General features: G+C 67.8%; 65 protein-coding genes (2 of these 65 only partly in view). 35 read left to right on the top strand and 30 right to left on the bottom strand.

Going from position 1 to position 53,818, the window contains the following annotated elements; all coding sequences use genetic code 11:
• Window positions 1–149: the beginning of an ice-binding family protein gene (locus tag EV652_RS46250; RefSeq protein WP_369410054.1), read on the bottom strand. The gene continues 1,090 nt to the left of window position 1, outside the view; 149 of the gene's 1,239 nt are visible here — the first part of the coding sequence; it begins with the start codon at window positions 147–149; the stop codon falls past the left edge of the window.
• A gap of 419 nt (window positions 150–568) precedes the next feature.
• Here EV652_RS46250 and EV652_RS31385 point away from each other — a divergent pair, with 419 nt between their 5' ends.
• The 6 genes from EV652_RS31385 to EV652_RS31360 all read left to right on the top strand — a co-directional run bounded on the left by EV652_RS31385 (window position 569) and on the right by EV652_RS31360 (window position 6,204).
• Window positions 569–964 carry a nuclear transport factor 2 family protein gene (locus EV652_RS31385; RefSeq protein ID WP_132212899.1) on the top strand — a complete coding sequence of 132 codons (396 nt, stop codon included), beginning with the start codon at window positions 569–571 and terminating at the stop codon, window positions 962–964.
• A 30-nt stretch (window positions 965–994) separates the two neighbouring features.
• Window positions 995–1,837 carry an alpha-galactosidase gene (locus EV652_RS31380; protein WP_255512649.1) on the top strand — a complete coding sequence of 281 codons (843 nt, stop codon included), beginning with the start codon at window positions 995–997 and terminating at the stop codon, window positions 1,835–1,837.
• A 164-nt stretch (window positions 1,838–2,001) separates the two neighbouring features.
• A complete protein-coding gene (locus EV652_RS31375) occupies window positions 2,002–3,018 on the top strand; it encodes an ABC transporter ATP-binding protein (RefSeq protein ID WP_242002125.1) in 1,017 nt (338 codons plus the stop codon).
• Window positions 3,018–3,833 carry an ABC transporter permease gene (locus tag EV652_RS31370; protein ID WP_132212896.1) on the top strand — a complete coding sequence of 272 codons (816 nt, stop codon included), beginning with the start codon at window positions 3,018–3,020 and terminating at the stop codon, window positions 3,831–3,833. The genes EV652_RS31375 and EV652_RS31370 overlap by 1 nt, the downstream gene beginning before the upstream one ends.
• 1 nt (window position 3,834) lies before the next feature.
• Window positions 3,835–4,659: an ABC transporter permease gene (locus tag EV652_RS31365; RefSeq protein ID WP_242002140.1), complete on the top strand. Its 825-nt coding sequence runs from the start codon at window positions 3,835–3,837 to the stop codon at window positions 4,657–4,659.
• Between the two features lie 63 nt (window positions 4,660–4,722).
• Window positions 4,723–6,204, top strand: a complete 1,482-nt coding sequence (locus EV652_RS31360; RefSeq protein ID WP_132212894.1) for a glycoside hydrolase family 3 protein — start codon at window positions 4,723–4,725, stop codon at window positions 6,202–6,204.
• A gap of 29 nt (window positions 6,205–6,233) precedes the next feature.
• On the opposite strand, the gene EV652_RS31355 is transcribed toward EV652_RS31360, so the two are convergent.
• The 4 genes from EV652_RS31355 to EV652_RS31345 form a co-directional block, all read right to left on the bottom strand.
• Entirely contained in the window at window positions 6,234–6,911 is a 678-nt protein-coding gene (locus EV652_RS31355; protein ID WP_242002124.1) for an alkylmercury lyase family protein, read from the bottom strand.
• Between the two features lie 76 nt (window positions 6,912–6,987).
• Window positions 6,988–7,146, bottom strand: coding sequence for a hypothetical protein (locus tag EV652_RS45470; RefSeq protein ID WP_242002123.1), 159 nt, complete (start codon window positions 7,144–7,146; stop codon window positions 6,988–6,990).
• Window positions 7,143–7,529 carry a MerR family transcriptional regulator gene (locus tag EV652_RS31350; RefSeq protein ID WP_132212893.1) on the bottom strand — a complete coding sequence of 129 codons (387 nt, stop codon included), beginning with the start codon at window positions 7,527–7,529 and terminating at the stop codon, window positions 7,143–7,145. Before EV652_RS31350 ends, EV652_RS45470 begins: the two co-directional genes overlap by 4 nt.
• Before the next feature lie 48 nt (window positions 7,530–7,577).
• Window positions 7,578–8,456: a ClpX C4-type zinc finger protein gene (locus EV652_RS31345; protein WP_132212892.1), complete on the bottom strand. Its 879-nt coding sequence runs from the start codon at window positions 8,454–8,456 to the stop codon at window positions 7,578–7,580.
• Between the two features lie 105 nt (window positions 8,457–8,561).
• On the opposite strand from EV652_RS31345, the gene EV652_RS31340 reads away from it, so the two are divergent.
• Window positions 8,562–9,077, top strand: coding sequence for a DinB family protein (locus EV652_RS31340; protein ID WP_132212891.1), 516 nt, complete (start codon window positions 8,562–8,564; stop codon window positions 9,075–9,077).
• Between the two features lie 137 nt (window positions 9,078–9,214).
• Here EV652_RS31340 and EV652_RS31330 read toward each other — a convergent pair whose 3' ends face one another.
• The 7 genes from EV652_RS31330 to EV652_RS31295 all read right to left on the bottom strand — a co-directional run bounded on the left by EV652_RS31330 (window position 9,215) and on the right by EV652_RS31295 (window position 15,247).
• A complete protein-coding gene (locus EV652_RS31330; protein ID WP_132212890.1) occupies window positions 9,215–9,616 on the bottom strand; it encodes an arsenate reductase ArsC in 402 nt (133 codons plus the stop codon).
• Window positions 9,613–10,350 (bottom strand): aquaporin, encoded by a 738-nt coding sequence (locus EV652_RS31325; RefSeq protein ID WP_132212889.1) that lies wholly within the window; start codon window positions 10,348–10,350, stop codon window positions 9,613–9,615. Before EV652_RS31325 ends, EV652_RS31330 begins: the two co-directional genes overlap by 4 nt.
• Window positions 10,347–11,015, bottom strand: a complete 669-nt coding sequence (locus EV652_RS31320; RefSeq protein ID WP_132212888.1) for an arsenate reductase ArsC — start codon at window positions 11,013–11,015, stop codon at window positions 10,347–10,349. Before EV652_RS31320 ends, EV652_RS31325 begins: the two co-directional genes overlap by 4 nt.
• Entirely contained in the window at window positions 11,015–11,716 is a 702-nt protein-coding gene (locus EV652_RS31315; protein WP_132212887.1) for an arsenate reductase/protein-tyrosine-phosphatase family protein, read from the bottom strand. The genes EV652_RS31320 and EV652_RS31315 overlap by 1 nt, the downstream gene beginning before the upstream one ends.
• Window positions 11,717–11,790: 74 nt before the next feature.
• Window positions 11,791–13,266, bottom strand: a complete 1,476-nt coding sequence (locus EV652_RS31310; RefSeq protein ID WP_132212886.1) for an MptA/MptB family glycosyltransferase — start codon at window positions 13,264–13,266, stop codon at window positions 11,791–11,793.
• A complete protein-coding gene (locus EV652_RS44775) occupies window positions 13,266–14,594 on the bottom strand; it encodes a DUF2064 domain-containing protein (RefSeq protein ID WP_199238490.1) in 1,329 nt (442 codons plus the stop codon). Before EV652_RS44775 ends, EV652_RS31310 begins: the two co-directional genes overlap by 1 nt.
• Entirely contained in the window at window positions 14,591–15,247 is a 657-nt protein-coding gene (locus EV652_RS31295) for a glycosyltransferase family 2 protein (RefSeq protein WP_199238489.1), read from the bottom strand. Before EV652_RS31295 ends, EV652_RS44775 begins: the two co-directional genes overlap by 4 nt.
• A 123-nt stretch (window positions 15,248–15,370) precedes the next feature.
• Between EV652_RS31295 and EV652_RS31290 the strand changes: the two genes are divergently transcribed.
• Window positions 15,371–15,694 (top strand): response regulator, encoded by a 324-nt coding sequence (locus tag EV652_RS31290; RefSeq protein WP_132212885.1) that lies wholly within the window; start codon window positions 15,371–15,373, stop codon window positions 15,692–15,694.
• A gap of 20 nt (window positions 15,695–15,714) precedes the next feature.
• Entirely contained in the window at window positions 15,715–16,845 is a 1,131-nt protein-coding gene (locus EV652_RS31285; protein ID WP_132212884.1) for a sensor histidine kinase, read from the top strand.
• On the opposite strand, the gene EV652_RS31280 is transcribed toward EV652_RS31285, so the two are convergent.
• The 4 genes from EV652_RS31280 to EV652_RS31265 are packed head-to-tail and all read right to left on the bottom strand — an operon-like array spanning window position 16,831 to window position 20,252.
• Window positions 16,831–17,856, bottom strand: coding sequence for an NAD-dependent epimerase/dehydratase family protein (locus tag EV652_RS31280; protein WP_132212883.1), 1,026 nt, complete (start codon window positions 17,854–17,856; stop codon window positions 16,831–16,833). The two genes, EV652_RS31285 and EV652_RS31280, sit on opposite strands and share 15 nt — an antisense overlap.
• Entirely contained in the window at window positions 17,853–18,653 is an 801-nt protein-coding gene (locus tag EV652_RS31275) for an S-methyl-5'-thioadenosine phosphorylase (RefSeq protein ID WP_132212882.1), read from the bottom strand. The genes EV652_RS31280 and EV652_RS31275 overlap by 4 nt, the downstream gene beginning before the upstream one ends.
• A gap of 10 nt (window positions 18,654–18,663) precedes the next feature.
• A complete protein-coding gene (locus EV652_RS31270) occupies window positions 18,664–19,116 on the bottom strand; it encodes a hypothetical protein (RefSeq protein ID WP_132212881.1) in 453 nt (150 codons plus the stop codon).
• The gene (locus EV652_RS31265) at window positions 19,113–20,252 is read right to left on the bottom strand and encodes a molybdopterin-dependent oxidoreductase (RefSeq protein WP_132212880.1); all 1,140 of its coding nucleotides are present in this window, start codon (window positions 20,250–20,252) and stop codon (window positions 19,113–19,115) included. Before EV652_RS31265 ends, EV652_RS31270 begins: the two co-directional genes overlap by 4 nt.
• 337 nt (window positions 20,253–20,589) lie before the next feature.
• Here EV652_RS31265 and EV652_RS31260 point away from each other — a divergent pair, with 337 nt between their 5' ends.
• The 3 genes from EV652_RS31260 to EV652_RS31250 all read left to right on the top strand — a co-directional run bounded on the left by EV652_RS31260 (window position 20,590) and on the right by EV652_RS31250 (window position 24,113).
• Window positions 20,590–22,053 carry a SulP family inorganic anion transporter gene (locus tag EV652_RS31260; protein WP_242002121.1) on the top strand — a complete coding sequence of 488 codons (1,464 nt, stop codon included), beginning with the start codon at window positions 20,590–20,592 and terminating at the stop codon, window positions 22,051–22,053.
• A gap of 304 nt (window positions 22,054–22,357) precedes the next feature.
• Window positions 22,358–22,804 carry a CBS domain-containing protein gene (locus EV652_RS31255; protein WP_132212878.1) on the top strand — a complete coding sequence of 149 codons (447 nt, stop codon included), beginning with the start codon at window positions 22,358–22,360 and terminating at the stop codon, window positions 22,802–22,804.
• 19 nt (window positions 22,805–22,823) lie between these two features.
• Window positions 22,824–24,113, top strand: coding sequence for an ArsB/NhaD family transporter (locus tag EV652_RS31250; RefSeq protein ID WP_132212877.1), 1,290 nt, complete (start codon window positions 22,824–22,826; stop codon window positions 24,111–24,113).
• Here EV652_RS31250 and EV652_RS31245 read toward each other — a convergent pair.
• Both EV652_RS31245 and EV652_RS31240 read right to left on the bottom strand, forming a co-directional pair.
• Window positions 24,095–25,318, bottom strand: a complete 1,224-nt coding sequence (locus EV652_RS31245) for an RNA polymerase sigma factor (RefSeq protein ID WP_132212876.1) — start codon at window positions 25,316–25,318, stop codon at window positions 24,095–24,097. The genes EV652_RS31250 and EV652_RS31245 overlap by 19 nt on opposite strands.
• Before the next feature lie 12 nt (window positions 25,319–25,330).
• Window positions 25,331–25,705: a YciI family protein gene (locus EV652_RS31240; RefSeq protein ID WP_132212875.1), complete on the bottom strand. Its 375-nt coding sequence runs from the start codon at window positions 25,703–25,705 to the stop codon at window positions 25,331–25,333.
• A gap of 125 nt (window positions 25,706–25,830) precedes the next feature.
• Between EV652_RS31240 and EV652_RS31235 the strand changes: the two genes are divergently transcribed.
• Genes EV652_RS31235 through EV652_RS31225 form a run of 3 tightly spaced genes read left to right on the top strand, consistent with a single transcriptional unit; the run spans window position 25,831 to window position 27,421 of the window.
• Window positions 25,831–26,619, top strand: coding sequence for a helix-turn-helix transcriptional regulator (locus EV652_RS31235; protein ID WP_132212874.1), 789 nt, complete (start codon window positions 25,831–25,833; stop codon window positions 26,617–26,619).
• Between the two features lie 23 nt (window positions 26,620–26,642).
• Window positions 26,643–27,032, top strand: a complete 390-nt coding sequence (locus EV652_RS31230; RefSeq protein WP_132212873.1) for a VOC family protein — start codon at window positions 26,643–26,645, stop codon at window positions 27,030–27,032.
• Window positions 27,032–27,421 (top strand): hypothetical protein, encoded by a 390-nt coding sequence (locus EV652_RS31225; RefSeq protein ID WP_132212872.1) that lies wholly within the window; start codon window positions 27,032–27,034, stop codon window positions 27,419–27,421. Before EV652_RS31230 ends, EV652_RS31225 begins: the two co-directional genes overlap by 1 nt.
• Here EV652_RS31225 and EV652_RS31220 read toward each other — a convergent pair.
• Window positions 27,387–27,827, bottom strand: a complete 441-nt coding sequence (locus EV652_RS31220; RefSeq protein WP_132212871.1) for an SRPBCC family protein — start codon at window positions 27,825–27,827, stop codon at window positions 27,387–27,389. The two genes, EV652_RS31225 and EV652_RS31220, sit on opposite strands and share 35 nt — an antisense overlap.
• Before the next feature lie 53 nt (window positions 27,828–27,880).
• On the bottom strand, window positions 27,881–28,054 hold the full coding sequence (locus EV652_RS44205; protein WP_158441300.1) for a hypothetical protein: 174 nt from the start codon (window positions 28,052–28,054) through the stop codon (window positions 27,881–27,883).
• A 163-nt stretch (window positions 28,055–28,217) separates the two neighbouring features.
• Here EV652_RS44205 and EV652_RS44200 point away from each other — a divergent pair, with 163 nt between their 5' ends.
• The 4 genes from EV652_RS44200 to EV652_RS31205 all read left to right on the top strand — a co-directional run bounded on the left by EV652_RS44200 (window position 28,218) and on the right by EV652_RS31205 (window position 32,083).
• Complete coding sequence (locus EV652_RS44200) at window positions 28,218–28,409, top strand: hypothetical protein (RefSeq protein WP_158441298.1); 192 nt, start codon at window positions 28,218–28,220, stop codon at window positions 28,407–28,409.
• Window positions 28,337–28,912: an N-acyl homoserine lactonase family protein gene (locus EV652_RS31215; protein WP_132212870.1), complete on the top strand. Its 576-nt coding sequence runs from the start codon at window positions 28,337–28,339 to the stop codon at window positions 28,910–28,912. The genes EV652_RS44200 and EV652_RS31215 overlap by 73 nt, the downstream gene beginning before the upstream one ends.
• A gap of 116 nt (window positions 28,913–29,028) precedes the next feature.
• Complete coding sequence (gene ligA, locus EV652_RS31210; protein ID WP_132212869.1) at window positions 29,029–31,026, top strand: NAD-dependent DNA ligase LigA; 1,998 nt, start codon at window positions 29,029–29,031, stop codon at window positions 31,024–31,026.
• A gap of 70 nt (window positions 31,027–31,096) precedes the next feature.
• Complete coding sequence (locus EV652_RS31205) at window positions 31,097–32,083, top strand: SDR family oxidoreductase (RefSeq protein ID WP_132212868.1); 987 nt, start codon at window positions 31,097–31,099, stop codon at window positions 32,081–32,083.
• A 38-nt stretch (window positions 32,084–32,121) separates the two neighbouring features.
• Here EV652_RS31205 and EV652_RS31200 read toward each other — a convergent pair whose 3' ends face one another.
• Both EV652_RS31200 and EV652_RS31195 read right to left on the bottom strand, forming a co-directional pair.
• Window positions 32,122–32,598 (bottom strand): DUF488 domain-containing protein, encoded by a 477-nt coding sequence (locus tag EV652_RS31200; RefSeq protein ID WP_242002120.1) that lies wholly within the window; start codon window positions 32,596–32,598, stop codon window positions 32,122–32,124.
• Between the two features lie 80 nt (window positions 32,599–32,678).
• Window positions 32,679–33,032, bottom strand: coding sequence for a RidA family protein (locus EV652_RS31195; protein WP_132213071.1), 354 nt, complete (start codon window positions 33,030–33,032; stop codon window positions 32,679–32,681).
• A 178-nt stretch (window positions 33,033–33,210) separates the two neighbouring features.
• Between EV652_RS31195 and EV652_RS31190 the strand changes: the two genes are divergently transcribed.
• The 4 genes from EV652_RS31190 (at window position 33,211) to EV652_RS31175 (ending at window position 38,379) form a co-directional block, all read left to right on the top strand.
• Window positions 33,211–34,191: a helix-turn-helix transcriptional regulator gene (locus EV652_RS31190; RefSeq protein WP_132212866.1), complete on the top strand. Its 981-nt coding sequence runs from the start codon at window positions 33,211–33,213 to the stop codon at window positions 34,189–34,191.
• A gap of 89 nt (window positions 34,192–34,280) precedes the next feature.
• Window positions 34,281–36,434: a hypothetical protein gene (locus tag EV652_RS31185; RefSeq protein WP_132212865.1), complete on the top strand. Its 2,154-nt coding sequence runs from the start codon at window positions 34,281–34,283 to the stop codon at window positions 36,432–36,434.
• Window positions 36,435–36,527: 93 nt separating this feature from the next.
• A complete protein-coding gene (locus EV652_RS31180; RefSeq protein ID WP_132212864.1) occupies window positions 36,528–37,295 on the top strand; it encodes an SDR family NAD(P)-dependent oxidoreductase in 768 nt (255 codons plus the stop codon).
• A 49-nt stretch (window positions 37,296–37,344) separates the two neighbouring features.
• Window positions 37,345–38,379 (top strand): Gfo/Idh/MocA family protein, encoded by a 1,035-nt coding sequence (locus EV652_RS31175; RefSeq protein ID WP_132212863.1) that lies wholly within the window; start codon window positions 37,345–37,347, stop codon window positions 38,377–38,379.
• A 241-nt stretch (window positions 38,380–38,620) separates the two neighbouring features.
• Here EV652_RS31175 and EV652_RS31170 read toward each other — a convergent pair whose 3' ends face one another.
• Window positions 38,621–38,827, bottom strand: a complete 207-nt coding sequence (locus tag EV652_RS31170) for a hypothetical protein (protein WP_132212862.1) — start codon at window positions 38,825–38,827, stop codon at window positions 38,621–38,623.
• Between the two features lie 136 nt (window positions 38,828–38,963).
• Between EV652_RS31170 and EV652_RS31165 the strand changes: the two genes are divergently transcribed.
• From EV652_RS31165 to EV652_RS31145, 5 genes are all read left to right on the top strand, one after another.
• Entirely contained in the window at window positions 38,964–41,270 is a 2,307-nt protein-coding gene (locus EV652_RS31165) for a CehA/McbA family metallohydrolase (protein WP_132212861.1), read from the top strand.
• Window positions 41,270–41,674, top strand: coding sequence for a hypothetical protein (locus EV652_RS31160; RefSeq protein ID WP_132212860.1), 405 nt, complete (start codon window positions 41,270–41,272; stop codon window positions 41,672–41,674). The genes EV652_RS31165 and EV652_RS31160 overlap by 1 nt, the downstream gene beginning before the upstream one ends.
• A 171-nt stretch (window positions 41,675–41,845) precedes the next feature.
• Window positions 41,846–42,328, top strand: a complete 483-nt coding sequence (locus EV652_RS31155; RefSeq protein WP_132212859.1) for a universal stress protein — start codon at window positions 41,846–41,848, stop codon at window positions 42,326–42,328.
• A 103-nt stretch (window positions 42,329–42,431) separates the two neighbouring features.
• A complete protein-coding gene (locus EV652_RS31150) occupies window positions 42,432–43,079 on the top strand; it encodes a helix-turn-helix domain-containing protein (protein ID WP_132212858.1) in 648 nt (215 codons plus the stop codon).
• 48 nt (window positions 43,080–43,127) lie between these two features.
• Entirely contained in the window at window positions 43,128–43,568 is a 441-nt protein-coding gene (locus EV652_RS31145) for a pyridoxamine 5'-phosphate oxidase family protein (protein WP_132212857.1), read from the top strand.
• Between the two features lie 28 nt (window positions 43,569–43,596).
• Here the strand turns inward: EV652_RS31145 and EV652_RS31140 are convergent, their stop codons facing one another.
• From EV652_RS31140 to EV652_RS31130, 3 genes are all read right to left on the bottom strand, one after another.
• Window positions 43,597–44,466 (bottom strand): universal stress protein, encoded by an 870-nt coding sequence (locus EV652_RS31140; RefSeq protein ID WP_242002139.1) that lies wholly within the window; start codon window positions 44,464–44,466, stop codon window positions 43,597–43,599.
• A gap of 118 nt (window positions 44,467–44,584) precedes the next feature.
• A complete protein-coding gene (locus EV652_RS31135; RefSeq protein WP_132212855.1) occupies window positions 44,585–45,505 on the bottom strand; it encodes a universal stress protein in 921 nt (306 codons plus the stop codon).
• A 191-nt stretch (window positions 45,506–45,696) separates the two neighbouring features.
• On the bottom strand, window positions 45,697–46,257 hold the full coding sequence (locus EV652_RS31130) for a hypothetical protein (RefSeq protein WP_132212854.1): 561 nt from the start codon (window positions 46,255–46,257) through the stop codon (window positions 45,697–45,699).
• Window positions 46,258–46,454: 197 nt separating this feature from the next.
• On the opposite strand from EV652_RS31130, the gene EV652_RS31125 reads away from it, so the two are divergent.
• The 5 genes from EV652_RS31125 to EV652_RS31105 all read left to right on the top strand — a co-directional run bounded on the left by EV652_RS31125 (window position 46,455) and on the right by EV652_RS31105 (window position 50,541).
• Window positions 46,455–47,435, top strand: a complete 981-nt coding sequence (locus tag EV652_RS31125; RefSeq protein ID WP_132212853.1) for an Acg family FMN-binding oxidoreductase — start codon at window positions 46,455–46,457, stop codon at window positions 47,433–47,435.
• Between the two features lie 88 nt (window positions 47,436–47,523).
• Window positions 47,524–48,399, top strand: a complete 876-nt coding sequence (locus EV652_RS31120) for a universal stress protein (RefSeq protein WP_132212852.1) — start codon at window positions 47,524–47,526, stop codon at window positions 48,397–48,399.
• Between the two features lie 69 nt (window positions 48,400–48,468).
• On the top strand, window positions 48,469–49,281 hold the full coding sequence (gene ppk2, locus EV652_RS31115) for a polyphosphate kinase 2 (protein ID WP_132212851.1): 813 nt from the start codon (window positions 48,469–48,471) through the stop codon (window positions 49,279–49,281).
• Between the two features lie 107 nt (window positions 49,282–49,388).
• Complete coding sequence (locus tag EV652_RS31110; RefSeq protein WP_132212850.1) at window positions 49,389–49,973, top strand: CBS domain-containing protein; 585 nt, start codon at window positions 49,389–49,391, stop codon at window positions 49,971–49,973.
• A 58-nt stretch (window positions 49,974–50,031) separates the two neighbouring features.
• On the top strand, window positions 50,032–50,541 hold the full coding sequence (locus tag EV652_RS31105) for a flavodoxin domain-containing protein (protein WP_132212849.1): 510 nt from the start codon (window positions 50,032–50,034) through the stop codon (window positions 50,539–50,541).
• Here EV652_RS31105 and EV652_RS31100 read toward each other — a convergent pair.
• The 4 genes from EV652_RS31100 to EV652_RS31085 all read right to left on the bottom strand — a co-directional run bounded on the left by EV652_RS31100 (window position 50,516) and on the right by EV652_RS31085 (window position 52,850).
• The gene (locus EV652_RS31100; RefSeq protein WP_132212848.1) at window positions 50,516–51,151 is read right to left on the bottom strand and encodes an ATP-binding cassette domain-containing protein; all 636 of its coding nucleotides are present in this window, start codon (window positions 51,149–51,151) and stop codon (window positions 50,516–50,518) included. The two genes, EV652_RS31105 and EV652_RS31100, sit on opposite strands and share 26 nt — an antisense overlap.
• Before the next feature lie 109 nt (window positions 51,152–51,260).
• Window positions 51,261–51,581 (bottom strand): hypothetical protein, encoded by a 321-nt coding sequence (locus EV652_RS31095; protein ID WP_132212847.1) that lies wholly within the window; start codon window positions 51,579–51,581, stop codon window positions 51,261–51,263.
• 126 nt (window positions 51,582–51,707) lie between these two features.
• Window positions 51,708–51,947, bottom strand: a complete 240-nt coding sequence (locus EV652_RS31090) for an SHOCT domain-containing protein (protein ID WP_206752101.1) — start codon at window positions 51,945–51,947, stop codon at window positions 51,708–51,710.
• 27 nt (window positions 51,948–51,974) lie between these two features.
• Window positions 51,975–52,850, bottom strand: coding sequence for a universal stress protein (locus EV652_RS31085; protein ID WP_132212845.1), 876 nt, complete (start codon window positions 52,848–52,850; stop codon window positions 51,975–51,977).
• 196 nt (window positions 52,851–53,046) lie between these two features.
• Between EV652_RS31085 and EV652_RS31080 the strand changes: the two genes are divergently transcribed.
• Complete coding sequence (locus EV652_RS31080; protein WP_132212844.1) at window positions 53,047–53,424, top strand: hypothetical protein; 378 nt, start codon at window positions 53,047–53,049, stop codon at window positions 53,422–53,424.
• Between the two features lie 26 nt (window positions 53,425–53,450).
• Window positions 53,451–53,818, top strand: partial view of an Acg family FMN-binding oxidoreductase gene (locus tag EV652_RS31075; RefSeq protein WP_132212843.1) — the beginning only. The gene runs 607 nt beyond the window's last position; the window shows 368 of its 975 coding nt (coding positions 1–368); it begins with the start codon at window positions 53,451–53,453; its stop codon lies beyond the right edge, outside the window.

The following is a 53,818-nucleotide window of genomic DNA, read 5'->3' as shown; positions in this document are numbered from 1 at the left end:
GCGGTCCCCAGGGGCACCGGCACGGCCGCCGCCGAGGCGCTGCCGTCGGTTCCCAGCAGACCGGCCGCGGAGACGGCGAACGCTGCCGTCACCGCCAGCACGCTGAGGCGTATTCGAGGACCTACCGGTAAAGACCTGGACGGCTTCATGACTGACTCATCTCATCCTTCGATCAAGCCGCCTGACCCACAGATCACCACGACTGGTTGCGCCCGTTTCACAGCGCTTTCGCCAAAGGAGGCTCCGCGGTCACACGCTCGACGGACCCGTCAGCCGGTACTCGACAAGAGCACGGCAAGAATCGACGTCAGCAGATCATCATCGGCAGCAGGACAGGTCCGGGCCTACCGCCGGCAGACAACGTGTTCGCACCCCGTTCGACCGGCGATTGCATGCCCCCGCCGATCACGTTTCGTAACTGATCCTGACGCTAGGTTAACTGTCACGTTATGTCAATGGCCGGATGGGTGCCGTAGTCAACTATCCAAAACCAGTTGCCGCCGTCAACTACCAGAGTCGACGAGGTGGTGCGTTATCCAGACAGTGATGAGCGGATTAAGGTGGGCCAATGGACCACGAGACCGCTCAGGACTGGCTCGACCGGTACGTCGAGGCGTGGAGGTCCTACGATCCGGACGACATCTCACGGCTGTTCAGCGAGAACGTCGCGTACCGCTACCACCCGTACGACGAGCCGATCGCCGGCCGGGACGCCGTCGTCGCATCCTGGCTAGGAGAGAGCGCCTCGGCCAGTGCCTCCACCCGCGACGCACCCGGCACCTACGACGCCGAATACTCCCCGGTCGCGGTCGACGGTGACACCGTGGTGGCCACCGGCACATCGCAGTACCGCGAAACGCGCGACGGGCCGGTCGTCCGCACCTACGAGAACTGCTTCGTCATGCGCTTCGACGACGCAGGACGCTGCCGCGAGTTCACCGAGTACTACCTCCGCCGCCCCTGACCCGCTGCCGCATCCAGAAACGTCAGATTGGTGCAGTTCGACAGGAGGTGTCGGGCGATCGAGCCGCATACCGGGTGGGGTAAGGCGGGGAATGGCTGGCAGCAGGCGCATACGTCCTGTCGAACTGCACGAGGCGGACCCGTCAGAGGCGACGGAGTCACCACTGACAACATCCCGGACATCGAGGCCTGGTCGAAGGCGATCGACCAGAGCGGCCGGAAGATGTGGCTCACTGCGAGCGCCTGGCCGGTGCCACGCGAGGCGGGCGAGGGCCTGAAGCCCTGGGCCAACAGCGTCCGCGTCGACACCGACATCGAGTGCTACTGCAACACCGTGTCGACCTGGACGTCGTCGGTCGACAACCGGTGGGAGGACCTGCCGAAATGGCTCGACGTGGTCGCGCCGAACTACTGGCCGGACCTCGACTCGATGCCGATCTCCAACAACACCGGCGCCGGCATCCAGGACGGCATCAACGACATCGAACGGCAGAGCGTGATGACATTCTGGTCGATGGCCTCGTCACCGCTGTACGTCGGCGGAGACATCGCCAACCTGGACGACAAGGCCGTGTCGATCCTCACCAACCGCGAAGTGATCGCGGTCGATCAGGCCGGCGTGATCCCTGCCCAGGTCACCAGCGGAACCCTGCAGGTATGGAAGAAGCGACTGCCCGACGGCCGCCTCGCAGTCGCGGTCTACAACCTCGGCGACCAGACCACCGACATCACGGTGCCGTGGGACCAGCTTGGTGTGAAGGGGAATCGGAAGGTCCGCGACCTGGCGAACCGCCACGACCTCGGCAGCTTCAACAAGTCCTGGACCGCCAAGGGCGTTCCCGCCCACGGCTCCCGCCTGATCACCCTGTCCTGACCGCCGATCAGCTGACCGAACCGGCCCGGCGGGGCAAGACCACCGCGTGATATTCCATCGTCGAAGTGAGGAGGCTGCTGCTATCGTCGCCGGGTGGCCGTGGGGAGCTGGGATCGCTGATGCAGCACACGCCATCGGACGCGCGCTCCGGCCATGAAGGGTCGTTGGCGACTCCAATCATCGAGGTCGCCGATCTCACGAAGGAATTCTGGCGGCCCGATGTGCGGCCCGGGCGCTTTGCCGGCACCAGGTCGCTGTTCACCCGGGCGCGCAAGATCACCAAGGCTGTCGACGGCATCAGTTTCCACATCGATCCCGGTGAGTTGGTCGGCTTCCTCGGCCCGAACGGCGCCGGGAAATCCACGACGATCAAGATGCTCACCGGCATCCTGGTCCCCACCTCGGGCACCGTCACGGTCGCCGGTCAGGTCCCCTGGCGTGATCGGCGCCGTAACGCTCGCACCATCGGCGCCGTCTTCGGGCAGCGAACCCAACTCTGGTACGACCTCCCGTTACGCGACTCGTTCGAGATCATCAGGGATCTCTACACCATGGATCCGGCGACCTACCGGACGCGGCTCGGGGAATTCACCGAGTTGCTCGATCTGGACGAGTTCATCGACACCCCGGTGCGATCGCTGTCGCTCGGCCAGCGGATGCGCGGCGACCTGGTCGCCGCCATGCTGTACGCCCCGCCGATCCTGTATCTCGACGAACCGACGGTCGGACTCGATGTCGTTGCCAAGGGCAAGATCCGGGAGTTCGTCGCGGAGGTCAACGCCGGCCGCGGTACGACGGTCATCCTGACCACCCACGACATGGACGACGTCGAGCGACTCTGCCGGCGCGTGGTGATCATCGATCACGGCAAGATCCTGTACGAGGGCGATGTCGAGATGCTCAAGGCGCAGTACGTCACCAGCCGCGACATCGTGGTCCACTGCACCGACTTCGACGCCACCACCATCTCGTCCCCGTTCGCGCAGGTGGTCTCGGCCGACCCGTTCAAGGCGACGCTGCGGTTCTCCCCGGAGACGACGGCCGCACCGAAGGTCGTGCACGACCTCACCTCGCGCTACCCGATCACCGACCTGTCCGTCCTCGAGCCCGACCTCGAGGACGTGATCCGGCAGCTGTACACGGAACGGACACCGGCGGCGGCACGCAGTACGGGCAGCTGATGTACGTCGATACCCTGAACACGCGCCTGACCGGGCTGCGCGGCCTCTACCGGGCCGGGTACCGGTCGGTCCTCGCCTACCGCGCGGACCTCCTGTTCGGCGTCGTCGGGCTGGTCATCCAGGCCACCCTGACCGTGGTCGTCTGGCGCGTTCTGTACGCCGGTCATGACGAGGTGGCCGGGATCGGGAGCTCCACCGCGGTGGCGTACGCCGTACTGGCCGCATGTATTCAGTCCGTCGTCATGCCCTGGCAGTTCTCGTCACTCCCACAGCGAGTCATGCGCGGCCAGATCGGCGTGGACATGATGCGGCCACGATCGCTGATCAGCCAGAACCTGGCCCAAGCCGGCGGCACGATGGTCGGCAGGCTTCCCATCGGGGCCGCGGGTCTGATCACCGGCCTCGCGCTCGGAGGAGTCAAGGCGCCGCACTCCCTGCTCGACCTGCTGGCCTGGGTCGTGTCGATGGTGCTCGGCATCGCGAACATCATGACCATCAATCTGCTGGTGTCCATGACTGCCTTCTGGACCCTTGAGATCGGCGGCGTCCTGATCCTGTACAGGTTCGGGTCGGCGTTCCTGTCCGGCGCCCTGATTCCTCTGTGGTTCATGCCGGGATGGCTGCAACCGATCATCAGCTGGCTTCCGTTCCAGGCGCAGATCTACGCGCCGCTGTCCATCTGGTTCGGGACCAGGCACGGGGCCGAACTGCTCGGCACACTGGCGGTTCAGCTCGGCTGGGTGCTGGTGCTCTTCCTGCTCTTGCAGCTGGTCTGGCGTCGAGCGGTCCACAAGGTGGTGGTGCTCGGTGGCTGAGATGGTCCGGTCATGGTCCGCCGTCCGGGAGGATCTGCGCGCGAGCCGGATCCTGCTGCGAGCCGGCTGGCGTGCGGCGATGACGTATCGCGTCAGCTTCCTGTCGACAATCGTCGGGGGCGTGGCGCTACAGGGTACGCAGCTGTTGTTCATCGGGGTGCTGCTGTCGAAGTTCAACGTCATCCACGGCTGGCGGTTGAACGACATCGCGTTGCTGTTCGCCATGCGGCTGGCCGCACATGCGTTCTACGTGGTGCCGTTCGGCGCGCTGTTCTCGATCGACCAGGCGATCCAGCAGGGCGATGTCGACCGGTATCTGCTGCGCCCGGCCGGAATCTATCTGCAGGTCGTGACCCGCTATGCACCCATCATGGCCCTCGGCGACACGCTTCTCGGGTTCGGATCGCTGGCACTCTTCGCACCGCAGTCCTCGGTGTCCTGGACACCCGGAAAAGTGGCCTTCCTGATCGCCGCGTTGATCGGCGGCGGACTGGTCGAAGCCGGTCTGCAAACCTTCCTGGCCGGGCTGTCCTTCCGGATGACGTCCACCACGTCGCTCCGGATCCTCGCCGACGACACCATCACGCGGTTCAGCAGCTATCCGCTGACCATGTTCAGCCGCTGGGGATTCCTCTCCCTCACCTTCATCTTCCCGATGGCGTTCATCGCCTACCTGCCGGCCACCGTGCTCCTCGGACGCACCGACCAGTTGCCCATCCCTGCCTGGCTGGCGTACATCTCACCGTGCGGCGGACTGGTCGTCTTCACCATCGGTCTCACCTTCTTCAACCGGATGATCCGGCAGTACAACAGCCCCGGCAGCTGAACCTGCTGGTCGGCGGGATGACCAGAGGCGCCGTCAAAGGTTGAATCCCCTCAGGAGGATGTTGTGAACCCCTCGCACGACGCAGAGCTCAACCGGCTCGCCCACGGTGTGCTGTTCCCCGCCCTCGGCCGGCCCACGGTTCCGAACTGGGTCGGACCGCGGATCGAGGCCGGCCTCGGCGGCTTCGTGATCTTCGGCAAGGACATCGTCGACGGCGACCAGTTCCAGCGGTTGGCCGCCGAACTGCACGGTCTGCGTGACCACGTCCTGCTGTCGATCGACGAAGAGGGCGGCGACGTCAACCGGCTGGAGAACCTCGGCGGCTTCTCGATGCCCGGCAACCGGGCGCTCGGCGAGCTGAACGACGTCGAGCTGACTCGGCAGGCCGCCTTCCAGATCGGCCTGTCGCTGGTCGAGGCCGGCGTCGACTGGGACCTGGCCCCGGCGGTCGACACGGCCGTCAACCCGATGAGCCCGAACGGGATCCGCTGCTTCGGCGCCGACCGCGATCTGGTCAGCCGGCACACCGCCGCCTGGGTGGAAGGCCTGCAGGCGGCCGGGGTCAGCGCCTGCGCCAAGCACTACCCGGGCCACGGTCTCAGCGGCACGGATGCTCACCTCGCAACACCACTCGTCGACGTCTCCCGGGCTGAGCTGTTGGACAGCTATCTCGATCCGTTCCGTGCCGCGATCGACGCCGGAGTTGACAGCATCATGGTGTCGCACGACCTGGTGCCGCAGCTGGACGACGTACCGGCGACGATCAGCAGGGTGCTGCTCACCGACATCCTGCGCGGAGAGCTCGGGTACGACGGTGTGGTGATCACCGACGCGCTGGAGATGTACGGGATCGCCGACGTGGCGCCGTTGCCGGAGGCCGCCGCACGGGCGATCGAGGCCGGGGCCGACGCGCTCTGCCTCGGGTCGTGGGCGTTCCTCGACGACGTGGACGTGGCCGCCGCTGCGCTGGTCGAGGCGGTCGAGAGCGGGCGGCTGCCACTGGAGCGGCTGCGGAGTGCCAACGAGCGACTGGCTCGGCTGGGGACCCGGCCCAAGGCGGACGTCGCGCTGCGGGACAACTCACTGGGTGAGCGGCTTGCCGAACAGGTTGCGGTCACCCACGGGGACCCGGTGCTGCGGAGTGACGCCGTACTGATCATCCGGCTGGAGCCGACCCACTCCCCCGCGGCGGGCTCGGCGGGCTGGGGTGCGGAGAAGATGCTGCGCGATGCCGGGAAGGTTGTCGAGAGCATCGGGTTGTCGGGGCAGACCTACAACGGGCCCGGGATGGCTCGGGCCGGCGTCGGTGAGTTCCGGTCGGAGTACGGCGCGGACAGCCAGGTCGTCCTGCTGGTTCGGGGAGCTCACCGCTTCGACTGGCAGGAGAAACTCATCGGGCAGCTGCAGAGCCAGCACCCGGACATGATCGTCGTCGACATGGGCGTCCCGGGCACGGACTACTCGGACTTCGCCGGCTGGATCCAGACCTTCGGCAGCGCCCGAGTCTGCGCCGAAGCCGCCACCCGGAGACTCCTCGGTTCATGATCACGGCGGCGGCGGAGCCGGCCACCTCGTCAGGCAAGCAGGTGGCCGAAGAGGCGGGTAGCCAGAGCCTCTGCCTCGGACTGGTTGATGATCTGTCCCGGTACGTCGGTATGTTCAGCGACCCATGTCTCAGCCGACGAGCGGTCGGTGAAGAAGTTGAGGTAGTCGCAGCAACAGTCCGCCGACGGTCCCCCACCGGCGTCAGCACCGATGAACACCACCACCTCGACTGGCTCCCAGATACTGCGACCATCCGCCATCACTACCCTGATCGGCCGGCCGGTAGTTACGTCGACGGACTCGATCACCGTGTCCCGCCCGAGCATTGGCGCCATGCCGAGAGCATCAACCGCGCACATCGCGTACACGTCGACCTGGTCGCCGATCCTCACCCGGTGCCGCGTCGGGACCGCGGAAAATGGGTAGGCGACAGCGATGTCGCCGTACGACGTCAACCGGATCGCATCCGCGTCATGCAAAGCCTGCAGCACCTCAGCCGCACGACCTGCCGCCACCTGGTCGAGGGCATGGAGTGCGGGTGAGCGCCCGGTAGCAGCGAAGGCACACAGAATCGCCTGATGCGGTGCCCGCTCGACCGCATCCAGCGGCAAGGCCCGCGTGCGCCAGGCACTCAGAACCTCGGTGGGCGGCGCCACGTCGCCGCCGATCGCGACTCGCAACTGCTCGACTGACGGCGCAGACACCATCCGGCCGTCGTCATCTCGATACAGGCGACACGACACACCGCACGCACACTCCCCCGCAGCGAACGGATCAACCCCGTCAACCAACAACGTCGGAGAACCCGCCATCCCGAACCGCAGCGTCCGCGTCGGTCTCGATCACCCGTGTCATCATCGGCAGGTCCGTCACCTGCGCGAGGCGTTCCAGCAGTGGCGGCAGGTTCGGACAGTCCGGCACATGCAACACCTCGAGCCTCATCGGACCGCCTCGAGCAACGCGCAGCATCGATCCGCCCTGGGGAGATCGCACGTCCTCACCAACTCGGACAACGAAGCATGCATCCGCTGCAGATCCGCGATCCGCGCCGCCAGATCATCGCGCCGATGCTCGGCCAATGCTCGCGCCGCATCACAGCTGTCCGGACCGCCGTCGTCGAGGTGAAGCAACTCCTCCACCTCGTCGAGCGTGAACCCGAGTTCCCGCGCACGCTTCACGAACCGCAGCAACTCCACGGCCGCTACCGGATAGTCCCGGTAACCTCCCGGCGTCCGCGGCGGCTCATCCAGTAGCCCACGCCTCTCGTAGTACCGCAGCGTCTCGGTGTTCACCCCAGCCCGATCGGCCAGCTCACTCGTTCGCATGCCCCCATCGTGAACCCTGGACCTGGCTACAGAGTCAACCCCGCAACGCTAATCCCCGTCGACCGGTCCAGCGGCGGTCGCGACGATGTCCGTCGCCAGTACGACGCACTCACTGCAGATCCGCACGCCGGGACCGTTGACCATCACTCGGTCAGGGTCACTGCACCCGCAGAACGAGCAAGCCAGCCCATCCCGATCAGGCTTCCCGGTACGACGACCACGCCGTCCGGACCGCGGTGGCGGCGGATTCAGGTCAGCGAACTCCTTCTTCACCCGCGCCGGCTCAACCCCCAGATCGTCGAGCACTCGCCGGGCCGACGAGCCGGTGTCGACCGCCAGCGCGAACAAGAGATGCTCGGTCCGCGTCAGGTTCTGCCCTCTGCTCGCGGCCAAGCGACGCGCTCCGACGACCGCGCCCTCCGCTTCACCATCGCCGACAACGCGCTCACCGCCGGCGTCACGAGACGTCAAGAGTCGGCCGGCCGCTTCACTCACAGCCTCGCGCGTCACACCGAGCCGGTCGAGCACATTCGCGGCCACGCCGACGTGCAACAGCCCGAGCAGTAGATGCTGCGTCCCGGTCACACTGTCCTCAGCCTCAGCGGCCGCACGTGCGACCTCCAAACAGGCCAGCAGCCGTGGCTCCAAGGCAGGCAGTTCAGCGCTCACCGCCGTACCGCTCTGGCCCTCCAATCGAGGCGAGAATCGCTGCCGCGCGGCCTGCTTGGAGACCCCCAACCGCTCGCCGATCACAGTCCACGACAACCCAGCCGCCCGGGCGGCGCCGACGTAGTGATCCACCATCCCGTCGGCCATGCCGCCGACCTGCTCGGCAACTCTCACCGCCGTCTCGAGCAGCACGAGCGGATCCTGCGTAGGCGACTGACTGACCACAGCCTCGATCAATGCCCGCGTACTCACATCCACTCGACAACCTTACGTTGTCGAGTGCGACGACGACAAGATCACATTGTCGACCGACGTGCGGCTCCAGGTAGTTGGCGCGCGCACCATCGCGACCGACCATGAGACATGGAGCGGAGTCTGGCGCACGAGGAATGGGAGCGCGTTCGACGCGAATTCCATCAACTGGTTGAGCAAGCCGACGAGTCCGCTTTGCGCAGACCGTCAAACGGGACGCGGTGGAGCAACAGGCAACTGCTCTTCCACATACTGCTCGGGTATCTGATCATCCGGGCCCTACTGCGACTGGTGCGGGTGTTCGGGCACCTACCCGACGGAGCCAGCCGGTCATACGCGCGGCTGCTGAACGCAGGGACCAAACCGTTCGATGTCGTGAACTTCCTGGGTTCGTACGCCGGCGGCAACACGATGAGCCCCGAGCGCATGGTGGTGATGTTCGATCATGTCATCGACAAGCTGCATCGGCGGCTGGACGCGGAGAGCGAGTCGGATTTGGCGCGGGGCATGTACTACCCGGCGCGATGGGATCCGTTCTTCAAGGACTACATGACACTGGCGGACGTCTACCGCTTCCCGACCCAGCACTTCGACTTCCACCGGCGGCAACTCACGCTGGACAACTGACCGTTCGGGTGACGGCCAGCGCCGTGGCACGTGGGTCTGCTACTGGCCGCTGCCCGAGCGCCTGACCTGGCTGTCGACGTTCGTGTCCGTCCCGACACCCGCGTCCGCCTGACCGTGTCGCTCGACTGAGCAGGTGTTCAGGAGGCGCTGAGCTCGCCGACGAGCTTCTCCACCCGGCTTCGGATCTCGTCGCGCACCTGGCGGACCACCTCGATCGGCTGACCGGCCGGGTCGGTCAGCTCCCAGTCCTCGTACCGCTTACCAGGAAAGACCGGGCACGCGTCGCCGCAGCCCATGGTGATGATCACGTCGCTCTCGCGGACGGTCTCGGTCTCCAAGAGCTGCGGCACCGCGCCGGTGATGTCGATGCCGACCTCGCGCATAGCCTCCACGGCGACCGGGTTGATCTGGTCACGCGGTTCCGAACCAGCAGACCGGACCTCGACCGTGTCGCCCGCCAGATGCCGCAACCAACCCGCGGCCATCTGCGACCGACCTGCGTTGTGAACGCAGACGAACAGGACAGTGGGCTTGCTCACGATGACACTCCAGTGGTTTGAGAGGTGGTGACGACCTCGCTCGCGGCTCGCCCCGCCGTTGGATACAGCACAGCCAACAGCCCGACGCCGACCACTGCGCCGATGAACTGTGCGATCACGAAGCCGGGTAGTGACGCCGGTGCGATGCCCGCGAAGGTGTCGCTGAACGCCCGCCCGATCGTGACCGCTGGATTCGCGAACGAGGTCGACGAGGTGAACCAGTACGCCGACCCGATGTACGCGCCGACCGCGGCCGGCGCGTACGAGGCTCGCCCGGACGAGACCAGCGCGAAGATCAGCACGATCAGCCCGGCCGTCGCAACGACCTCGCCGAGCCAGAGGTGCCCGGCGCTGCGTTCCGTCGTCGACCAGGACACCGCGGCTTCGCCGTACATGAGATTGGCCAGTACGGCGCCCAGCACCGCACCGACGATCTGCGCCGGAACGTAGGCGCCGAGGTCACGCGATGTCAGACCGCCCCCGGTACGTCGACCGAGCCACCAGTCGACGCCCGACACCACCGGGTTGAAGTGCGCACCGGATAGCGGCCCGACCATCAGAATGAGTACGGCGAGACCAAGCGCGGTCGCGAACGCGTTCTCCAGCAACTGGAGTCCGACATCGTTCGGCGACAGCTTCGCGGCGGCGATCCCCGAGCCGACGACGACCGTGACCAGCAGACCGGTTCCGATGCCTTCGGCAACTGCCCGTCGCCAGAGTGGAGCGGTGTTCACCGGCCGCTCGCAGCAGGTACGGCGAGCTGGTCGAGCAACTGGCGGACCCGTCGCTCGATCTCGTCCCGGATCGGACGAACCTCGGCGACGTCAAGCCCGGCCGGGTCGTCCAAGACCCAATCCTCGTACCGCTTGCCGGGGAAGATCGGGCACGCATCACCGCAGCCCATGCTGACGACGACGTCAGCCGCCCGGACGACCTCGTCGGTCCAAGGCTTCGGATACTCGGTCGAGATGTCGATCCCGCGCTCGGCCATCGACACGACCGCGGCCTGATTCACCTCGACACCTGGCTCCGAGCCGCCCGACCAGCCGATCGCCCGATCACCGACCAGGTGCTCGAAGAACCCCAGCGCCATCTGGCTGCGGCCGGCGTTGTGCACGCAGAGGAACAGGACAACCGGACGATCATCGTCGTGATGACCCTCGACCCGCGCCAGTGCGGTCAGCCGCTGACGAGCGAACCGCTCAGCCAGCAGGGGTAGAAAGTTCGGCACCGTACTGCCGGTCGCGAACTGGTCATAGCTCGAGTGCAGGAACCGCTCGATCGTCTCCACGCCGTAGATGCCGGCGAACTGCTCCCCCAGCCTGGACACCGCCGTCCGCAACGCCAACTGCTGATCTATGGAGAGGTCTTCGCGGTGGTACCCAGAGATTCCGGTCATCATCCACTCCTCGATCGGTTCGCCTCAGAGGGCGAAACCAATGGCGCCAGCCGATCGATCCGGCCGGCGATCTCGTCGTACGCCGCCTCGAACGCCGTATCCGTGTTCACCGGCGCCGGATCGGGCACCGACCAATGCACCCGCGGCCGCGCTTCGGCCGGCAGATGCTCATACGCGATATCGCACACGGCGATCACCAGGTCGTCCGGCTTCACCACATCACTCACCTGAGCCGTACGCCACTTGGCCGGATCGAGTCCGTGCCGCCGCCCGACCTTCACCGCCCGCGGATGCACTCGCTCCGCAGGCCGAGTCCCCGCGGACGCCGCCGGCACCTGACTACGCCGCGACCAGATCGCGGCCGCCAACTGCGACCGGGCCGAGTTATGTGTACACACAAACACCACCCGCGGCACATCAGCCAACAAAGGACTACTCACCATCGCCAACGTCTCCGGCACCAACCGCACGTACGTACGCCGGTGATCCCCTTCCGACCGCCCGCGCACCACCACCCCAGCCTCCTGCAACACCTTCAAGTGATGTGCCACCAAGTTCGTCGGCATCCCCAGCACAGCCCCCAACTCCCCCGGCGCCGCATCCCCCAGCGCCAACGCATCGACAATCGCCAGCCGCGCCGGATCCCCCAGCGCCGCATGCACGCGAGCCCGGTCAACCAGAGAGTTCTGCTCAAGGTCCATTGACTCAATACTCACTGAGGTACTTCTGGAAGTCAATACGGACGCAACGCCAGAACGTCCTTCCGGCACTGATCTCACGAGGGAGGGATCATGCCGGCGGCAGATCCTCCGGCTCGCGGCACAGGCCCACGCCGCAGTCCCGATCTGTGGCGTAGTGAGATTGCGGTGATGACTGTCAGGGCCGCGGTGAGGTGGATCAGCCCTTGTCGCAGCTCGTGGCCGAAGCTCGCGTAGGCCAGATAGGAAGCCACGGGTACGGCGAGCCACTCGGCCCGGCCGGCGAGTACGGCGAGGGCGATGAGCGGAACGCCGTACCAGGGATAGGTCGGCGTAGTCAGCAAGAGTGCTGCGCCGTACAGCCAGCAGCAGGTGACCGCGATCGGTTGCCGACCGTGCAGGCGGATCGCCAGCAGTGCAAGGGCAATCGCGAGGACTGCGGTGACGAGCTGACGGGCCATCGGAGGCAACACGAGACCCAGAATCGCCGAGCGGGAGCTGCCGTCGGAGAACCCTTCCTGCCCGAGATAGCCGGGCAGGAACCCGACCACCAAGGTGCCGACGGCAAGGACGTACGGGACGTAGCTCGCCACGAAGGTCCCAACAGCCACGAGCGGGGTCGTGAGGCCGTGTCGCCGCACCGCTGTGAAGGCCGGCAGAAGCAGGAGCGGCAGAAGCTTGACACTGGCCGCCGCGCCAAGAAGAAGCCCGGTGATCACTGGTGCACGCCGGGCGGCCGTGATGACTGCGGCAACGAGGAGCGCGGCAGCGAGTACGTCGATGTGGGCGGCGCTGCCGGCCTCGAGGGCGACAATCGGCGACCACCCCCACAGGACCGCCCAGCGGGGATCCCGGTTGCGGCGGCGTAGTTCGGTGGCAAGCAGCGCCGTCACGCCGACGGCGAGTGCGGCGGCTGCCAGTTGGAGCCCGAAGGTGCCGGCCGACCACGGGGTGAGGAATGCGACGGCGGTGAAGTAGGCCTGGGCCACCGGCGGGTAGATGGTCGGGACCCGTGGGCGATTGATCCGCGTGCGTGGATCGTCGGCCGAGAGCGCGGTGAGCGCGGCTGGATCATGGGGGATGCGCGGTGGGCCGGTGACACCGGACCGGTCTGCCGGCGAGAGACCGGGAAAGAGGATCGGGTCGCGGAGCCTCGCCAGTGCGTCGTCGAGCGGCACATGCGAGTACGGCGACGTACCGGAGAGCTGCACGCGTCCGTCCCAGACGTAGCGGTAGGCATCTGTGCTGGTGATCGGTGCAAGAGTGAGACCCGGCACCTGGCACACCGCGGCGAACGCGAGGATGCCGAGCACCGCGCGAGGGCCTGCGGGGCGACGCGTGATCATCCAGGCGATCCCGCCAAGCAGGAGCATCGCCGCCACCAGGACGAGGTTCGGCCACCAGGCTGCCGAGGCCGTGGCGATGACTGCCGTGCTGCCCACAACACTGACTAGTCCGCCGATCGCGAGCGGCAGCCCGCGCAGGGAGGCCCGGGCCGGCCCACCGACGGCTGGACGGCGCAAGCTGCTGGATGGCCGCTGCACAGCGACCATCACCAGACCCGGCGGAGGCCGTGTGCCTGGGCCTGATGGGGCGGGTGAACCCAGGAGTCTCCTGCTGTGGTGCCGGCCGGCGAGCGGCGGAAGGTGAGGAAGGCCCGGCCGTCGGCGCGCCAGTCCTCGGTGGCGAGCAGCCCAGCGGCGCGGCCGTGCCGGATGATCGCGCGGCTCCCAACTCTTGCCCAGGGCAATGGTCTCGACCGGCGTCCGTTCGCGCTCCGCAGGACGATCGCACCGGAGTCGTCGAGGCCGTCGTCTGGATCGACCTCGACCAGGACCACCCCGTTCGGCCGGACGAGTTCGGCACAGCGTCGCAGCAGGACATCCGGGGCGCCCCCGATGCCGATGTTGCCGTCCATCAGCAGGACACTCCCCCAGCGTCCCTCGCCAGGCAGCGGTTCCTGCACCGCCCGACGCAGCGCGGCGGCGCCACGGTCGGTCGTGAGCCGTACGGCGTGGGCGGAGATATCGACGCCCAGCGCCGCAATCCCCTGCTCGGCGAGCGCCGTCACAATCCGCCCGGGACCGCAGCCGATGTCCAGCACCGGTCCCTCGCAACGGCTCAAGGCGATCCGATCCACCGCATCCGCGGGCGCCCGCCAGCGGTCCATCTCGGACAACGCCGGAACCGCCAGCCCGTCGGTGCCGGTGACGACCACTCGTCCACCGTCGAGGGCCTTCTCGAAGAGCAGTGCCGGATGTGCCGCGTGCTGCAGCCGTCGATGCAGCCGCGACATCCGCAGGTCGGGAAAGCCGGCCGCGATCGCCGCCGCGTCCGGTGGGGTATCCATGTCCCGAAGCGTCGGCAGCAGCTTCACCCGGTAGCCGAGCAGCTCGAGTCTGGCCAGCTGGTCGACCCCGGTGTGATCCGTCGACATGGGTACTCCGACCAGCGCACGCCGATCGGGTTCGCGCAGGCCAAGGCACCAATAGCCGCCGTCATCGGTCAGCCCCAGCACAGCGTCGTACCCCGACCAGTCGGTTCCGAGCAGCACGGGAGTCACCTGCGGCGTGTCCATGCCGATCAGCATCATCGGCGATCCGGCGTACGCGTCCTCGAACGCTGCGGCCAGCCGCTCGTCGAGACCGGTGCCGCGCTGAGCGATCACCGAGAACCCGTCCGGCAACCACGGTCCGGCCATCCCGTCCAGCGCCAGGACATAGCGCAGTACGGGCGTCTTCCGGACGGCGGCCAGGGTATCGGCGAGGGAAGCACGGGCCAGCGCAGCGGCCTCGCCGGGGGTGAACTCTGTCTGCAGGCGGGTCTTCACATGGCCGGGAATCGGTTCTTTCGCGATCACGATCAGCGTGCCGGCGTTCATGCGATCAGCACCTTGGTCATGTCCTTGACCGCTCGTACGGCGCCGAGCGGCGTACCGGTCACCTTCGAACGACCTGACCGGGGCAAGTAGTCCACATCGACCTCGGCGATCCGCCAGCCGGCGTCAGCCGCCTTGACCACGGTCTCCAGCGGATAGCCGGATCGCCGGTCGGTCAGTGCGAGATCCAGCAGCGATTGCCGATGAGCGGCGCGCATCGGGCCAAGATCGTGCAGACGGATCCCGGTCCGGCGGTGGATGCGGCGAGCGAGCTCCGCGTTGGCGAGGCGGAGGTGCCACGGCCACGCGCCGCGAGTGATCGGGCGACGCCGGCCGAGCATCAGATCGGCCCGGCCGGCCAGGACCGGCGCGGTGACGCGAACGAGCTGACGGGGATCGAGCGACGCGTCCGCGTCGAGAAATGCCACCACCTCGGCCGTCGCCGCTTCCAGCCCGGCGTGGCAGGCGGCGCCGTAACCGCGAAGCTCACACGAGATCACGGTGGCTCCGAGAGCGGCGGCGATCTCGGCCGAGCCGTCAGTCGAACCGTTGTCCACGACAACCGCCCGGACGCCGTCCGGCAACCGGGCGAGCACCCACGGCAGAGCGGTCGCCTCGTTCAGGCACGGCAGGACAAGGTCCACATCAGCAGCCACCCTTCGACCGTAGGGAAATCCTGTCGTTGCCTGGGGCCGCACGCGGCTACGGCTTGCTTACGGCATGGCGTTCTCCGGCTCGAGTGGGATGGGAGACGGGGTGGACGGTCCTACGCTCATGGCGTGGCTACTCGAGTGCTCGTGGTGGACGACGACCCGACCGTTTCCAACGTCGTCTCGGCGTACCTGACCAAGGCCGGGTACGACGCCCGCGTGGTCGCCGACGGGGTCGCGGCGGTCGAGGTGTGGCAGCAGTGGAAGCCGTCGGTCGTCGTACTGGACGTGATGCTGCCCGGCCTGTCCGGGCTGGAGGTCCTGCGCCGGGTCTGGGGCTGGGACTTCGGTGACTCCTCGACCGTGACGGTCCACGTCCGGCGGCTGCGGGAGAAGATCGAGGCCGACCCGTCCGATCCCCGGCTGGTGCTCACGGTCCCGCGGACCGGCTAACGCTTCGTGGGTGAGGGCGAATGAACCGCGACACGATCACGATCCTCGCGCTGACCACCCTGTGGACGCTGGTCGTCGCCGCAGTGGGCGCAGTGGTGCTGTGGAAGTTCCGGCGCAGGTCCTTGCGGATCACCATGATCGTCGTCGCCATCGTGCCGATGGCCGCCGCGCTGGCCGCCGTACTGCAGAGTGTGCGGGCGATGTTCATCTCGGCCCACGACTCGCTCGTGGTGCTGTGGACGCTGGCCTTCTCAGCGCTCCTGGGGTTGGCGATGTCGGTCCTGCTCGCCCACTGGATCAGCACCGGTTCACGTGATGTGGGACGGCGGTTGCGTCACCTTGGTACGTCGTACGAGCCCGTCGCGGGCACTGGCACCAGTAACGTGCCGGCCGAGCTGACCGCGCTGACGGTCGAACTAGAGCAGACCCGGCAACGGCTGGCTGCGTCCCGGGACCGTGAGATCGCGCTCGAAGCCAGCCGCCGCGAGCTGGTCGCTTTCCTGTCCCATGACCTTCGTACGCCGCTCGCCGGGTTGCGAGCCGTGTCGGAAGGACTCGAGGACGGCGTGGTCGACGACGTACCGGGCGCTCTGCGCCAGATGCGAACCACCGTGGACCGGATGACCGGCCTGGTGGACGATCTCTTCGAGCTGTCCCGGCTGGCCGCCGCGCCGCCATCACGCCGCCGCACGGCGGTCAGCCTCCGTGAACTGGCCGAAGACGTCGCCGGTGAGACCTGCGAACACGCCCGCTCCGAGGGTGTCGCGCTGTCGGTCTCGACACCCGGCAACAACGATCGGCTGGCGGTGCACGGTGACGCCGACGAGCTGACCCGCGCGGTGACGAACCTGGTCGACAACGCGATCCGCCACACCGAACCTGGCGGAGCCGTCCGCCTCAGTGTCGATCGCGAAACCGACGGCCGGATCCGGCTCGCGGTGACGGACGGCTGCGGCGGGATCCCGGACCACGACCTGGACCGCGTCTTCGACGTCGGCTGGCGAGGCGACCTTCAACGAACCCCGGCGGATGGTGGCGGCGGCCTCGGCCTCGCGATCGCCCCGGGCGTGGTCGAGTCCCATCACGGCAACATCGCCGTCGCCAGCGTCCCCGGCGGCTGCGCCTTCGAGATCGACCTACCGGCCGGCTGAGCTGACCAGGTCGGCGACGCCGTCGGTCAGGTCATAGGCCGGTTTCCAGCCCAGCTCTGTCTTGATCCGGTCGGAGGTAGCGGTGATGTGCCGGACGTCGCCGAGGCGGTACCGACCGGTGATCACCGGTGCGGGTCCGTCGTACGCGCGGGACAGCTCGGTGGCCAGGTCGGCAATGGTGTGGACGGTGCCGCTGCCGACGTTGTACGCCGCGAACTGCGGGTGGTCGGCCTGGGCGGCCAGCGCCACGGCCGAGGCGATGTCCTGCACGTGGACGAAGTCGCGGCGCTGGCGGCCGTCCTCGAAGACCTGGGGAGCTTCACCGCGCTCGAGGCTGGAGCGGAACAACGCCGCCACCCCCGCGTACGGCGTATTGCGCGGCATCCCTGGTCCGTACACATTGTGGAACCGCAGCGCGGCGACCCGGCCGCCGGTTTCCCGGGCCCAGGCGGCGGCGAGGTGTTCCCCCGTCAGCTTGGACGCCGCATACGCGTTGCGTGGATCGAGCCTTGTGTCCTCGCCGACCAGGCCGGGCTGCAGGAACTCCCCGCAGTACGGGCACGGTGGTTCGAAGTTGCCGTCCTCGAGGTCCGGGATCCGCCGGGGTCCAGGGGCGACGACGCCGTGCTGTGCACAGTCGTAGCGGCCCTCGCCGTACACCACCATCGAGCTGGCGTAGACGAAGTGATCGATCTTGGCGCGCCCCAACTGCCGGAGCAGAACCGCAGTGCCGAGGCTGTTGCTGCTGACATAGTCGTCGATGTCGTCGAGGTCGACACCGAGCCCGACTTTCGCCGCGAGATGGATGACGACGTCGACGCCCCTCAGCGCGGCGGCGACCGCGTCGGCATCGCGCATGTCGGCGACGATCAGGTTCTCCATCACCGGCGGTTCATCATGCACGTCAGGCCGCAGGGAGTCGAACACGGTGACGTCGTGGCCGTCGGCAACGAGCTGGGCGTGCACGTGCCGGCCGATGAAGCCGGCACCACCGGTGAGCAGGACTTTCACCGGGCAGCAGTCCCTTCGGCGGCTGTGCCGTCCAGCGCATGGCGACAGGTGCAGTCGACGTCTGGTTTGGGCAGTTGCGCGATCACGTCGGCGAGGAGGATCTTGAGGCGTTCGATGCTGCGGCCGAACACCTCGAAGACCTCGGCCTGGGTGACGCCCTCCCCCGCCACAACGCCCGCGTCGTGGTCGGTGACCACGGCGACCGACGTGTAGCAGAGCCCAAGCTCGCGGGCGATCGACGCCTCGGGGGCGCCGGTCATGCCGACCACGGACCAGCCCTGTGCGGCGTGCCACCGGGATTCGGCCCGGGTCGAGAACCTCGGACCGTTGATCACCACCATCGTGCCGTCCGGGACCACCGCACCGTTGCCTGCAGCAATCACTGCTTCCCGGCCGGTCGGGCAGTACGGGTCGGCGGGCGACGTGTGAACCACCGGATGCGGCGGACCGTCGTACACGGTGTGCTCACGGCCCCAGGTCCGGTCGACGAACTGGTCGGGTACGACGAACGTGCCGGGAACGAGCTCAGGACGCAACGAGCCGACCGCGCACGGACCGAGGACCTGGCGGACGCCGAGAGCGTTCAGCGCCCAGAGATTGGCGCGATAGTTCACCCGATGCGGCGGGAAGCGGTGGTCGGCGCCGTGCCGCGGGATGAACGCGATCTCACGACCGTTCACCTCCCCCACGACGGGCGCCTCACTCGGCTGCCCGAACGGCGTCTCGACCGTCACCGGACGTGCGTCCCGGACGAAGGAATAGAAGCCCGAACCACCGATCACACCGATCTCAGCCATGCCTCCGACCCTAGGAGCGCCGAGCCCGCCGCAGACGCGATCCGGCCGATCCGTCAGCACGCCGTAACCGCCGGCCACCGACCACCAGGGCCAGTACGCCGGCCAGCACGATCGTGGCCTCGAGCAGCAGCCAGTCGCGGAGGTAGTCGCGCGACAGCACGGTCGGATTGGCACCTTTGCCTTCGCGCAGCAGCAGCGGAATCGCGATCAGTGTGGTGATCCCGACGTACAGAAGGGTCGTGCGGACGGTCGCCACCGTACGGCCGATCGACCAGCGGGTCAGGATCCATCCGACGCCGATCGTCAACGGGATCAGGACGAAGTCGTCCGCGAGTACGGCGCCGCCCAGCCACAGCGGTAACCGGATCAGGGCAGCTGTGCTCAAGGTCTGCAACAACAACCACAACCCCCACAGTCCGAGTACGACCCCGCAGATGGCCAACGTCGTACGAGCCTTGGTCATGGCAGCACCTCCAGGCGGTGGACCCACTTGGTCTGGAGGACGCCGGGCCGATTGGGAGCGATGATGCGGGCCGGGAATCCGTGGTCGAGGTCCAGGTCGCTGCCGTTCAGCCGGAGGGCGAGCAGCGTGAGCGGGTCGGCGGCGAAGTGCGGTGGGAGTTCGCTGGTCGCGTAGAAGCCGTCCTTCTCCATCGAGACCACGCGGACGCGGGATTCCGCCGGGGCGCCACAGAGTGCCAGCAGGTCGCGGATGCGGACCCCCTCCCACCGGGCGCCCTGGCTCCAGCCTTCGACGCATGCGATCGGCAGCTCGGATCGGCTCTGCGGCAGGGCGCGCAACTCATCCAGCGTGTAAGTAAGTTGCTCAGGGCCCTTGATCGTGAACAGCCAGTCAGCGCCGGCGGTCGTTACGCCCGCATCCCGGGCGGTTCGGTTCACCGGGAGACCCTGAGGGCCGATCCCCGGCTTGCGCGGAGCCAGTATGGCGACCGGCCCGAGCGCCGGCACCGACTGCCCGACCGAGGCGATCCCGACCAGCGCGCCGGCGCCGGCAACCGTCCGGAACAAGCCGCGTCGACTCAAGCGGGTGCCGTCGGCCGCTTCCCGCTCGATCGCAGGTTTGCGCCAGTGGCTGGTGATCAGCGGGAGCTTGACGGCCAGGTGCACGAGCAAGGCCCCGACGATGATCCACGCGAGTGCGTAATGGGTCTGCCGGAAGGGGAACGGCCACGGGTACCACTGCAGCGTGTTCACGAAGCCGATGAACAGTTCCAGCGCCAGCGCCGCCACCAGCACCAGGATCGAGAGCCGCTCGACCATCATGCCCAAGGCTTTCCGGCTGGGCGGCCACGGCGGCTTGGCGAACAGCTTCGGGTACACCGTCCACAACTTGGCCAGCAACAACGGGACAGCCACGATCCCGCTCAAAACATGCAGACCCTGCGTCACCCGATAGAACGACGCCGGCCGACTCGGGATGTACACCCAGTCAGGCGCGGACTGCTGGAAATGGCTGAACAACCCGGTCAGGAAACAGACCACCACCGCGACACCAAGCCAACGCCCGATCACGGTCGCAACCCGAGGATGATGCAAAGGAGACGAGAACGCCTCCTCCGTGGGAGCACGCAACTTCATGCCTCCATCACACCCCGCCAAACCCCCCGAGCGGCCGCTCCAAGCCCTTACCGCCCACGAACATCCCTCGGACCGGCTCGACCATCTCGTAGTGGCGGATGGTTGTCGGGGTAGGGTCTGAGTCGGTGAGGCGATCTGGTACTCCTCACCCGTCTGCCCCTGATCAAGCGACCCTCGTGCCGTCGCGCCCGCGCAAGGACGCGCGGACGCCGGCCTGCGCCGAGGTGCCGCCTGTGCCTTGCCTGGAGACCGAATGACCTCGCTGGCGCCTGAGTCAGCCACGCCCGAACCCGTTCCGTCCCAGCCATCGCCCCTCGATGAAGGCGATCTCACGTCCGTGCGGGCCGCCCTTCGCTCTCCGCGGCGGTTGCGGACCGAGGTGCTGGCCGGCCTCGTCGTCGGGCTGGCTCTGATTCCCGAGGCGATCAGCTTCTCGATCATCGCCGGCGTCGACCCGCGGGTCGGGTTGTTCGCCTCCTTCACCATGGCGGTGTCGATCGCGTTCCTCGGCGGGCGCCCGGCGATGATCTCCGCCGCGACCGGAGCGGTAGCGCTGGTGATCGCGCCGGTCATGCGCGACCACGGCTTCGAGTACCTCGTGGCCACGGTGATCCTGGCCGGGATCCTGCAGGTGATCCTGGGTGTTCTCGGCGTTGCGCGGCTGATGCGGTTCATTCCCCGCTCGGTCATGGTCGGGTTCGTCAACGCGCTGGCGATCCTCATCTTCCTGGCGCAACTCCCGCACCTGACGCACGTGCCGTGGCTGGTCTACCCGCTCGTCGCCGGCGGCATCGTGGTGATGGTGTTCCTGCCGAAGCTGACCAAGGCGGTCCCGGCTCCCCTGGTCGCCATCCTCGCCGTCACGGTGTTCGTGGCGCTGACAGCCGTGACCGTTCCGACCGTCGGCGACGAGGGCAAACTCCCCGACAGCCTCCCCTCGCTGTTCTTCCCCGACGTGCCGCTGAACCTGGACACACTCCGCATCATCGCGCCGTACGCCGTGGGGATGGCGCTCGTCGGCCTGCTCGAGTCCTTGATGACCGCCAAGCTCGTCGACGACATCACCGACACCCACTCGGCCAAGACCCGCGAGGCGTGGGGACAGGGCGCATCGAACATCATCACCGGCTTCTTCGGCGGCATGGGCGGCTGCGCCATGATCGGCCAGACGATGATCAACGTGAAAGCCTCCGGTGCCCGGACCCGGATCTCCACCTTCCTCGCCGGTGTCTTCCTTCTCATCCTGGTCGTTGGTCTCGGTGACCTCGTCGGCGACATCCCCATGGCGGCGCTGGTCGCGGTCATGATCATGGTCTCGGTCGGCACGCTCGACTGGCACAGCATCCACCCGAAGACGCTCCGCCGGATGCCACGCAGCGAGACCACCGTCATGGTGTCCACCGTCGTGGTGGTCGTCATCACCCACAACCTCGCCATCGGCGTCGTCGTCGGTGTCATCGTCGCGATGGTGCTGTTCGCCCGCCGCGTGGCCCACTTCACCACCGTCACCGCGACCACCCACCCCGACGAGGAGGACACCAAGATCTACGCCGTCACCGGTGAGCTCTTCTTTGCCTCCAGCAATGACCTGGTCTATCAGTTCGACTACCGGGGCGACCCGGCCACCGTGGTCATCGACCTGAGCGACTCGCACATCTGGGACGCGTCCACCGTGGCGACGCTGGACGCGATCACCACCAAGTACCAGCGGTACGGCAAAACCGTCCGCATCGTCGGCCTGAATCCCTCGAGCGCGGAGCGCCATGAGCGGCTCGCCGGGCAGCTCAGCGCCGGTCACTGAGACCTGACCGTTGTCGAGAATCGTGTTGCTCCCCTCGGCAACCAGAGGGTCATAGGCGGTTGCGCACGGCAATGGATTGGGTCGGCCCGTCGGCCCGGATTCGGATCGTTTGCGCCGGCACCGCCGGATGGGGGAAGCTTGGGCCTGGTGCGCCGGGAAGTCTGGTCGGCAGTGCTCGCCCTCAGCCGGGGTGCGGGCTGATCGACGGACCCCGGAGGCGGCGTGACACCGGCGGCATCGCACGTTCACCGTGACACCAGGCCGACTCTGCGCAGTCGCGCCGTACCGGGCGTATCGTGCAATCGTGCACGGAGAGCAGATGGCCGAAGACTTTCCAGTGGTGAGCCTGGACAGTGGCGCTCGGGAAGCGGTCGAACTGCTCGCCTCACGGCGGTTGCCAGGGCTGATCGTGGTGGACGAGAAGGGGCATCCTCACTCGGTGCTTCCGGCGTCCCAGGTGGTGCGGTTCCTCGTCCCGAGCTATGTCCAGGACGACCCGTCCCTGGCACGGGTGATCGACGAGTCGCTCGCCGACCAGGTCGCCGACAAGCTGACGAACAAGACCGTCCGGAACCTGCTGCCGTCCGAGCCTGTCGAGTTACCGGTGGTCAATCACGACGACACCGTGCTGGAGGTGGCTGCGATCATGGCGCGGCTGCGGAGCCCGCTGGTGGCAGTCATGAAAGACAAGGAGATCGTGGGCGCGATCACGGCCTCCCGGCTGCTCGAACTGGTGGTCACACCGCACTGATCGACCTGTCGGTGATCGCATGACTGTGATCGCTGTGGTCGTCTTTGTCATTGCCTATGTTCTGATCGCGACCGAGTGGACGCACAAACTGCTCGCCGCGCTCGGCGGGGCCGCCGTTCTGCTCGCCCTCGGGGTGACCGACTCCGAGCACGCGTTCTACTCCCACGACACCGGCATCGACTGGGACGTCATCTTCCTGCTGCTCGGGATGATGATCATCGTCGGCGTCCTGCGCCGTACCGGTGTCTTCGAGTACATCGCCATCTGGGCCGCCAAACGCGCCAAGGGCTCACCGCTGCGGGTGATGATCCTGCTGACGCTCATCACGGCCGTGGCCTCGGCATTCCTGGACAACGTCACCACCGTGCTGCTGATCGCACCCGTCACGCTGCTGGTGTGCGAGCGGCTCGGCATCAACCCGGTGCCGTTCCTGATCGCCGAGGTGATGGCATCGAACATCGGCGGCACGGCCACCCTGATCGGCGACCCGCCGAACATCATCATCGCCAGCCGGTCCGGACTGACCTTCAACGACTTCCTGATCCACCTGACGCCGCTGGTCGTCATCACCCTCGTCGTCTTCACCCTCGTCCTGCCGCGGTTGTTCAAAGGGTCGTTCGCCGTCGACCCGGACAAGGTCGGGAACGTCCTGCGGCTGAACGAACGCGAAGCGATCCAGGACCCGCGGCTGCTGATCAAGTGCGGCGTCGTACTGCTGGCCGTCTTCGCCGGGTTCATCGGGCACTCGGTGTTCCATGTCGCGCCGTCGGTCGTCGCCCTCCTGGGCGCCGGTCTGCTGGTTCTGATCTCCCGGGTACCAACCAAGGACTACATGAGCAGCGTCGAATGGCAGACGCTGCTGTTCTTCGCCGGCCTCTTCATCATGGTCGGCGCGCTCGTCAAGACCGGCGTGATCGGCGACCTCGCCGAACAGGTCGGGGACGCGACCGCCGGCAAGCCACTGCTCGCCGTCATGCTGATCCTCGTCGTGTCAGCGGTCCTGTCCGGCATTATCGACAACATTCCGTACGTCGCCACGATGAGCCCCGTCGTCCTCGAACTCACCAAGAATGTCGCCGATCCCGCCCACGCACAGGCCCTGTGGTGGGCACTCGCCGCGGGCGCCGACTTCGGCGGCAACGCGACCGCCGTCGGTGCCAGTGCCAACGTCGTCGTGATCGGCATCGCGTTGCGGGCCGGGTATCCGATCAGCTTCTGGGAGTTCACCCGCAAAGGCATCGTGATGACCGCGATCACGATCCTCGTCGCGGCGCCGTACCTGTGGCTGCGCTACTTCGTCCTGTCCTGACCTCGCTCGACGAGTTCGGCCTGTCCTCGCAAGAACCGCGTCGCAGACTCGGTACTGGCCAACTCCGCGGCACGGGCATATGCCTTCGCGGCCTCTTCTCGTCGTCCGAGTCGCTGCAGCATCGAACCGCGTGCGGCGTGCAACGGGTAGTAGTTGGACAGGTCGCCGGCGATCTCCTCGATGAGGAGCAGGCCGCGGTCAGGCCCTTGGGTCTCGGCCACGGCGACGGCTCGGTTCAGCGCCACCACGGGTGTCGGCATGACCGCGATCAGCCGGTCGTAGAACCGGACGATCGACGTCCAGTTCGTATCCTCGTAGCGGCCTGCCGCGCAATGCAGCGCTTGGATCGCGGCTTGCAGCTGGAACGGCCCGAGCCGGCGTCGCCGCAGACACGCCAGCACGAGCGCCTGCCCCTCGGCGATCAGCGAGCGATCCCAGAGCGACCGATCCTGGTCTTTCAGCAGCACCACGTCACCGTCCCCGCCACGCGCCGGTACGCGTGCATCGCTGAGGAGCATCAGGGCCAGCAAACCCACAGCCTCGGGCTCTGCCGGCATCAGGTCGACCAGGCGCCGGGTGAGCCGAATCGCCTCGGCGCGAAGGTCGCGGCGGTTGAGGTCGTCCGCGCCCGCGTTGTACACCAGGTACAGCACCGAGAGCACCACCCGCAGCCGGCCCGGCAATTCGGCGTCGTCGGGCACCCGATAGGGGATGTGGGCCGCCTTGATCTTGTACTTCGCCCGCACCAGGCGTTTCGCCATGGTCTCCTCGCTCACCAGGAACGCCGAGGCCACCTCCGACGGGGTGAGGCCCGCGATGAGGCGGAGGGTGAGCGCCACCTGGTGCTCGACCCGGATGGCGGGGTGGCAGCAGGTGAAGACGAGCCGCAACTGGTCGTCGCGCATCGGCTCTGTCATCTCCGAGTCGGCGGTGGTTCCAGCACGAAGCCGGTCGGACGCGATTCCCTCGGCCAACTCGCGTCCGCGCCGGTTCCGGCGTACGACGTCGACGGCGCGGTTCCGCGCGGTCGTGACGATCCAGCCCGCCGGGTTGTCCGGGACGCCATCGCGCGGCCACCGATCCATGGCGGTCACGAAAGCATCCTGGACGGCGTCCTCGGCCAGCGTGATGTCACCGAAGAGCCTGGCCAGGGTGGCCACGGCCTGCCCGTGCGCCTCGCGGTAGGCCCGCTCGACGTCGTCCATCCACGACCTCCGTCAGTGGTCGGCCTGCACGCGTCCAGTCGCCCGGAAGGGTCGCACCTCGATGTCGTGGTTGATGGCCTCCACAACCTTCTCCGCCCACGCCAGCGCCGCATCGAGGTCCTCGGCGTTGATGATGTAAAGGCCGCCGATGTGCTCCTTCGTCTCCACGAAGGGTCCGTCGGTGGTTACCTTCTCCAGACCGGTGCCGCCCCTCACCACGGTGGCCGCGTCGGGGCCGTGCAGCGCGCCACCGAACTCGAACACACCGGCCCGATCCATCTCCTCCTCGAGTGCGATCACGCGGCCCATGAAGGCCTGCATCTCCTCAGGCGTGGACGGCGCATTGTTCCCCTCCGCGTCGTACACCGACAGCAGGTACTGATTCATCTGAACTCCTCGACTCCGCGGGACTCCCCCGCTCCGATCAACTGACGAATGGCAGAGACCCGATCAGGACAGCCCCGGAACTGAGGATGGCACTTTTTGTCCTTGGGCACGTCTAGCCTGCGGACATGAACCGCATCGACCGTCTGTACGCCCTCGTCGAGGAGCTGCGAGCGGCGGGATCAAGGGGCCGGACGGCGCGACAGCTGGCCGGACACTTCGAGGTCAGCGTCAGGACGGTCGAGCGTGACCTGAGTGCGCTCGGGCAGGCCGGTGTCCCGCTCGCGACCAAGCAGGGACGCACCGGTGGCTACACGCTCGACCGGTCGATGACCCTGCCGCCGCTCAACTTCACGCCACGCGAGGCGACGGCTGTGGCCGTGGCACTGAGTCGGAGCACCCACGTGCTCTTCACCCGCGATGCCCGGAGCGCGTTGCACAAGATCATGGCCGCCATGCCGGAGCGCGCACTCGAGGAGGCGCGCGCGGCCGCCGCGAAGATCAGGTTGCTCGTGCACCCAGTGCCTGATCCTGATGCCGACATCGCCGAGAAGATCTGGCGAGCTGTGCACGACAATCACGTGCTGCGCATCGCCTACATCGATGTCGGCGGCGTCGAGACCGAGCGCGAGATCGAGCCGCAGTACGTCGTCGTCGGTCCCAACGGCTCGTATCTCACCGCCTGGTGCCACCTGAGACAGGACGACCGGGTATTCCGAATGGACCGCATCACCAAGGCCGAGCGCACGCCGACACCGCCCCGCCCGCGGCACGCTGCCCCCGAGCTGAAGGTCGACGGCCACGAGACGAAGCTGCCGGAATCGGCGCTACGTCCCGAAGATCTGCTGCCGAACACCGACATAGGGCTGTCGCGAGGCCCTGGGACGGTGGGTGCAGCCCGCCGCACCGGTGGGTGATCCGCACGATGAAGGAGATACTCATGACCGCTCCCGCTCCCGGCGCCCTGGCCTGGTTCGAGGTCGCCACCAGCGACCCCGACGGCGCCCAGAAGTTCTATGGCAGCCTCTTCGACTGGACCTTCGTGGCAGACGGCCCGGCAGCCGCCGGCGGTATGGACTACCGCAACATCAGGGCCTCCGGAGCCGACGCGCCGATGGGCGGCCTCTTCGGCACCGGTGGGCAACTGCCCGACCACGCGGTGTTCTACATCCTCGTCGCCGATGTCGAGGCCACCTGCGCCGACGCGGAGCAGCTCGGCGGCTCGGTGGTCAGCAAGCACCTCGACCCAGGCCCCGGCGCCCCGGCATTCGCCTACCTGCGCGACCCGTCAGGCAACCAGTTCGGAGTCTTCACCCCGCCGGCAGCCTGATGGCACGAGACACCAAGCGCACGTCCCCGCCGGACGACCCCGGCGGGGAGGACGCCCGTGACCTCTACGACGAGCTCACCGACGACCTGCTCTACGACCCCGCGATCGGCCGGTCGACGATGATGGGCTACCCCTGCATCCGGCTGGCGGGGAGGTTCCTCGCGTCGTACGACGTCAAGGCCGGCCAACTGGTCGTGAAACTGCCGAGCGAGCGGGTCGCCGAACTCGTGCGGACCGGCACCGGCGACCACTTCGCCCCGGCCGGCAAGGTGTTCCGTGAGTGGGTGGCGATCCCCACGATCGATCGCCGGCTCTGGCGCACCCTGCTCGCCGAGGGCGTCGCCTTCGCCCGGATCAGCGGGATTCGAGGAGGGACTTCAGGCGGGTGAGATCCTTCTGGTTGGCGCGGCGCATCGCGGCGGACATCAGCGGTGCGGCGACGCCGGCGAACCCCGAAGGTTCACCGCGGTTGCGCAGCGACATGTGCGTGGATCGCTCACCCGACGGCGACCACTGGTAGCTGGTCTCCATCGGGAACGGGCCCTGCGCGGTCCGCATCACCAACCGCTCCAGCGGAACCAGTTCGACAACTTCATACGTGTACGCGAGCCGCCGGCCCAGGAAGTGCGCCACGAAGTCCATCCGCGATCCGACGGCGACCGGCGGCTCGGTGCGCCACCGGACCGACTCGATGTTGGCGTACCACTCAGGCGCGTTCGACGGATCCCCGACGTACGCGGCCACCTCCTGTACCGGTCGCTCGATCACGACCTCGGTCAGCACATCGACGGCCATCACGTTTCCTTGTCGAAGTACCGTGCCGGAGGTGGCAAGCGCGAGTGCGCCGCTCAGCCCTGCTTGCCGCGGCGCATCCGGGCAATGAGGGTCCCGAACCACGCGGTGCTTCTCCGGCTGCGTGGCTCTCGGACGGGCAGCGGGGTCGACAGCGCGTCGACTGCCGACGGCGGCCCTGTCGGCGCCTGCTCGGCGGGTTCGTTGTGCGCGTGGTTTCTGGCAGACATGACATCTCCTGAAGGAGAGCCGGTTAGGCCGGCACCTCCACGTGGCATGTCGTCAATTCCGGAACTACCGACAGTGTACGCCTCCTTGCGTCGCGACACGGAGACTTCGTCAGGTCAGACGCTCATCAGCACCGCGGTACCGAGGCTAGACAGCGTCGGTGCGGTGCCGGGTCGGGTCGAGGTGCCGTTGAGCGGCGGTCAGCGCAAGGCGGGCGTGTTCCTTGGCGCCGAACTGGGCAACACGGTCGGCATGCGGAATCTCCAGGGCGTACGGGATTCCGGGTGGGAGGGCGGAGAGGATGGACTCGAGGTCTATGCCGCGACCGCGACGACGCGGTCGATCACGTCGTACTGACTCATCTGCACTACGACCACACGGGCACGGCGCGAGACTTCGGGAACGCGAAATACGTCGTACAGGAGGCCGAACTCGATTACTGGACGTCCCCCTGGCCGGCCCGGATCATCAGGGAGAGCTGGCTGCTCGAAGACAAGGATCTCGCGCAATTGCAGGACGCCCAGGCGGACGGCCGCGTACTTGTGGCGAGTGGCGACGCGACGATCGTGCCCGGCCTGAGCGTTCACCTCGTCGGCGGGCACACCGCCGGTATGCAGGTGGTACGGCTACAGACCGCCATCGGGAACGTCGTCCTCGCCTCCGACGCAAGCCACTTCTACGAGAACCTCGACGAGGACCGTCCGTTTCCGATCCTGTCCACCACGACCGGCATGTACGGCGCCTTCGACCGCATCAAACAGCTCGCCGACTCCCCCGACCACATCGTCGCCGGCCACGACCCGCTCGTCCTCGACCGCTTCCCGCTGCTCACTCCGAACATCGCAGTCATCGCCGGCTGACGTGTGCTCGACCTCGATGTCCAGCATCTGCCGGGGACGATCCCGGGTCTGCGATGGGACGGCGACTGGCGCGGGTACACGCACTTTGTCGGGGCACGCGGGTAATGTCCTGGCCCGTGGACGTTGGGGAGCGCATTCAGGAACTTGCCGATCGGATCGTCGTACTGCGGGACGCCTACTACCGGGGTTCGCCGGCGGTGGCCGACGCGGAGTACGACGCGATCGAGGACGAGCTGCGGACGCTGATCGAGGCCAACCCGGAGCTGGCGCCCGACCCGAATCCGTTGGACCAGGTGGGTGCGCCCGCTGTGTTGCACGCGCCCATCCGGCACTCGATGCCGATGCTCTCACTGGAGAAGGCGACCCGCCCCGAACAGGTCGAGGCCTTCTTCAGCCGCTTTCCTGGCCAGTCGGTGGTCGTCATGCCGAAGCTGGACGGCCTGTCACTGGCTCTGGTCTACGAGAACGGGCAACTGGCACGAGCGATCACCCGCGGCGACGGGACGACCGGCGATGACGTGACCCCGCTCGTGCGGGCACTCACCGACGGAGTCCCGGACCGGCTCGACGTACGCGACCGCGTCGAGGTCCGCGGTGAGGCGGTCATGTTGCGCTCAACCTTCGCAGCCTACAACGCAGCCCACCCTGACAAGCCCCTGATCAACCCGAGGAACGCCGCCGCCGGCACACTCCGCGCCAAGGACCCGGCCACTGTTGCCGAACGGCGTCTGCAGTTCTTCGCGTTCGACCTGCTCAGCGACCGCGACGACGCCGCCGCCGATCTCGAGCGCGCGTTGCAGACGATGGGATTCACCGTCGCGGACATGCGGCACTGCGACGACGCCACTGCGGCGCAGGCGGTGATCACCACGATCGAGCAGCAACGCAACGAGCTGGACTACGACCTGGACGGCGCCGTACTGCGGTTGGCCGATCGCGCCGCCTTCGCCGCCGCCGGCACCCGCTCCAGCTCGCCTCGCGGCGCACTGGCGTACAAGTTCGCCGCCGAGGAGAAGACCACCGTGCTGGCCGACGTGGTCTGGGACGTCGGCAAGACCGGCAAGATCGCGCCAGTCGCCTGGCTGGAGCCCGTCTTCGTCGGCGGTACGACGGTCACCCGCGCGACGCTGGCCAACCAGGAAGTGATCCGCGCCCGCGACATCAAGATCGGCGACACGGTCCTGGTACGCCGTGCCGGCGACGTGATCCCGTTCGTCGCCGGCGTACTCGACGCGTCCAAGCGGACGGGAGCGGAGCGAGACATCGTGCCGCCGGCGGTGTGCCCGTCGTGCGAGCAGGCCCTGACCGAGCAAGGCAACAGCCGCGAACTGTTCTGCACCAACGTCGCCTGCCCCGCCCAGACCGTACGACGGCTGATCCACTGGGCGTCCCGGGCGGCCGCCGACATCGACGCGATCGGCGGGGTCTGGATCGAACGGCTGGCCGAAGCGGGGATCCTCGAACACCCGTCGGACTTCTACCAGCTCACCAAGGAAGGGCTGCTCGAGTTCGACCGCATCGGCGAGGTCTCAGCTGCCCGCATGATCGACTCGATCGACGCGAGCCGCCAGGTCGGCCTCCGCCGAGCACTGATCGGCCTCGCGATCCCCATGGCATCCGCAGGCACGGCGGCCAGGCTGTGCCGAGCCGGATTCGCCTCCCTGGAAGAGGTCGCCGACGCAGGCGTCGACGGGCTCGTCGCCGTAGACGACATCGGCGCCAAGGTCGCCGCCTCACTGATCGAGCACCTCGCCCGGTTACGCCCCGAGCTCGAGCGGCTCCGCGCGGCCGGCGTCTCGCTGGACGTGCGCCAGGAAGACCTCCCACCGGTCGTCGTATCCGGTGCCCCGCTGGCCGGTAAGACCGTCGTCGTCACCGGCGCCATCAGCGACCCACGCTCCGGCGAGAAGGTCGCGCGCCCAGCCTTCCAGCGCCTCTGTGAAAGGGCCGGCGCGACCATCGCCTCATCGGTCTCGGCAAGCACCGACCTCCTCATCACCGGCGCCGACGTCGGCGCCGCCAAACTCACCAAGGCCGAAAAACTCGGTGTCACCGTGGTCGATCAGTCCGAGATCTGGCAACAACTCCAAGCCGCCGACCTACTCGGCCGCTGACCGGAGAATTGCCTGGTCGGCACTACCTGGCACCGCGCCCACGACAGTGCGATCTGGAGGAGATCTTCGAATGAGTGGCCTGCGTGTTCTCTTTCTCGGCGGGACCGGAATCATCAGTTCGGCATGTTCCTGGCGAGCCATCGAAGCAGGACTCGACCTCACGGTCGTCAACCGTGGGCAGACCTCGGTCCGCCCCCTCCCGCCAGGGGCGCAACAGATCACCGCTGACATCAACGACCGAGCAGCCTTCGCCGCAGTCGCCGGCCAGGACTTCGACGTAGTGGTCGACTGGCTGGCGTTCACGCCCGACCAGGTACGCGCTCGCACGGATGCGCTGCGCGGACATGTCGGCCAGTACGTCTTCATCAGCTCCGCCTCGGCGTACCAGACGCCACCGTCCCGCTTGCCGATCACCGAGTCCACGCCGTTGCGGAACCCCTTCTGGCAGTACTCGCGCAACAAGATCGCCTGCGAGGACCTCCTGACCACTCTCTACCGTGAGGAGGGCTTCCCGGTCACCATCGTGCGGCCCTCCCACACGTACGACCGCACCCTCGTCCCGTTCGACGGCGGCTGGACGATCGTCGAACGAATGCGTCGCGGTCAACCCGTCGTGGTGCACGGTGACGGGACCTCGCTGTGGACCCTGACGCACCACCGCGACTTCGCCCGCGGATTCGTCCCGCTGCTCGGCCACCCCCGCACGTTCGGCGAGGCCTTCCAAATCACCTCCGACGACGTCCTGACCTGGGACCAGATTGCGAACGCGCTCGCCACGGCAGCCGGGACGTCAGCACAGATCGTCCACGTCCCCTCGGACGCCATCGCCGCCGCGCATCAGGGGTGGGGCGACGGCCTCCGCGGCGACAAGGCCCATTCGGCGGTCTTCGACAACAGCAAACTCCGCCAAGTGGTCCCGGACTTCGTCGCCACCATCCCCTTCGAAGCAGGCGCCCGCGAGATCATCGCCTGGTACGACGAAGACCCGACCCGACGCCGCATCGACGACAGCATCGACGAAGCGATGAACACCCTCATCGCCCGCTACACGCCTTGACCGTGGTCAGCCCTGCAATGCCGGTAGCCGATCATCCGTCACCACGGGCGCAGGTGCTCGATCGTGACGCGGTGCTGCTCGGCCAGCCGCTGCGCGATCAACGAGCGGTGGCAGGCCTCTGGGTCGCGCTCGACACAGAGCAGCGCTGCGGTTCCGCTGCTCGGCAGCGCCGACACGATCGGTGTGAGGTCGGCGCTGTCGAGGATCTCGGTGGTGTAGCGGCGGGTGTACTCGGCAGCGAGTTCGCGGCGCGAGCGCTTGCCGACCCCTTGGCGGTCGTCCTCGGCGTACTGGAGCTGGCGTAGCTCGGTGGTTGGGGCGAGCTCGAGGTGGTGCTCGTAGGCGATCCGGGCCTGGGCGAGGGCCGCCTGCAGCCGGGCCGAGTTCGCCCAGGCGTACTCGGGTCCGCGGACACCGCGGCGCTGACGGACGTCGAGCACGAGGCGGACGTTCGCCTCCCGCAGTCGTTGCAGGAAGGAGTCGCCGTCGAAGCCGTAGACGCCGATTGTCACCATTCTGAGCACTCGAAATCACCTATCTGCCTGCTACTCGGGCCGGTTCAACCGGCACGAGTAGCGGAGGCGGCGAGGTCGCATCACGCGACGGCGGTTCCCTCGAGTTCGACCAACTGGCCGGGGATCGCCAGCCGCGTCACCCCGAGCATCGTGGTGGTCGGCGCCACCCCGGCGGCGCCCAACCGCGACGCCAGCACCCCGTAGTGCGGGAACAGCAGATCGACGTCGGTGGTGTAGACGTTGAGCCGGACGAGGTTCGCGAGGGACATGCCGGCCTCGCCGAGCACGGCCTCCAGGTTGTCGAGGCTCAGCGCCAACTGCGCTGCCATGTCCCCTTCGTGCTGGGGCTTGCCGTCGCCGCTCATCGCGGTCTGTCCCGAGCAGTACAGGGTCCGGGTGTGCCCGGAGACGATCTCACCTTGGTTGAATCCCATCTCCACCGACCACGTCACCGGGTTGACTGCCGTTCGTTCTGTTGCCACATCAGCTCCATTCGATGCATTGCGAGCACGTACGTCCAGCGGCTCGGTAGCCGCCATCCCTGACGTCGTGCTGACGAACCTCCCAACAAATCACGACATCCTTGGTCAGGTATTCGGATAAAGTTCTCGTATGCGCGCCGACCGGTTGGTCTCGCTGGTGCTGCTGCTGCGCCAGCGCGGTCGGCTGACTGCGGACACGCTGGCCCGCGAGCTGGAGGTATCCACCCGGACCGTGCTGCGCGACATCGAGGCGCTGTCCGCGGCCGGCGTCCCGGTCTACGCCGAACGCGGCCGGCACGGCGGTTTCGCGTTGCTGCCCGGCTTCCGGACCGAGCTCACCGGACTGAACCACGACGAGGCTCTTGCCTTGCTGACCGCCGGATCAGGGCGCGGCGAGCAGGTATTCGGCCTCAGCTCGGCCCTCGCTTCGGCCATGCGCAAGGTGGTTGACGCGCTGCCCGAAAGCCATCGGGCCACCGCGAGCGACGCGGCCCAGCGATTTCTCGTCGACCCGGAGAGCGACCTGCTCTCACGCCGGCTGGTCACTGAGGAGGTACCCAACACCACAATGATCGAGGTCCGGCGCGCGGTGCTCGCCGGACACAAGCTCCGCATCCACTACGCAGCCACCGGCCAGACGCCAGAGTGGCGCACGGTCGACCCGATAGGCCTGGTCACCGTACGCGACCGGGCTTACTTGCTGGCCACGAGATCCGGCGCGGACCGCACCTACCGGCTGTCGCGGGTGTTGGCCGCCGAAGTACTCCCCGAACCGGCACAGCGACCAAACCGGGTCGATCTCGACCGGATCTGGCGGGAACGCTCCGCGCAGTTTCTCTCCGGCGGCGACCACATCACTGTGCTGGTCAGGCTGAACCCGGCGCGGCGGGAGGAACTGCTGGACACCGCGTTGGCCGTCCGCGCAGAAGAACCCGACGCAGACGGCTGGCTGCGGCTGGAGGTGACCTTCCAAGATTCCCGACACGCCGAATGGGCGCTGTGGCAGCTGAGCACGGACGCGGAAGCCCTGACCCCGCAGTCGTTGCGCACGTCTCTGCGCAACCGCGCCGCCGAGATCGCCACCCGCTACGGAGACTCAGCCCGGACGTAGCGGGCCGCTGTCCAGTTCCTGACGTCACACTGGCGCCCGCGTACCGGACCGGCCAGGGTTGATGACAATCGAGGAAACGGGAAGGGCGCATGACGAACAGCAACGTCGGCAACCACACCACCACCGACAAGCGCGGCGAGGCGACCGGCTTCCAGGAGCAGGCGCCGTACGACGAATCGATCGACCTGCGCACCGATTTCGTGATGGTCTACGGCCTCAACGACACCACGGCGCAGCGCATCGCCCGGTGGCGCGAGGCCGGCTATCGCGTGCACCTGATGACCGGCATCTCCTGGGGCACCTATCAGGACTATCTGGATGGACGGTGGGACGGCTCCGACCACTGGGCCGACGCGCAGACCGCGGGCGACGGATCGCCGATCCTGCACGGTCACAGCACCGACATCCCGTACATGGTCCCGACGTTCACCTTCACCGAGTACCTGGTGCAGAAGCTTCGCCCGATCATCGAACTCGGTGTCGAAGGCATCCACCTCGAAGAGCCGGAATTCTGGGCCCGCGCCGGCTACTCGGAATCGTTCAAGCGGGAGTGGCAGGCCTTCTTCGGTGAGCCGTGGCAGGCCCCGCACAGCACTGCCGAAGCGCACTTCCGCGCCGGTCAGCTCAAGCAGCACCTGCTCTCCCGCAGCCTCGACCGGGTCACCTCCGTGCTGCGCGACGAGGCCCTCCAGCTGGGCCGCCAGGTGCGCTTCTACGTCCCGACCCACAGCCTCCTGAACTACACCCAGTGGCAGATCATCAGCCCCGAATCACGTCTGCGGACGCTGCCCTCGATCGACGGCGCCATCGCGCAGGTGTGGACCGGAACCTCCCGCACGCCCAACGTGTACGCCGGAAAGGTCGCCGAGCGCACGTTCGAGACGGCCTACCTGGAGTACGGCATCGCCCAGGACCTCACCCGCGGCACGGACCGTCGCATGTGGTTCCTGCACGACCCGATCGAGGACCACCCGGACCGCACCTGGGAGGACTACCTGACCAACTACCAGCGCACCCTCGTCGCCTCGCTGCTGCACCCGGGCGTCTCGCGGTACGAGGTGGCGCCGTGGCCCAACCGGATCTTCAACCGCCCCTACCTGCGCGAGGGATCCACCGAACGGCAGCCCATTCCGCCGGACACCGCCACCAGCTACCTGATCGCCATGAACAGCCTGCGCGACCTGGACCAGCCAGAGGTGCGCTGGGCTCAGGAAGGACCGCGGATCGGGATCGCGCTGTCGGACACCGCCATGTTCCAGCGCTGGTCCCCCGGTGGCGACTGTGCACATGACGAGGGGGGACATTACGACGGTCTGCAGGACGCCCTGGCGCTGGAAGGCCGCGAGCAGTTGCACTTCTCCGACTTCTACGGTCTGGCGCTGCCACCGCTGTGCGACGGGCAGCGGGTCTGCCCGGTCCAACTGGAGAACGTGATCGACACTCCCGATGCACTGGACGATGTCGACGTACTCGTCCTGAGCTACGAATTCCAGAAGCCGCTGGCGCCCGGCATCCATTACGCGCTGGCCGGGTGGGTCAGCCGCGGCGGCAGCCTGCTGTACGTCGGCGACGGCGCCGACCCGTACCACGAGATCCGCTCCTGGTGGACCGGCCGCTACGACACCTGCGCCGACCACCTGGCGGAGGCACTCGGTGCGGATCGCAAGCGCGACGGCGTCCAGCCGATCGGGCAGGGCCGGGTCCGGTTCCTTCCGTCCCGGCCGGCCGACTTCACCGAATCACCGGAACGCGCAGCCGAGCTGGTCGCGGCGATCCGCGAGCTGGCCGAGAAGGGCGGCCACACCTGGGAATCCACCAACTGGCTGTCGGTGCAGCGCGGTCCGTACCTCGTCGGCGCCGTGCTGGAGGAGGCCGGCGGCTCGCACGTCGTCGAGGGCAAATACCTCGATCTGCTCGACCCGCAACTGGGCATCGTCCGGCAGCGGGAACTGGGCCCGGGCCAGCTGACCTGGCTCCGCGACCTGACCTACGACGAAGAACCGCTGCTGGCCTCCGCCGGTCGGGTCGTGGACTGGGAACGCGACCAGACCGGGATCCGCTTCGGCTGCGAGGCGCCGCGCGGGGTGCAGGTCACGACCGCGCTGCGCGTTCCGGCCGAGCCGGCGGCCATTCGGGCCGATGGCGCCGACGTCACCGACCTGCGGTACGACGCCGAGGTCGGTGTGCTGTGGCTGCGGCATCCCGGCGTTCCCGGTGGAACCCGCGTCGAGATCAAGTTCTGAACCGCGGCCAGACCTGGGGCGTCCTCCACGATCTGCGACGAAAGCCGCTCGAATCGCTGGGGGCCCAGGTCACTCCCCATAGAAAGGACAGCCATGAACGCCCTGCAGAAGTTCTCCCTCGAGGGCAAGGTCGCTCTCGTCACCGGCGGCAGCCGGGGCCTTGGACGCGCGATGGCCGAAGCGCTCGGCGACGCGGGTGCGTCGGTGGCGGTCACAGCGCGAACGCTCGCTTCGGCCGAAGCCGCCGCCAACGAACTGAGCGAACTCGGCATTCGCGCGTACGGCGTACAGCTCGAAGTGTCCGATGTCGAGGACGTCGAACGTGCGGTCGAGCAGGTGAGCACCGAGTTCGGCGAGATCGATGTGTTGCTCAACAACGCCGGCATCGGCGTCGCCGGCCGGGCCTTCGAGACGCCCGATACCGCATGGCATGACGTGTTCTCCACCAACGTCGACGGCGTCTGGTACTGCAGTCGTGCGGTCGGACGCCGGATGGCGGAGCGGGGTGGAGGCACGATCGTCAACGTCGGTTCCATGTCGGCCGAGATCGTCAACCAGCCCCGCTGGCAGGCGTCGTACCTCTCGTCCAAGGCTGCCGTCCATCAGTTGACCAAGGCGTTGGCGGCTGAGTGGGCGCCACACGGGATCCGCGTGAACGCGATGGCGCCGGGATACTTCCTCACGGAGATGTCGCCGGTCGACCAGCCGGAGTTCAAGGAGTGGTGCGTCGATCCCGCTGCCATGAAGCGCTATGGGTTGCCGCCAGAGCTGGGGCCGGTTGCGATCTTCCTGGCGAGCGAGGCGTCGAGCTTCATGACCGGCTCGATCGTCAAGGTCGACGGGGGCTTCACCTTGTTCTGAGCCGGCCCGCCCGCCGGCTCTCTCCTACTGCATTCCTGAAGGGTCGTTCATGGTCACCATAGGCATCGTTGGCGCCGGACTGCGCGGGAGGCTGTTCGCCGAGGCTCTCCAGGCACAGCCGGACGTCACCGTCGTCGGCCTCGCGGAGCCCTCGGCCAAGGTGGCCGAGGAGGCGAGGGACGCCACGGGTCTGCCCGTCACCGCGTCGCACACCGAGTTGCTCGAGGCATTCGATCCGGACGCTGTGATCGTGGCGACCCCTGACTTCGCCCACCGCCAGATTGCCGTCGAGGTGGCCGAGGCCGGTAAGCACCTGCTGATCGAGAAGCCGGTCGCCACCACCCTGGACGACGCCCGTGCCATCGCTGCCGCGGTTCAAGGCTCGGGCGTTCGATGCCTCGTCGGCTTCGAGAACCGTTGGAACCCACACGTGGTGCAAGCCAAAGCGGCGATGGCGTCCGGGAGCCTTGGCGAGCCGATCACCGCATCAGCCACCCTGAGCAACTCCTTCTTCGTGCCGACCACCATGCTGTCGTGGGCGGCTCAGTCGTCGCCGGCCTGGTTTCTCATGCCGCACACCCTCGACCTTGTCTTGTGGCTCACCGGTAGGAAACCCGTGTCGGTGAGCGCGGTGGGATCTCGTGGTGTCCTCGCCAAGCGCGGCATCGACACCTGGGACGTGGTGCATGCCTTGGTCTCCTTCGACGACGGATCGACTGCGACGCTCTCCTCCGCGTGGACGCTCCCGGATGCCGCCGACGGCATCGTCGACTTCCGGTTCCAGGTGATCGGCACCGAGGGGTCGGTGACCGCGGATCTGTCGCATCAGGGCCTCACCGTCGTGAGCGACAAGCACCGGTCGGTGTGGCCGGTCTCCGGCCGGATCGGGCGATCACAGGTCGGCCCTGCCGTGTGGATGGTGCAGGACTTCGCGGCGGGCCTCGTCGACGGCGGCGAACTCGGCCCGGACGTCGACCACGGCGTACTGGTCACGGAGATCATCTGCGCGATCGAGGAATCGATGACCACCGGACAGACCGTGCACCTGAGCAGTCCGAGCACCGAGGCGACGGGTCGAGCCTGATGAGTCGCCAACCGACGCGGCGACGAGAGGCATGTGACAGTTGCCTCGAATCAGACCAGGTCAGTGCTGGTCGGTGTGACGGCACCGCAACTGGTCGGATACACCGCCGACGGCGCACGATTCGAACCAGCATTCACCGCTATCCTCGACGGCAGCTGGTAGCCCTGCACCGCGAAATACGTGGTCGGCTCGATCCGGGGGCTGCTTCCAGCCTCCGGATCTGCCGGCCTGACTGCTGCGGTCAGCAGCTACCGATGTCGTGGGTGTGCAGTTCGACGAGGTGCCCCTCGCCGTCGAAGTCGGCGTAGACCTCGGTGAGCACGTGATTGTGGCAGACGTCGCCGAGATGCACGCCGCCGATTCCACCCTGATCGTTCGCCATCATGGGGAACCGCAACTTCGGCCGTTCCTGCTTCACCGCCGTCCCCTCGGTGTCCACACTGTCCATGGTCTTCCCCTCCCTGTAGTGCCGGACACCACGAGCGTGCGCCACGATCTTCAGACAGCCTTAAATCCTCTGGCACTCCGCCCACCAGTTGCCTTGGGATGTACTGGTCACAGGAGCACGTTCTTCAGGAGGTCAGATGTCTGAACCCGCTGCACAGCCCCTGCTCGCCTCGGCGATCCGCGCCGTACGGACGCTGGAAGATCTCGGCGATCCATTGCCCGCCGACGTGACCAGCCGGCTGTCCGCCCTGGACGGCAGTTCGGCGGGCGACGCGGAGCGGCGCCGCGAGCTCGAGGAGCTGCTGCGGCCGTTCGTGCTGGTCGAGGCGCGCGTCGACGAGCACGGGTTGACGATGAGCACGCGCGGCGCGGCGCCGCCGCGGTTGGTCCAGCACGGCTGGCGTAGCTTCCTGGTCCGGGTCGCGAACCCGCATCGGATCGAGGCGGAATTGTTCGCGCTGAACAAGGGCGTGTACGGCGTGATCGACCACCTGAGCCACGCGGCGCGGATCGCGCTGCACGATTCGCTGACCAGCGTTCCACGGATCAAGACCGCTTGGCTGGAGGCGAAGATCGCGGCATCCGGAGTCCTGTCCGGTCTCGAGGCGGAGTACAAAGTCATCAGTCTGTACAGCCGGGACAGCGGCACACTGCCGGGTGGGTTGATGCTCGGCGTCGCGGACAGACACAACCATCACAGCCTGAGCCGGTCACCCGAGGGCGTCGCCGGCTTCCGGACGTCCTTCGAAGACCGCGACCACTCCGCGTCGTTCCAGTTCGAGTGCGCGCCGGCCCGCGACATCCAGTTCGACGTCCGCGAGCCTGACGGAAGTAGCTGCATGGCCGCGCTCACGGTCCGCGACGCGCAAGGGCGCTCGTACCCGTCGAAGGGCATGCGGCTGGCGCCCGACATGTTCTTCCACGAACACGTGTACCGCGCGACCGGCGAAGTGATCCGCCTGCCCGATGGCCCGTACGAAATCTCCGCAGCGCGCGGCCCGGAGTACCGGCCCGTCCGGCTCGAGGCCACCGTCGACTCCGACACCACGACGATCCCGATCCCACTCGACCGATGGATCGACCCCGCGAGCCACGGCTACTACTCGGGCGACCCACACATCCACGCCGGCGGGTGCTCGCACTACAGCGTCCCCACCGAAGGCGTCACCCCGGAGACCATGATCCGGCACGTCCGCGGTGAGGGACTGTGGCTCGGCAGCGTGCTCGCCTGGGCGCCGTGCTACTACCACCAGAAGCAGTTCTTCAGTGGCAAGTCGATCAGTCCCCCGGCTGAGCTCGAATACCCCGACATGCAGGAAGCGCAGGGCATGACCTGGGTCCCGCGATCCACTGACCGTGACGGCGAGAGTCTGTTGCGGTACGACGTCGAGGTGTCCGGGTTCCCGTCCAGCCACTCCGGTCATGTGATCCTGCTCGGACTCACCGACCAGGACTATCCCGGCACCAACCTGATCGAGGACTGGCCGTCGTGGAACCTGCCGATCATGCGCTGGGGACACGCACAGAACGCGCTGGTCGGCTACGCGCACTGCGGAGTCGGACTCGCGGTCGGCACCGACGAACTCCCCAACTACCTCATCCCGTCGTTCCAAGGCATCGGCTCCAACGAGATCATCGTCGACGTACCCCTCGGAGCCGCCGACTTCCAATGCGGTGGCCAGTTCGCCCCCGCTGCCGAGCTCAACATCTGGTACCACCTGCTCAACGTCGGCTACCGCACCTTGATGCTCGGCGAGACCGACTATCCCTGCATGTACGACGAAGGCCCGGGCGTCGGACGCACGTACGTACGACTGGCCGAACCACCGCAAGGCCCGCAGGCGCTGGAGGCCTGGATCACCGGACTGCAAGGAGGTACGTCGTACTTCGGTGACGGCCGCAGTCACGTCTTCGACCTGGCCGTCGACGCCGACCTCAGCCGCGAACACACCGCAGCCACGCCCGGCCAAGTCAGCGTCAGCGCAACTGTCGCCGCCTGGCTGCCTGAGCAGCCGCCCGCGCCACCGGCAGGTCGCCCGGTCTACAGCGCCCCCATGGGCTGGCACCTGGAGCGGGCACGGCTCGCCGAGACCCGAAACGTCCTGCTCGAGGTGCTGGTGAACGGCGTCGTAGTGGCAACGCAAGAGCTACCGGCCGACGGCACCGAGCACGAGGTCGCCTTCGACGTGACACTGGAACGCTCGTCCTGGATAGCGATGCGGATCCTGCGCAGCGTGCACACCCAGCCGATCTTCGTCGAAATTGCCGGCCAACCGATCCGAGCCTCCCGACGCAGTGCCCAGTGGTTGCACGACTCCGTCGACGCCCTGTGGAAGACCAAGTCCGGATTCATCCGAGACACCGAACGCGCAGCTGCACGCGAGGCGTACGACGCCGCCCAAGCCATCTACCTCACCCGGCGAGACGAATGCGAGGCCGACTGATGGACCAGACACACCACGCAGACGCGTGCGGCTGCTCCGCCCCCGTCGAAACCAATGCACCGATCGCAGTCACCATCAACCCCGAGGCCCGCGTCAACGCCGCCCGAACCACCGCACCCATCGGCAAGCTGACCCCAGCCGAGTGGCACACCATAGACGTCACCCTGATCAACGACGGCTTCGTCACCGGCCCTCTGGCCATCGAGACCGAGCCGGTCCCGGGCGTCAAACTCGACGCACCACCGCACGAACTCACCGGACAACACCGCCAGGACATCGCCTTCCGGATCCACTTCGACGCACCCACCGTCGTCGACGTACCCCTGACCTTCCGAGCCCTCGCCGCCCTCGGCGGACTAGCCACCCACAGCACCCTCCACCTCCTCCTCCGCGCCACGAAGTAACCCTCGCCAAGACCGTCTACAGCTCATCGCTCCCGGACGAACGTCACTTGGTAGCAGTCGGAATCACGCCCGCCAGCCAGTGAGTTGCTATGGCGTGGACCTACCGAGGTCCCGGTCGGTCAGGGCCTTCTGGCCCTGGGCGACTGGCCGGGGGCGACGTGGAATGGGAGAATGAGCGAGCAGCCGGCGACTGTTGTTACCGTCGTCCCGCCTGAGCTGGCCGGCCCGGTGGTCGTAGTACCGGACGGTTGGGATCCCACTCAGGTTCAGGGACTGATCGTGGTCGGCGTCAGCGCGTCGGCGGCGTCCCAGGAAGCGGTTGGGTGCGCCTTCGAGGCCGCCGCGACGCGGGGCGCCGAGCTGATCCTGGTGCACGTCCTGGACGACGTTCCGGCGGGCTCGGGCGGCATCGCCGACCAGCCTTGGTATCCGGCTGCCCGGCGACTCGTCAGCCACGCTCTCGACGGCTGGGCGGACAAGTTTCCAGCCGTGACGTTCCGGACTCACTACCGCCGCGGCGATCCAGCTGAGGTCCTCGCCCGCTACTCACGGGCTACGGACCTCCTCGTGATCGGAGGGCCGCTGTCGACACCGCTCGGAATGAGCCTGCGGGAGCGTAGCCGGTGCCCGATCGTGTTCGCCGGCGGGCGCTGACCGTCAGAAGGCCCTCGGTCCTCGCCGGCCGGGACTTCGTCCTCTGGGGGACCGGCCCTGGCGGAGATTGGATGGCGGTACGGCACCCAGGAAGGCACTCAAGATGAACACCACCACCCCGCACCAGCCCGCGGTCGATCTCGCCACGCGCGTTCGGCAGCGGCGGATGGCGCTCGGACTCAGCCGTGCCGACACCGCCCGGCGAGCCGGTCTCAGCATCGAGGCGATCGACCAGATCGAGAGCCGGCCGGTCGCGATGACCGCCGGCGACCTGCTCCGACTCGTTGAGGCACTGGACACCACCGTGTCCGACCTGGTCACAGAGCCGCCGGAGCAACCATCGAGAGGGCTTAGCCCCGTCCATCCGACCCTTCAGGGCATGCCACGGCCGGAGTGCCTCGCATTGCTTCAAACCGGCGGTATCGGCCGGATCGCCTACCAGGCGGCCAACCAACTCATGGTCGTTCCGGTGACGTTCAGCCTGTACGACGAACTCATCGTGTTCCGTACCGCCCAGGACGCCGCGATCGCGCAGTACGCGCTGGAGCCGGTCGCGTTCGAGGTCGACCGCATCGACGAAGGCATGCACCAGGGCTGGAGCGTACTCGTCAACGGCACCGTCCGGCCGGCCACCGACGACGAGGCTGCGCAGGTCCATGACCTCGTCGAGCCATGGGCTGGTGGCACCCGCGACACGTGCATGGTGATCGAGCCCGCCCAGGTCAGCGGTCGACGGGTTCGTGCCTGGTGACCGACGCCGCCAGACCAGCGTAGTACTGCCGCTTCCGGGGACACCGCAATGACGACTCTCGACCATTTCGACACCGCCGGCCTCAAGATCCTCACGCGGGCGGAGTGCCTGCGCCTGCTCGGTTCGGTGTCGGTGGGGCGCCTCGTCTACACGGACGGCGCGCTGCCCGTCGTACGACTGGTCAATTTCGTCGTCGACGCCAACACCGTTGTCTTCGCCAGCGCCGACGGGGACAAGCTGCGGGCTGCCGAACGCGGTGACGTCGTCGCCTTCGAGGCGGACGCCGTCGATCTTGACAGGCATCTCGGCTGGACCGTGACGGCCGTCGGGCATCTGTCCGTCGTACCGTCCGACGAGACCGAACAACTCGCCCGCGAGATCCGGCTTCGTTCCTGGGCACCGCTGCGCAACCCGCGCCTGATCCGGCTCGGGATCGAGTCCGTCACCGGCCGCCGTCTCGTCCCCTGGGCCCAGCGGCCCCACGACTGAGGCACTTCGCGCGGCCGGATCGACGAGATCATGGACTCCCAGGAGCGGCTGCGCGGTTCCGCACCACCGCGACCGGGCAGGTGGCGCTGTGCAGCAGGCTCTGACTCACCGACCCAAGCAAGAGGCCGCGGACTCCGCCGCGGCCGCGTGAACCGACCACGGCCAGCGACGCGCCGCCGGCGTGCTCCGCCAAGGTGGTGGCCGGTCGGCCGCCGACGACCTCAGCCCGTACGGCGACGGCCGGGAACTTCGCGCGCAGCGGCTCGAGGCTCTCGGCCAGCCAATTACGCAACAAGGCCTCGGTGTCCTCGACAGCACGGTCGTGACGGTCCGAGGGCTGCCAGCAGTAGACGACGCTCAACGGCGCGTGGGACCTGGCTGCCTCCTCGAAGGCGAACTCCAGCGCTGCCTCGGAGTCCTCCGAGCCGTCGGTCCCGACCACGATCGGACCGTCGTGTGCATTGCCTTTGACCACCACGACCGGACAGGTAGCGCGGGCGGTGACCGAGGTGACCACCGAGCCCAGCACGGCCGCCTGCAGCCGGTGGTGGACTCGCGATCCGAGCACCACGAGCTCCGCATCGGACGATTCGGTCAGAATCGCTTCGGCCGGTGGCTCGTACGCCAGCCAGCCGGACGCGGCGTCGTACCCGAGCCGGTCACGGACGTAGGCGACCGCGGCATCCAATTCGGCCTGGAACTCGTCGACCGGCGGCGTGGGAACGTGGCCTTCGACATCGATCGCGGGCCAGTGGACGGCCTGATTCAGATAGGCACGCACGACCCGGACACCCAGGCCGCGGGCCTCAGCGGCAGCGACCGCCCAGCGCAGCGCGAGCTGACTCTCCGACGTCTCGTCGATGCCTACGACAACGAATTTCGCGCTTCCGTCCGTCATGTTCGCCACAAAACTCTCCTTCAAACGACGGATCACCGACGATGTCGCGGTTGATACCAACCTTGATGCTCATACCCACACCACTCGTAGTTGATCTTGCCGTGGTATGTCATTCCTGTCAGTAGGTCGGTACGACGAGCTCGCCGCGCAGAACGGGCTTCGCGAGTAACCGTTCCCGCTCGGCGACGGTCGGGTGATGGGGAACGATCGCGACCGGGCACGTCATCGCGGCCACCGAACGGCGTGCGACCGGATCGGCGATGGCCAGTGGGCCAGCATGCGCACCGACCACGATCAGTCCCACCTCCCGGCTCTCGTGGACCAGCGCCGCCACCGCGTCTCGGCCGGTGAGGAACCTCGTCACCCGGACCTCCGGGAACTCGCTTGCCCAGGGCGCCAGTGCCTCGGACATGGCGTGGTCGGCGCGGGTGATCCAGGAGTGGCCGGCGTCTTCGCGGACCTTGTCCTCGCCGGCATGCAGGACGATCAGATCGCCCTCCCGGTCGGCGGCCTCCCTGAAGGCGAACTCCAGTGCTTCGGCCGACAGCGGCGTACCGTCGATGCCGACGGCAACTTTCCGGTCGGCGGCCGACGGCCGCCAGGACAGCGGAACGACGACGACCGGGCAACCGGTCCGCCCGGCGAGGAACAGATTGCCCTGCGCGGCAAGCAGGCGCTGCGGTCCGCGCGCACGGGTTCGTCCGACGATCAGCATCCGGGCGTGCCGGGCGATCGTCGGCAGGACCCGCTGCCTGGATCCTTCCTGCGAGACCGCGTTCAGCTGGAGACCGTAGCCGTAGCGGTGCCGGATGTGCGCGACAGCCGCGCGCAGGCTGGCGTCGGCGAGCTCAGCCGGCGGTTCCGGCAGTTGGCCGGGCTGCATGGGCGAGTGCGCCGCATGCGCATGGTACGGCGCAGCAAGAATCAACTCGGCGCCGATCCGCAATGCCTCCATGCAGGCGTAGTCCACGATCCGCAGACCCTCCGCCGTGCCGTCAACCTCCACCGCGATGGGGCCGGTCCGTGCCCAGGTGCTCATGACGTCCCTCCACTTCTGACATTTCGAGCGTCTCAGCGAGTACGCACCGGCGGCAGAGCCGCCGTGCCCTTGGTCGCGTGACAGATGGCTGACCCCCGCGGGACCTTCGGCCCGTGGGGGTCATTCGGCGCCGGTGTCACGCCAGGAGTTGTCGAACCCGACGTGGATCACAGGCTTTGCCGGCATCCAGATCACCGCAGCCAGGGGTAGCGCTGGACCAGGTCGAGCTTGCCCCACCAGCGGCCGAAGCCCCACACGTTGCCAGCGGCAACCAGGGCCAGAACCACAACGGTGATCGCACCGAGGATGTGGTCGTCCAGCACCGGGTTGTTCTCCGGCGGCAGGGCGGCGGTCCACATCATGATGTACAGCAACGCACCGGTGCCAGCCGCGATCCGCATCCCGATGCCCAGCGTCAGCGCAAGACCGATCCCGGCCAGGCCGACCATGAACAGCGGGGTGACCCACCAGTCACCGACCAGCGACTGGTAGAAGTCCGCGAACGGGCCACTGGTGCCCTTGCCCAGGAATCCCGCTGTCGGGTCGCCGCCGTCGATCCAGCCCTTGCCGGCCGGGGTGGCGTAACCGAAGCCGAAAACCTTGTCGAAGAAGGCCCACAGGAAGCTGAGTCCGTAGGCGATCCGCAGTACGGCCAGCGCACGGCCGGCCGCGACCGTGATGACCGGGCGCGAGTCGCTATCGGGCGCCAGCACAGGTGCCGCGAGGTTCGTCCGCTGCGGGGTGGTGGTCATGATCTTGTCCTTTCGTCTTGCTGGTTGCCTCGATCGTCCGGCGTCCGTCGGTGTTCGTGGCAGGGGCCGTGGTCACCGTCCGGGCTGCCGAAAGGCCCGACCCTTCAGGACCGTTGCCGCTGTCCGCGGCCGACCGAATCCAGGCACGCTGAGAACGCGGCACCTCAGGCCGCCGATGCAGGTCGAGGAGGGCCCCCATGTCGGACATCCAGCTGTCGGCAGAACAGATCGACGTACTGCTGCGCGCGGCGGTGGCGGCGCCGAGCATGCACAACACCCAGCCGTGGCGGTTCGAGGTGAACGACCAGGTGATCGACATCTACCTGGACGGAGCCCGCACACTGCCGGCGGAGGATCCGACCGGCCGGGCGATGCGAATCGCGGCCGGGACGGCGACCTTCAACCTGCGCTGCGCGGCCGCCGCGCTGGGATACGGCTCCTGGCTCGGTCTGGCCCCGGAGGCGGACGAACCCGACCTGCTCGCCCGGATCGTGCTGGAGCCGAGCAACACGCCGGACCAGCAGCTGCTCGACCTGTCCGCAGAGATCCCGCGCCGCCACACCAGCCGCGATCCGATCCGGACCGCGCCGCTGGCCCAGGAGACCCGGATCGACCTGGTGAGGGCCGCGCTGGCCGAAGGGGCCGAGCTCACCTGGCTGTCGGCCGAGCAGATCGAGACCGTCGTCGACATGTTCCTCGACACCGACCTGCGCGAGATCGGTGACTGGCACCGCCGCGCCGAACGGGCCCACTGGGTCGGCGGCGACCGTGCGGACGACGGCATCCCGAGCTCCGCACTCGGGCCCCGAGCCGGCAGCTATCGGACGGCGTTCCGCGACATGGGGACCCGGCCAGCGGATCGGACCCGTGCCCAGGCGGCATTCGAGCAGCACCCGAACCTGGCCGTGCTGTCGACCGAGCACGACGAGCCCGCAGACCAGGTCGCTGCCGGCCTGGCGCTGGAGCGCGTCCTGCTGACGGCGACTCGTCACGGTGTCGCCGCCTCGTTCCTGAACCAGCCGCTCGAGTACGACGACCTGCGCCAGGAGGTGCAGCGGACAACCGGCAAGGCCGGCTTCGCCGACATGGTGATCCGCTTCGGCCACGCCCGCCCGCCGTCCTCCACCCCACGCCGACCGGTCTCGGAGTTCGTCCGGCCCACTCCCCCGCCGGAGTAGGCGGCTGAAGGAATACGGGCCTTGAGCCCTACTGTGCGCGGCCGCGGTCGGGGACAGTCGAGGTATCACGCCAGGTCGAGGAGGCACGATGTCGTCACAGACCGCACCGATCGTCGTAGGGTACGACGGTTCACCCGCCAGTCTCACAGCATTGCACTGGGCCACTTCCGAGGCGGTCCGGCTGCATGCGCGGTTGCGCGTCGTCGAGGTGTTCGAGCTCGTGATCACAGTCCGTCCCACACCCGGGACCGTCGTACCGCTCGAGGCGGTGCGTACCGCTCGGGAAGGTGGGCTCGCCGCCCTCGCGGACGGACTCCGTGCGCAGCAGCCGGACCTCGAGGTGGAGACTGTCCTGACCGAAGGCACGCCGGCCGAGACACTGATCGAGGAGAGCGCCCAGGCCCGGATGATCATCCTCGGCTCCCGCGGACTCGGCGGCTCGACCGGGCTCCTGCTCGGCTCCGTGACTGTCCAGGTCAGTGCCCACGCGCAGTGCCCGGTCCTCGTGGTGCCGCCCGACGTGCATCCACGGGCGCTCGAGAAGCCGACCGTGGTCGTCGGCGTGGACGGCTCGAAGGTTTCCGCGAAGGCGATCGACTTCGCCTTCGATCAGGCCGAGGCGCTCGGTGCGCGGGTGATCGCTGTCCACGCCTGGACGAGCCCGTTCCTCACCTTCGACGAAGGCCAGACGATGCTCCAGTTCGACGAGGTCGCGGTGCAGGAGTCCGGCCGCGTGCTGGTCGCCGAGTCGGTGGCCGGCGCGATGGCGGATCACCCTGACGTCGAGTGCGAGACCCGACTGATGACCGGTCGTGCCGCGCGCACCCTGCTGCTCGCCGCCGAGTCCGCGAGCCTTGTGGTCGTTGGGTCCCGCGGCCGCGGCGGCTTCACCGGGCTCCTTCTCGGCTCGGTCAGCCAGAGCGTCCTGCACCACGCCCACTGCCCCGTCGCGATCGTCCGCTGACGCCTCTGGAGACCAGCTCCTGACGGCCGCCGACGTACCCGTCGCTTATCGGATCAAGGGAGGACAGTGATGGCTCGAAAGAAGGACCGGCGGCTGCCGAAGAAGGTCTACCGAAGTGAGTTGCTGCGGCTGCAGGCCGAGCTGGTCAAGCTGCAGGAGTGGGTGCGGGTCGAGGGCGCGCGCCTCGTGGTGGTCTTCGAGGGACGCGACGCGGCCGGCAAGGGCAGCACGATCAAGCGGGTGACGGAATTCCTCAACCCCCGGGTCGCACGAATCGTCGCACTCCCCGCGCCGACCGAGCGGCAACAGACGCAGTGGTACTTCCAGCGGTACGTCGAGCACCTGCCGGCGGCCGGCGAGATCGTGCTGTTCGACCGCAGCTGGTACAACCGGGCCGGCGTCGAGCGGGTGATGAAGTTCTGCACCAGCCAGGAGTACGCCCGCTTCCTGCACCAGAGCCCGATCTTCGAGCGACTGCTCGTCGAGGACGGCGTACTGCTGCGCAAGTACTGGTTCTCGGTCAGCGACAGCGAGCAGGAGAAGCGCTTCCGCAGCCGGCTCGACGACCCGATGCGCCAGTGGAAGCTCTCTCCGATGGATCTGGAGTCGATCACCCGCTGGGAGGAGTACTCGCGCGCCAAGGACGAGATGTTCGTCCACACAGACATCCCGGAGGCGCCGTGGTACGTGGTGGAGAGCGAGGACAAGCGCTCGGCCCGGATCAACATGATCGCCCACCTGCTGTCCACCGTCCCGTACTACGAGGTGCAGCGCCCGCCGCTGGAGCTCCCACCCCGGCCCCCATCCGGCGGCTATGAACGCACTCCGCGCGACATGCAGACACAGGTCCCCGACCACGCCGCAGGTCTGGTCGGTCGCTGACCCGGTCGGGGCGCCGAGTGACCCGCCTGCCAGTGACCTTCGGCCCTGCTCCGAGCCCCGGATACGGCGTGCAATGGCAGCAGGCGAACCGAATGAGGTGAATTGCGATGCTGATCCAAGACCTGATGAGCACACCGGCGATCACGGTACTGGGCGAGACCCCGGTCGGTGAGGCGCTCCACCTGCTCGACGAGCACAAGATCAGTGCGCTGCCGGTGGTCGACCGCCGCGGTCACCTGGTCGGCGTGGTGAGCGAGGCGGACCTCATGCAGGACGCTCTGCAATTGGATGACCGGGCTCTGTCCGTTCCGATCAGGATGTCGGCCAGCGCCCGGCCGCGCCGGGTGGCCGAGGTGATGGCGCGCCTGGTGGTGAGCGTGCACAGCGACGACGTCCTGGACGACGCAATCGACCTGCTGCGCGCCACGATGGTGAAAAGCTTGCCGGTTCTCCAGGAGAACCGGGTGATCGGTGTGATCAGCCGTAGCGACGTGATCCACTTCCTCGCCGAGCGGGACACCCAGATCCGCACCGACGTCGCCAGGCGACTGCACGACCGCAACCCCGACTGGCGGGTCGAGGTCGACGACGGCGTCGTGAAAGTGTCCGGGCCGGTCAGCGATCAGGCCCGCCACCAGGCCGAAGCCGTCGTCGGCACCGTCCGCGGCGTCATCGCCGTACACGTCAGCTGACCGTCCCGAACCTGCCGTGAACGAGCGGCGGGCTCTGCACTTGAACTGGAGGGCTTCGATGTCCGGACAGGTACTCGTGGCCTATGCCACCAAGATGGGCGCGACCGCCGAGATCGCCGAGGCGATCGGTGACGAGCTGCGCGAACACGGTCACCAGGTCGACGTCCGGAACGTCGCTGACGTCGGGTCGATCGCCGAGTACGACGCGGTGATCGTCGGCAGCGCGATCTATATCCGCCGTTGGCGTCCGGAAGCGGTGCGTTTCCTCCGCAAGCATGTCGACGAGCTCGGCGACCGGCAGGTCTGGCTCTTCCACAGCGGACCCGTCGGACCGGACAAGGACCAGGAGCAGGAGCTGCCGATGAACGTCCGGCGGCCGGCCCGGCTCATCGGTACGCCACCGGTGATGACGTTCGCCGGACGACTCGATCCCCAGACAGCCAAGGGCTTCCTGGCCCGTCGGCTCGCCCGAGGTGATCTGGCCGGCGACTCTCGCGACTGGAAGCTGATCAAGCACTGGGCCGCCGGCATCGCCGGCGCGATCAGCTCGCCGGCACGATCCGAGTAGCGCAGCCCTCGACGTCGTCGGCGCTGGTGGCGGTCATCAGTACCGCGGTACCGGTTGTCGCCACGTCGCGCAGCACCACGGCCAGCTCGCGGCGACCGTGGTCGTCGAGGTCGGTCATCGGGTCGTCCAGCACGATGACATCCGGCCGGTGCATCAACGCCTGTACCAGGCCCAGCCTGCGCAGCTGCCCGCGAGACAGTTGGCCCATCGGACGATCCAGGTCCAGGCGCAGCCGTTCAGCGAGCTCCAGGGCGAACGAAGCGGTGCAGTCACGCACCGCGGCACAGATGTCCAGCACGTCCCGGGAGTTCAGCGAGCCCATCGTCTCCAGGTCCTTCACCAGGAAGCCGACACGCAGCTTCAATTCGTCCCGATCGTCGAAGGGGTCCAGGCCCAGCACTCGCACCGACCCCTCGGCCGCCGGCCGTGCTCCGACGACGGCCCGGCTCACCGTGCTCTTACCCGCACCGTTCGGGCCGACCAGAGCGACGACCTCGCCACGACGGACCCGCAAGTCGGCGATCCGTATGCCGTGGATCGACAGGCCGCTGACCACGATCGCCTCGTCCAGCCCCAGGTCGGTCGTGCCCTGCTCGATGATGGTGGTCATCGCCCGTTCCCTTCCCTCGATCCCTCCGAACGACAGTTCCCGCGAGGGCCGAACGTGCGCCCTCACCAGGACTTCGTGCCACCAGCACGGCTGGATCGGTGAGCTGGCGCTACTGGTCTGCAGGCTTCCGGGCTCGTGGGGTCGTGGGCTTCTTCGGGCGTGGGATCGAGATGATCGTCCAGCCGGCGGCGAAGATCACGACCAGGAGGACGCGGACCGACTCCGACAAGTCGCCGGTCCAGACCGCGGTACCCAGCACCCAGGGGAAGAACAGGAACCAGACGACGATCTCGGCGAACCACGGCAGGCCCTGGATCGAGTTCGCGAGCGCGTCCAGGCGATCCGTTCGGAGCAGGACGAAGAACGCCACCCACATGCCGACCATCCAGACGAACCAGACCTTCGAGCTCGTCGCAACGCGGCCTCTCACACTCTGGTGGTGCCTCAACCCCGGATCGTTAGCTTGCTCAGGCGATTTGGGCATTTGCGCGGACATCATGGCCTCCTTCACGGGCCGCTTTGATCCCGACGGGCGCCCCGTCGCCCACGGGCTGGTTCAGAGATCGATGTCGTGCTCACGCAGCCGAGCGCGGGCCTCGTCGAACTCATCGCGATCGAGCTCACCAGCGGCGTACCGGCGCTCGAGGATGTCGAGCGGCGACGGAAGCCGCCGCGGCACCGGCCGACTCTGCCTGATCAGGTGCACGCCAATTGCTATGGCACCAGCCACCACGGCCAGCCAAGCCGTCAAGGCGAGCATGATCCAGACCAACTCCGGTCCGCCGGCGTCATGCATGATCACAATCATCGTCAGTGCCCTTCGTCAGGCGGTGTGAACGACCGCGATCGGGCAGGTCGCATGCTGAAGCACGCCGCGACTGACCGAGCCGAGCAGCATCGACGTGACCCTGCGGATGCGGCGGCCACCGACGACCAGCAGCTGGGCGTCGCCGACCTGCGCGGCAGTGATCACACCATCGACCGCGTGGCCACAGCGGACATCGACCTCGACGGTCAGCTGCGGATGCTTCACGCGCAGTTTGTCGGCGACGGACTCGACGTACCGCTGGGCGTTCTCGGCCCACTCGGTGCTGACCCCTGCGACGTTCATCGCGTCCCAGCTGTAGATGTTGGGCAGGTCCCAGACATGCACGATGCGCAGCGGTACCCGCCGCTCCTCGGCAGCCGCGACCGCGAACTCGATCGCCGCGTAGTTCTGACCGGAGTCGTCGATCGCGATGAGGACCGGACCGGCGTGGTCGTTCGGTTTCCATCCGTCCGGTACGACCACCACAGGCACGGTCGCCTGGTGGACCACCGCCTCGGAGGTCGAGCCGATCAGCAGCCTCTTGAAGGCACCCATGCCCCGCCGCCCGACGACCAGCATGGCGCTGCCCTCGGCGGCCTCGGCGAGTTTGACGGCAGGTGCCCCCACCCGCAGGTCGGCGTCGTAGTCCAACCTGCTGCGTGAGCTGTCGAGGTGCCAGTGGACATCGCCGACCAGATTCGTCGCGGTGTCGTCGATGACGATCGGCGACCAGTACGGCGTACCACGGACCGCCTCGTCGATGACGTGGATCGCACGCAGCGGCTCGTGCCGAAGCTCTGCCTCTTGCACCGCCCACTCGAGTGCGCCGGTCTCACGCCAGGAAGCGTCCACGCCGACGATGATCGGCCAGTTGCCGGTGTTCATGGTCATGTCCTCTCCCCTGACTCCTTCACCTCGATCCTTCCGCCGCTTCCACGACACCGGCAGAGACCGCGGTCACCACCGGACCTGCCGAAGGACCCGGCTAGTCGGGACCCATGCCGCTGCCCGCCGGCGGCGTACTGCAGCAGGCTGAGAACGCAACCACTCATGCGTCGCCGAGTCAGGTCGAGGAGGACTACCGACAATGAACGCAACCGATGCACTGCTGCGTGACTTCGACCGCTGGGACGATGACCTTGCCCGTCTCGAGGACGAGTACGCGGCGGGCGACTGGGCCCAACGCGAGCGGCTGATGATCACCGCACAGCGAACAGTCACTACCTACCGCGACCGGATTCTTCCTCAACTGCGAGCAGAGGCGCCGGCCACGACGTACGGGCATGTGGTGGCGGACCAGCTCACCCATGCGGTCGACCTGCTCGACGACCTCCAGCGTGAGCTGGTCAGGCCGGGCCAGACCGCCCACCTGGAGCTACGCATCAACGAGACGCTCGCGGTGATCCGGGTCCTCGGCACGGTCGTCCGCCGCGTTCACCAACTCGACCATGCGCATCAGTTCTGATCCAGCGGGGCCCGGAAGGAATCGACATGAGCACGACCAGCTTCGTGACCGAGGATGAGGTGGGCATCATGCTCGCCGCCGCCGGACAGGCACCCTCGATGCACAACACTCAACCCTGGCGGTTCGAGATCAACGGCTCGGTGATCGACGTCCTGCTGGACACCGACCGCGCCCTGCCCGCAGCCGATCTGTCCAACAGATTCGTCCGTGTCGGTCTCGGCGCCGCGGCCTTCAACCTCCGCGTCGCCGCGGCCATGCTCGGCCACGAGACGACGCTGGCGATCGACCCCGATCCCGCCGTACCGGATGTGGTGGTCCGGATCTTCCTGGCCGACCGCAGGGTTCCGGTCGCGGGCCTCGCTTCCCTGTACGGCGAAGTGAGCCGGCGCTTCAC

The sequence above is a fragment of the Kribbella steppae genome, from assembly GCF_004342025.1.
Lineage (GTDB): Bacteria > Actinomycetota > Actinomycetes > Propionibacteriales > Kribbellaceae > Kribbella > Kribbella steppae.
This window is presented reverse-complemented; position numbering and strand designations above follow the sequence as displayed.

What these genes read in the sequence shown, in the direction of transcription:
- EV652_RS31385 (WP_132212899.1), top strand. Translation starts at nt 569, where the DNA reads ATGGACCACGAGACCGCTCAGGACTGGCTCGACCGGTACGTCGAGGCG.
- EV652_RS31370 (WP_132212896.1), top strand. Translation starts at nt 3,018, where the DNA reads ATGTACGTCGATACCCTGAACACGCGCCTGACCGGGCTGCGCGGCCTC.
- EV652_RS31365 (WP_242002140.1), top strand. Translation starts at nt 3,835, where the DNA reads ATGGTCCGGTCATGGTCCGCCGTCCGGGAGGATCTGCGCGCGAGCCGG.
- EV652_RS31355 (WP_242002124.1), bottom strand. Translation starts at nt 6,911, where the DNA reads ATGGTGTCTGCGCCGTCAGTCGAGCAGTTGCGAGTCGCGATCGGCGGC.
- EV652_RS45470 (WP_242002123.1), bottom strand. Translation starts at nt 7,146, where the DNA reads ATGAGGCTCGAGGTGTTGCATGTGCCGGACTGTCCGAACCTGCCGCCA.
- EV652_RS31350 (WP_132212893.1), bottom strand. Translation starts at nt 7,529, where the DNA reads ATGCGAACGAGTGAGCTGGCCGATCGGGCTGGGGTGAACACCGAGACG.
- EV652_RS31340 (WP_132212891.1), top strand. Translation starts at nt 8,562, where the DNA reads ATGGAGCGGAGTCTGGCGCACGAGGAATGGGAGCGCGTTCGACGCGAA.
- EV652_RS31320 (WP_132212888.1), bottom strand. Translation starts at nt 11,015, where the DNA reads ATGACCGGAATCTCTGGGTACCACCGCGAAGACCTCTCCATAGATCAG.
- EV652_RS31315 (WP_132212887.1), bottom strand. Translation starts at nt 11,716, where the DNA reads ATGGACCTTGAGCAGAACTCTCTGGTTGACCGGGCTCGCGTGCATGCG.
- EV652_RS31310 (WP_132212886.1), bottom strand. Translation starts at nt 13,266, where the DNA reads ATGGTCGCTGTGCAGCGGCCATCCAGCAGCTTGCGCCGTCCAGCCGTC.
- EV652_RS44775 (WP_199238490.1), bottom strand. Translation starts at nt 14,594, where the DNA reads ATGAACGCCGGCACGCTGATCGTGATCGCGAAAGAACCGATTCCCGGC.
- EV652_RS31285 (WP_132212884.1), top strand. Translation starts at nt 15,715, where the DNA reads ATGAACCGCGACACGATCACGATCCTCGCGCTGACCACCCTGTGGACG.
- EV652_RS31275 (WP_132212882.1), bottom strand. Translation starts at nt 18,653, where the DNA reads ATGGCTGAGATCGGTGTGATCGGTGGTTCGGGCTTCTATTCCTTCGTC.
- EV652_RS31270 (WP_132212881.1), bottom strand. Translation starts at nt 19,116, where the DNA reads ATGACCAAGGCTCGTACGACGTTGGCCATCTGCGGGGTCGTACTCGGA.
- EV652_RS31265 (WP_132212880.1), bottom strand. Translation starts at nt 20,252, where the DNA reads ATGAAGTTGCGTGCTCCCACGGAGGAGGCGTTCTCGTCTCCTTTGCAT.
- EV652_RS31250 (WP_132212877.1), top strand. Translation starts at nt 22,824, where the DNA reads ATGACTGTGATCGCTGTGGTCGTCTTTGTCATTGCCTATGTTCTGATC.
- EV652_RS31245 (WP_132212876.1), bottom strand. Translation starts at nt 25,318, where the DNA reads ATGGACGACGTCGAGCGGGCCTACCGCGAGGCGCACGGGCAGGCCGTG.
- EV652_RS31240 (WP_132212875.1), bottom strand. Translation starts at nt 25,705, where the DNA reads ATGAATCAGTACCTGCTGTCGGTGTACGACGCGGAGGGGAACAATGCG.
- EV652_RS31235 (WP_132212874.1), top strand. Translation starts at nt 25,831, where the DNA reads ATGAACCGCATCGACCGTCTGTACGCCCTCGTCGAGGAGCTGCGAGCG.
- EV652_RS31230 (WP_132212873.1), top strand. Translation starts at nt 26,643, where the DNA reads ATGACCGCTCCCGCTCCCGGCGCCCTGGCCTGGTTCGAGGTCGCCACC.
- EV652_RS31225 (WP_132212872.1), top strand. Translation starts at nt 27,032, where the DNA reads ATGGCACGAGACACCAAGCGCACGTCCCCGCCGGACGACCCCGGCGGG.
- EV652_RS31220 (WP_132212871.1), bottom strand. Translation starts at nt 27,827, where the DNA reads ATGGCCGTCGATGTGCTGACCGAGGTCGTGATCGAGCGACCGGTACAG.
- EV652_RS44205 (WP_158441300.1), bottom strand. Translation starts at nt 28,054, where the DNA reads ATGTCTGCCAGAAACCACGCGCACAACGAACCCGCCGAGCAGGCGCCG.
- EV652_RS31205 (WP_132212868.1), top strand. Translation starts at nt 31,097, where the DNA reads ATGAGTGGCCTGCGTGTTCTCTTTCTCGGCGGGACCGGAATCATCAGT.
- EV652_RS31200 (WP_242002120.1), bottom strand. Translation starts at nt 32,598, where the DNA reads ATGGTGACAATCGGCGTCTACGGCTTCGACGGCGACTCCTTCCTGCAA.
- EV652_RS31195 (WP_132213071.1), bottom strand. Translation starts at nt 33,032, where the DNA reads ATGGGATTCAACCAAGGTGAGATCGTCTCCGGGCACACCCGGACCCTG.
- EV652_RS31190 (WP_132212866.1), top strand. Translation starts at nt 33,211, where the DNA reads ATGCGCGCCGACCGGTTGGTCTCGCTGGTGCTGCTGCTGCGCCAGCGC.
- EV652_RS31185 (WP_132212865.1), top strand. Translation starts at nt 34,281, where the DNA reads ATGACGAACAGCAACGTCGGCAACCACACCACCACCGACAAGCGCGGC.
- EV652_RS31180 (WP_132212864.1), top strand. Translation starts at nt 36,528, where the DNA reads ATGAACGCCCTGCAGAAGTTCTCCCTCGAGGGCAAGGTCGCTCTCGTC.
- EV652_RS31175 (WP_132212863.1), top strand. Translation starts at nt 37,345, where the DNA reads ATGGTCACCATAGGCATCGTTGGCGCCGGACTGCGCGGGAGGCTGTTC.
- EV652_RS31170 (WP_132212862.1), bottom strand. Translation starts at nt 38,827, where the DNA reads ATGGACAGTGTGGACACCGAGGGGACGGCGGTGAAGCAGGAACGGCCG.
- EV652_RS31165 (WP_132212861.1), top strand. Translation starts at nt 38,964, where the DNA reads ATGTCTGAACCCGCTGCACAGCCCCTGCTCGCCTCGGCGATCCGCGCC.
- EV652_RS31160 (WP_132212860.1), top strand. Translation starts at nt 41,270, where the DNA reads ATGGACCAGACACACCACGCAGACGCGTGCGGCTGCTCCGCCCCCGTC.
- EV652_RS31155 (WP_132212859.1), top strand. Translation starts at nt 41,846, where the DNA reads ATGAGCGAGCAGCCGGCGACTGTTGTTACCGTCGTCCCGCCTGAGCTG.
- EV652_RS31150 (WP_132212858.1), top strand. Translation starts at nt 42,432, where the DNA reads ATGAACACCACCACCCCGCACCAGCCCGCGGTCGATCTCGCCACGCGC.
- EV652_RS31145 (WP_132212857.1), top strand. Translation starts at nt 43,128, where the DNA reads ATGACGACTCTCGACCATTTCGACACCGCCGGCCTCAAGATCCTCACG.
- EV652_RS31140 (WP_242002139.1), bottom strand. Translation starts at nt 44,466, where the DNA reads ATGACGGACGGAAGCGCGAAATTCGTTGTCGTAGGCATCGACGAGACG.
- EV652_RS31135 (WP_132212855.1), bottom strand. Translation starts at nt 45,505, where the DNA reads ATGAGCACCTGGGCACGGACCGGCCCCATCGCGGTGGAGGTTGACGGC.
- EV652_RS31130 (WP_132212854.1), bottom strand. Translation starts at nt 46,257, where the DNA reads ATGACCACCACCCCGCAGCGGACGAACCTCGCGGCACCTGTGCTGGCG.
- EV652_RS31125 (WP_132212853.1), top strand. Translation starts at nt 46,455, where the DNA reads ATGTCGGACATCCAGCTGTCGGCAGAACAGATCGACGTACTGCTGCGC.
- EV652_RS31120 (WP_132212852.1), top strand. Translation starts at nt 47,524, where the DNA reads ATGTCGTCACAGACCGCACCGATCGTCGTAGGGTACGACGGTTCACCC.
- ppk2 (WP_132212851.1), top strand. Translation starts at nt 48,469, where the DNA reads ATGGCTCGAAAGAAGGACCGGCGGCTGCCGAAGAAGGTCTACCGAAGT.
- EV652_RS31110 (WP_132212850.1), top strand. Translation starts at nt 49,389, where the DNA reads ATGCTGATCCAAGACCTGATGAGCACACCGGCGATCACGGTACTGGGC.
- EV652_RS31105 (WP_132212849.1), top strand. Translation starts at nt 50,032, where the DNA reads ATGTCCGGACAGGTACTCGTGGCCTATGCCACCAAGATGGGCGCGACC.
- EV652_RS31100 (WP_132212848.1), bottom strand. Translation starts at nt 51,151, where the DNA reads ATGACCACCATCATCGAGCAGGGCACGACCGACCTGGGGCTGGACGAG.
- EV652_RS31090 (WP_206752101.1), bottom strand. Translation starts at nt 51,947, where the DNA reads ATGCATGACGCCGGCGGACCGGAGTTGGTCTGGATCATGCTCGCCTTG.
- EV652_RS31085 (WP_132212845.1), bottom strand. Translation starts at nt 52,850, where the DNA reads ATGACCATGAACACCGGCAACTGGCCGATCATCGTCGGCGTGGACGCT.
- EV652_RS31080 (WP_132212844.1), top strand. Translation starts at nt 53,047, where the DNA reads ATGAACGCAACCGATGCACTGCTGCGTGACTTCGACCGCTGGGACGAT.